The organism is Streptomyces sp. NPDC046866 (genome assembly GCF_040704625.1).
GTDB lineage: Bacteria > Actinomycetota > Actinomycetes > Streptomycetales > Streptomycetaceae > Streptomyces.
Window position 1 is genome coordinate 228,434 of record NZ_JBEYXN010000001.1, and the last position, 57,037, is coordinate 285,470.

Annotated in this window: 52 protein-coding genes, 3 tRNA genes and 4 pseudogenes (2 of these 59 cut by a window edge); 33 read left to right on the top strand and 26 right to left on the bottom strand. The window is 71.5% G+C overall.

Translation table 11 applies throughout. The annotated features are described in order from the left end of the window. The 8 genes and pseudogenes from AB0953_RS01065 to rpmH form a co-directional block, all read right to left on the bottom strand. Positions 1-477 carry the beginning of a ParB/RepB/Spo0J family partition protein gene (locus tag AB0953_RS01065; RefSeq protein ID WP_366857237.1) on the bottom strand. 603 nt of this gene lie to the left of the window's left edge, so 477 of the gene's 1,080 nt are visible here — the first part of the coding sequence; the start codon lies at positions 475-477; its stop codon lies off the left edge, out of view. Further along, positions 474-1,562: a ParA family protein gene (locus tag AB0953_RS01070; protein ID WP_366857238.1), complete on the bottom strand. Its 1,089-nt coding sequence runs from the start codon at positions 1,560-1,562 to the stop codon at positions 474-476. The genes AB0953_RS01065 and AB0953_RS01070 overlap by 4 nt, the downstream gene beginning before the upstream one ends. Before the next feature lie 290 nt (positions 1,563-1,852). Further along, complete coding sequence (gene rsmG / locus AB0953_RS01075; protein WP_366857239.1) at positions 1,853-2,569, bottom strand: 16S rRNA (guanine(527)-N(7))-methyltransferase RsmG; 717 nt, start codon at positions 2,567-2,569, stop codon at positions 1,853-1,855. A 112-nt stretch (positions 2,570-2,681) separates the two neighbouring features. Beyond that, the gene (locus AB0953_RS01080) at positions 2,682-3,194 is read right to left on the bottom strand and encodes a R3H domain-containing nucleic acid-binding protein (RefSeq protein WP_366857240.1); all 513 of its coding nucleotides are present in this window, start codon (positions 3,192-3,194) and stop codon (positions 2,682-2,684) included. Between the two features lie 18 nt (positions 3,195-3,212). Continuing rightward, positions 3,213-4,316 (bottom strand): annotated as a pseudogene (yidC, locus tag AB0953_RS01085) (membrane protein insertase YidC); the annotation flags it as partial. Between the two features lie 30 nt (positions 4,317-4,346). Continuing rightward, positions 4,347-4,601: pseudogene (gene yidD, locus AB0953_RS01090) on the bottom strand (membrane protein insertion efficiency factor YidD); the annotation flags it as partial. Next, positions 4,598-4,972 carry a ribonuclease P protein component gene (gene rnpA, locus AB0953_RS01095; protein ID WP_366857241.1) on the bottom strand — a complete coding sequence of 125 codons (375 nt, stop codon included), beginning with the start codon at positions 4,970-4,972 and terminating at the stop codon, positions 4,598-4,600. The gene rnpA and the pseudogene yidD, both read right to left, overlap by 4 nt. Positions 4,973-4,993: 21 nt before the next feature. Further along, positions 4,994-5,131, bottom strand: coding sequence for a 50S ribosomal protein L34 (gene rpmH / locus AB0953_RS01100; protein ID WP_018547628.1), 138 nt, complete (start codon positions 5,129-5,131; stop codon positions 4,994-4,996). A 357-nt stretch (positions 5,132-5,488) separates the two neighbouring features. Between rpmH and dnaA the strand changes: the two genes are divergently transcribed. From dnaA to AB0953_RS01150, 10 genes are all read left to right on the top strand, one after another. Continuing rightward, on the top strand, positions 5,489-7,243 hold the full coding sequence (gene dnaA, locus AB0953_RS01105; protein WP_366857242.1) for a chromosomal replication initiator protein DnaA: 1,755 nt from the start codon (positions 5,489-5,491) through the stop codon (positions 7,241-7,243). A gap of 897 nt (positions 7,244-8,140) precedes the next feature. After that, positions 8,141-9,271: a DNA polymerase III subunit beta gene (gene dnaN, locus AB0953_RS01110; RefSeq protein WP_366857243.1), complete on the top strand. Its 1,131-nt coding sequence runs from the start codon at positions 8,141-8,143 to the stop codon at positions 9,269-9,271. Between the two features lie 244 nt (positions 9,272-9,515). Further along, positions 9,516-10,391 carry a phosphogluconate dehydrogenase (NAD(+)-dependent, decarboxylating) gene (gene gnd / locus AB0953_RS01115; RefSeq protein WP_366857244.1) on the top strand — a complete coding sequence of 292 codons (876 nt, stop codon included), beginning with the start codon at positions 9,516-9,518 and terminating at the stop codon, positions 10,389-10,391. A gap of 74 nt (positions 10,392-10,465) precedes the next feature. After that, positions 10,466-11,602: a DNA replication/repair protein RecF gene (gene recF, locus AB0953_RS01120; protein WP_366857245.1), complete on the top strand. Its 1,137-nt coding sequence runs from the start codon at positions 10,466-10,468 to the stop codon at positions 11,600-11,602. 59 nt (positions 11,603-11,661) lie between these two features. Then, positions 11,662-12,195, top strand: a complete 534-nt coding sequence (locus AB0953_RS01125; RefSeq protein WP_366857659.1) for a DUF721 domain-containing protein — start codon at positions 11,662-11,664, stop codon at positions 12,193-12,195. A 298-nt stretch (positions 12,196-12,493) separates the two neighbouring features. Further along, complete coding sequence (gene gyrB / locus AB0953_RS01130) at positions 12,494-14,515, top strand: DNA topoisomerase (ATP-hydrolyzing) subunit B (protein ID WP_366857660.1); 2,022 nt, start codon at positions 12,494-12,496, stop codon at positions 14,513-14,515. A 43-nt stretch (positions 14,516-14,558) separates the two neighbouring features. Next, on the top strand, positions 14,559-17,153 hold the full coding sequence (gene gyrA, locus AB0953_RS01135) for a DNA gyrase subunit A (protein ID WP_366857246.1): 2,595 nt from the start codon (positions 14,559-14,561) through the stop codon (positions 17,151-17,153). Between the two features lie 3 nt (positions 17,154-17,156). Then, entirely contained in the window at positions 17,157-17,915 is a 759-nt protein-coding gene (locus tag AB0953_RS01140; RefSeq protein WP_366857247.1) for a DUF3566 domain-containing protein, read from the top strand. A 94-nt stretch (positions 17,916-18,009) separates the two neighbouring features. After that, positions 18,010-18,083: transfer RNA gene (locus AB0953_RS01145), tRNA-Ile, on the top strand. A 146-nt stretch (positions 18,084-18,229) separates the two neighbouring features. After that, entirely contained in the window at positions 18,230-18,364 is a 135-nt protein-coding gene (locus AB0953_RS01150) for a DLW-39 family protein (RefSeq protein ID WP_208809277.1), read from the top strand. A gap of 264 nt (positions 18,365-18,628) precedes the next feature. Here the strand turns inward: AB0953_RS01150 and AB0953_RS01155 are convergent. Continuing rightward, positions 18,629-19,074 (bottom strand): annotated as a pseudogene (locus AB0953_RS01155) (hypothetical protein); the annotation flags it as partial. A 49-nt stretch (positions 19,075-19,123) separates the two neighbouring features. Next, complete coding sequence (locus AB0953_RS01160) at positions 19,124-19,672, bottom strand: DNA-binding protein (protein WP_366857248.1); 549 nt, start codon at positions 19,670-19,672, stop codon at positions 19,124-19,126. A 161-nt stretch (positions 19,673-19,833) separates the two neighbouring features. Between AB0953_RS01160 and AB0953_RS01165 the strand changes: the two genes are divergently transcribed. After that, a tRNA-Ala gene (locus AB0953_RS01165) sits at positions 19,834-19,906 on the top strand. A gap of 106 nt (positions 19,907-20,012) precedes the next feature. Here AB0953_RS01165 and AB0953_RS01170 read toward each other — a convergent pair. Next, entirely contained in the window at positions 20,013-21,494 is a 1,482-nt protein-coding gene (locus AB0953_RS01170) for an MFS transporter (protein ID WP_366857249.1), read from the bottom strand. Between the two features lie 149 nt (positions 21,495-21,643). Here AB0953_RS01170 and AB0953_RS01175 point away from each other — a divergent pair, with 149 nt between their 5' ends. Together AB0953_RS01175 and AB0953_RS01180 are read left to right on the top strand one after the other, a co-directional pair. Then, positions 21,644-22,123, top strand: a complete 480-nt coding sequence (locus AB0953_RS01175; RefSeq protein ID WP_366857250.1) for a MarR family transcriptional regulator — start codon at positions 21,644-21,646, stop codon at positions 22,121-22,123. Between the two features lie 131 nt (positions 22,124-22,254). After that, positions 22,255-22,737 (top strand): LysM peptidoglycan-binding domain-containing protein, encoded by a 483-nt coding sequence (locus AB0953_RS01180; RefSeq protein ID WP_366857251.1) that lies wholly within the window; start codon positions 22,255-22,257, stop codon positions 22,735-22,737. Positions 22,738-22,823: 86 nt separating this feature from the next. Here the strand turns inward: AB0953_RS01180 and AB0953_RS01185 are convergent, their stop codons facing one another. Then, on the bottom strand, positions 22,824-23,498 hold the full coding sequence (locus AB0953_RS01185; RefSeq protein ID WP_366857252.1) for a DUF5324 family protein: 675 nt from the start codon (positions 23,496-23,498) through the stop codon (positions 22,824-22,826). Between the two features lie 176 nt (positions 23,499-23,674). Here AB0953_RS01185 and AB0953_RS01190 point away from each other — a divergent pair, with 176 nt between their 5' ends. After that, positions 23,675-24,202, top strand: a complete 528-nt coding sequence (locus tag AB0953_RS01190) for a peptidylprolyl isomerase (RefSeq protein WP_366857253.1) — start codon at positions 23,675-23,677, stop codon at positions 24,200-24,202. Between the two features lie 91 nt (positions 24,203-24,293). Beyond that, complete coding sequence (locus AB0953_RS01195) at positions 24,294-25,169, top strand: rhomboid family intramembrane serine protease (RefSeq protein WP_366857254.1); 876 nt, start codon at positions 24,294-24,296, stop codon at positions 25,167-25,169. A gap of 141 nt (positions 25,170-25,310) precedes the next feature. Here AB0953_RS01195 and crgA read toward each other — a convergent pair whose 3' ends face one another. Next, entirely contained in the window at positions 25,311-25,562 is a 252-nt protein-coding gene (gene crgA, locus AB0953_RS01200) for a cell division protein CrgA (RefSeq protein ID WP_362169357.1), read from the bottom strand. A gap of 91 nt (positions 25,563-25,653) precedes the next feature. Here crgA and AB0953_RS01205 point away from each other — a divergent pair, with 91 nt between their 5' ends. From AB0953_RS01205 to AB0953_RS01230, 6 genes and pseudogenes are all read left to right on the top strand, one after another. Then, positions 25,654-26,448 carry a DUF881 domain-containing protein gene (locus tag AB0953_RS01205; protein ID WP_366857255.1) on the top strand — a complete coding sequence of 265 codons (795 nt, stop codon included), beginning with the start codon at positions 25,654-25,656 and terminating at the stop codon, positions 26,446-26,448. Further along, entirely contained in the window at positions 26,405-27,187 is a 783-nt protein-coding gene (locus AB0953_RS01210; protein ID WP_366857256.1) for a class E sortase, read from the top strand. Before AB0953_RS01205 ends, AB0953_RS01210 begins: the two co-directional genes overlap by 44 nt. 79 nt (positions 27,188-27,266) lie before the next feature. Next, positions 27,267-27,443 (top strand): hypothetical protein, encoded by a 177-nt coding sequence (locus tag AB0953_RS01215; protein WP_030011120.1) that lies wholly within the window; start codon positions 27,267-27,269, stop codon positions 27,441-27,443. Further along, positions 27,440-28,078 (top strand): aminodeoxychorismate/anthranilate synthase component II, encoded by a 639-nt coding sequence (locus AB0953_RS01220; RefSeq protein WP_366857257.1) that lies wholly within the window; start codon positions 27,440-27,442, stop codon positions 28,076-28,078. Before AB0953_RS01215 ends, AB0953_RS01220 begins: the two co-directional genes overlap by 4 nt. A gap of 137 nt (positions 28,079-28,215) precedes the next feature. Next, positions 28,216-28,890, top strand: a pseudogene (locus AB0953_RS01225) (class E sortase); the annotation flags it as partial. A gap of 125 nt (positions 28,891-29,015) precedes the next feature. Continuing rightward, positions 29,016-29,729: a class E sortase gene (locus AB0953_RS01230; RefSeq protein ID WP_366857258.1), complete on the top strand. Its 714-nt coding sequence runs from the start codon at positions 29,016-29,018 to the stop codon at positions 29,727-29,729. Positions 29,730-29,805: 76 nt separating this feature from the next. Here the strand turns inward: AB0953_RS01230 and pknB are convergent, their stop codons facing one another. The 6 genes from pknB to AB0953_RS01260 all read right to left on the bottom strand — a co-directional run bounded on the left by pknB (position 29,806) and on the right by AB0953_RS01260 (position 37,902). Further along, complete coding sequence (gene pknB / locus AB0953_RS01235; RefSeq protein ID WP_366857259.1) at positions 29,806-31,827, bottom strand: Stk1 family PASTA domain-containing Ser/Thr kinase; 2,022 nt, start codon at positions 31,825-31,827, stop codon at positions 29,806-29,808. 223 nt (positions 31,828-32,050) lie between these two features. Beyond that, positions 32,051-33,517, bottom strand: coding sequence for a penicillin-binding protein 2 (locus tag AB0953_RS01240; protein ID WP_366857260.1), 1,467 nt, complete (start codon positions 33,515-33,517; stop codon positions 32,051-32,053). After that, a complete protein-coding gene (locus tag AB0953_RS01245; protein WP_366857261.1) occupies positions 33,514-34,938 on the bottom strand; it encodes an FtsW/RodA/SpoVE family cell cycle protein in 1,425 nt (474 codons plus the stop codon). Before AB0953_RS01245 ends, AB0953_RS01240 begins: the two co-directional genes overlap by 4 nt. 31 nt (positions 34,939-34,969) lie before the next feature. Continuing rightward, entirely contained in the window at positions 34,970-36,439 is a 1,470-nt protein-coding gene (locus AB0953_RS01250) for a PP2C family serine/threonine-protein phosphatase (RefSeq protein WP_366857262.1), read from the bottom strand. Between the two features lie 145 nt (positions 36,440-36,584). Next, complete coding sequence (locus AB0953_RS01255) at positions 36,585-37,085, bottom strand: FHA domain-containing protein (RefSeq protein ID WP_366857263.1); 501 nt, start codon at positions 37,083-37,085, stop codon at positions 36,585-36,587. Between the two features lie 10 nt (positions 37,086-37,095). Continuing rightward, on the bottom strand, positions 37,096-37,902 hold the full coding sequence (locus AB0953_RS01260) for a DUF3662 and FHA domain-containing protein (protein ID WP_366857264.1): 807 nt from the start codon (positions 37,900-37,902) through the stop codon (positions 37,096-37,098). Positions 37,903-38,195: 293 nt separating this feature from the next. On the opposite strand from AB0953_RS01260, the gene AB0953_RS01265 reads away from it, so the two are divergent. The 6 genes from AB0953_RS01265 (at position 38,196) to AB0953_RS01290 (ending at position 43,737) form a co-directional block, all read left to right on the top strand. Further along, positions 38,196-38,278: transfer RNA gene (locus AB0953_RS01265), tRNA-Leu, on the top strand. Positions 38,279-38,535: 257 nt separating this feature from the next. After that, entirely contained in the window at positions 38,536-40,218 is a 1,683-nt protein-coding gene (locus tag AB0953_RS01270; RefSeq protein WP_366857265.1) for a histidine kinase, read from the top strand. An 8-nt stretch (positions 40,219-40,226) separates the two neighbouring features. Beyond that, the gene (locus AB0953_RS01275) at positions 40,227-40,886 is read left to right on the top strand and encodes a response regulator transcription factor (RefSeq protein WP_366857266.1); all 660 of its coding nucleotides are present in this window, start codon (positions 40,227-40,229) and stop codon (positions 40,884-40,886) included. Positions 40,887-40,965: 79 nt separating this feature from the next. Beyond that, entirely contained in the window at positions 40,966-42,399 is a 1,434-nt protein-coding gene (locus AB0953_RS01280) for a DUF2252 domain-containing protein (protein WP_366857267.1), read from the top strand. Between the two features lie 92 nt (positions 42,400-42,491). Then, on the top strand, positions 42,492-43,325 hold the full coding sequence (locus AB0953_RS01285) for a J domain-containing protein (protein ID WP_366857268.1): 834 nt from the start codon (positions 42,492-42,494) through the stop codon (positions 43,323-43,325). 67 nt (positions 43,326-43,392) lie between these two features. After that, positions 43,393-43,737 (top strand): rhodanese-like domain-containing protein, encoded by a 345-nt coding sequence (locus AB0953_RS01290; RefSeq protein ID WP_366857269.1) that lies wholly within the window; start codon positions 43,393-43,395, stop codon positions 43,735-43,737. Positions 43,738-43,747: 10 nt separating this feature from the next. On the opposite strand, the gene AB0953_RS01295 is transcribed toward AB0953_RS01290, so the two are convergent. The 6 genes from AB0953_RS01295 to paaA form a co-directional block, all read right to left on the bottom strand. Continuing rightward, positions 43,748-44,893, bottom strand: coding sequence for an acyl-CoA dehydrogenase family protein (locus tag AB0953_RS01295; protein ID WP_366857270.1), 1,146 nt, complete (start codon positions 44,891-44,893; stop codon positions 43,748-43,750). Positions 44,894-45,104: 211 nt separating this feature from the next. Beyond that, a complete protein-coding gene (locus AB0953_RS01300) occupies positions 45,105-46,241 on the bottom strand; it encodes a 2Fe-2S iron-sulfur cluster-binding protein (protein ID WP_366857271.1) in 1,137 nt (378 codons plus the stop codon). Next, positions 46,242-46,727, bottom strand: a complete 486-nt coding sequence (gene paaD / locus AB0953_RS01305) for a 1,2-phenylacetyl-CoA epoxidase subunit PaaD (protein WP_366857272.1) — start codon at positions 46,725-46,727, stop codon at positions 46,242-46,244. Positions 46,728-46,798: 71 nt separating this feature from the next. Continuing rightward, a complete protein-coding gene (paaC, locus tag AB0953_RS01310) occupies positions 46,799-47,560 on the bottom strand; it encodes a 1,2-phenylacetyl-CoA epoxidase subunit PaaC (protein WP_366857273.1) in 762 nt (253 codons plus the stop codon). Beyond that, positions 47,557-47,841: a 1,2-phenylacetyl-CoA epoxidase subunit PaaB gene (paaB, locus tag AB0953_RS01315; RefSeq protein WP_366857274.1), complete on the bottom strand. Its 285-nt coding sequence runs from the start codon at positions 47,839-47,841 to the stop codon at positions 47,557-47,559. Before paaB ends, paaC begins: the two co-directional genes overlap by 4 nt. Then, entirely contained in the window at positions 47,838-48,725 is an 888-nt protein-coding gene (gene paaA, locus AB0953_RS01320) for a 1,2-phenylacetyl-CoA epoxidase subunit PaaA (protein ID WP_366857661.1), read from the bottom strand. Before paaA ends, paaB begins: the two co-directional genes overlap by 4 nt. A 199-nt stretch (positions 48,726-48,924) precedes the next feature. On the opposite strand from paaA, the gene AB0953_RS01325 reads away from it, so the two are divergent. From AB0953_RS01325 to AB0953_RS01335, 3 genes are all read left to right on the top strand, one after another. Further along, entirely contained in the window at positions 48,925-49,728 is an 804-nt protein-coding gene (locus AB0953_RS01325) for a DUF5819 family protein (RefSeq protein WP_366857275.1), read from the top strand. After that, a complete protein-coding gene (locus tag AB0953_RS01330) occupies positions 49,725-50,918 on the top strand; it encodes an HTTM domain-containing protein (RefSeq protein ID WP_366857662.1) in 1,194 nt (397 codons plus the stop codon). Before AB0953_RS01325 ends, AB0953_RS01330 begins: the two co-directional genes overlap by 4 nt. Positions 50,919-51,129: 211 nt before the next feature. Continuing rightward, positions 51,130-51,885, top strand: coding sequence for a TrmH family RNA methyltransferase (locus AB0953_RS01335; RefSeq protein WP_366857276.1), 756 nt, complete (start codon positions 51,130-51,132; stop codon positions 51,883-51,885). Here AB0953_RS01335 and paaN read toward each other — a convergent pair. After that, complete coding sequence (paaN, locus tag AB0953_RS01340; protein WP_366857277.1) at positions 51,882-53,573, bottom strand: phenylacetic acid degradation protein PaaN; 1,692 nt, start codon at positions 53,571-53,573, stop codon at positions 51,882-51,884. The genes AB0953_RS01335 and paaN overlap by 4 nt on opposite strands. A 166-nt stretch (positions 53,574-53,739) precedes the next feature. On the opposite strand from paaN, the gene AB0953_RS01345 reads away from it, so the two are divergent. The 3 genes from AB0953_RS01345 to AB0953_RS01355 form a co-directional block, all read left to right on the top strand. Further along, a complete protein-coding gene (locus AB0953_RS01345; RefSeq protein WP_366857278.1) occupies positions 53,740-55,266 on the top strand; it encodes a 3-hydroxyacyl-CoA dehydrogenase in 1,527 nt (508 codons plus the stop codon). Continuing rightward, a complete protein-coding gene (locus AB0953_RS01350) occupies positions 55,263-55,853 on the top strand; it encodes a TetR/AcrR family transcriptional regulator (protein WP_366857279.1) in 591 nt (196 codons plus the stop codon). Before AB0953_RS01345 ends, AB0953_RS01350 begins: the two co-directional genes overlap by 4 nt. Before the next feature lie 176 nt (positions 55,854-56,029). Further along, a protein-coding gene (locus tag AB0953_RS01355; protein ID WP_366857281.1) for a PKD domain-containing protein crosses the window boundary here: on the top strand, positions 56,030-57,037 show its 5' portion. 642 nt of this gene lie beyond the right edge of the window; only the first 1,008 of its 1,650 coding nucleotides appear in the window; it begins with the start codon at positions 56,030-56,032; the stop codon falls past the right edge of the window.

Here is a 57,037-nt window from a genome sequence, read left to right on the forward strand (position 1 = left end):
GATGATCGCCGGAATGCGCTCCAGCCCTGCCTCACGGCACGCCCGCCACCGGCGCTCGCCCATGACGAGCTCGTAGCGGCCTGGACCTGCCTGCCGCACGACCACGGGCTGGAGCAGGCCCACCTCCTGGATGGAGGTCACCAGCTCCGCCAGCGCGTCCGCATCGAAGACCTCGCGCGGCTGCCGCGGGTTCGGCGTGATGGCATCCATGGGGAGTTCGGCGAAGGTCGCCCCCGCCACTTCCTGGACCGCTGGCTCCACTGCCTCCGGCCCGTCGGCGATGACGGTTTCACGTGAAACATCGGCCTGCGCGAGCGAAGCCAGCTTCGCCGCCGCGACACCGCGCTCCGAGGGGAGTACCGGCACTGCGGCCGGAGACGTCGACCCCGTACCGATCACCGACGGCGTCTTCTCCTGAGGAGCGGCGGGGATCAGCGCGCCGAGCCCCCGCCCCAGACCCCTACGTCGCTCACTCACTGGATCCCCTCCGCCATGTTCTGCGTGCTGTTCATGCCCGCGCCCACATGGGCGTGCCGGGCGTCGTACTGGATTCCGGCCCCGCGGAACGCGATCTCCCGCGCCGCCTCCATGTAGGAGAGGGAACCGCTGGACCCCGGATCATAGGTGAGCACCGTCTGCCCGTAACTGGGGGCCTCGGAGATGCGCACCGACCGGGGGATGCTCGTGCGCAGCACCTCGTTGCCGAAGTGGGAGCGCACCTCGTCCGCCACCTGCGACGCGAGCCGGGTCCTGCCGTCGTACATGGTCAGCAGGATCGTGGAGACGTGCAGCGTCGGGTTCAGGTGGGCCCGGACCAGTTCGACGTTGCGCAGCAGCTGGCCCAGACCCTCCAGCGCGTAGTACTCGCACTGGATCGGGATCAGCACCTCGGCGCCGGCGACCAGCGCGTTCACCGTCAGCAGGCCCAGCGAGGGCGGGCAGTCGATCAGGATGTAGTCCAGCGGCTGCTCGTACGCCTGGATGGCCCGCTGGAGCCGGCTCTCACGGGCGACGAGCGACACCAGCTCGATCTCCGCGCCAGCCAGGTCGATCGTGGCCGGGGCGCAGAAGAGCCCTTCCACGTCCACCACCGGCTGGACGACCTCGAGCAGCGGGCGGCTGTCCACCAGCACGTCGTAGATCGACGGCACATCCGCGTGGTGGTCGATGCCGAGCGCCGTGGAGGCGTTGCCCTGGGGGTCCAGGTCGATCACCAGGACACGCGCACCGTGCAGGGCCAGCGAGGCCGCAAGGTTCACCGTCGTGGTGGTCTTGCCGACTCCGCCCTTCTGGTTGGCGACCACGATGACCCGGCGCTGGTCCGGGCGGGGCAGCCCCTCACCGGCACGGCGCAGCGCCTCGGCCGCAAAGGAGACGGCGGCGCCGCTGGGCGTGTCGTGGTCGGCTGGGGGCTGGGGCGATGTTTCACGTGAAACATCGCCACCCGCCGATTCAGAGCGGGGACCGGGGACCGGGTCGGCCATCGGCCCCGCGAGGTTGGCGTCGGACCGCACGGTGTCACTCTCCTCGACATCAGGCTCGCGATGAACAGAGCCTGCCATGCCCCCGGGGTCTCGAACCAGCGGGGCCCGTACTCCTGTGGATGAATCCACCGTTGTGGACAACTCCGTCCCCCCTTCTCCCGTACGGGAGCGGGGAGCCGCGGCTGCACGGCCGCGGCTGATGATTCCGTGCAGCAGAGAGCGATGTTTCACGTGAAACACGATGCCGGGACCACGACTTCAGTCCCCTACGACACTCCGAAATCCATACCTACAGGGCCCAACACGCGCGAAAGGGGCCCGGCGGAAATCCGAGGATTCCACCGGGCCCCTCTCCACACCACGGGCCCTCACCGGCGCCGGCGGGTCCGCCCCACGCGCGCAGCCTTGGCCCGCTTGGCGGCGAACCTCACACCGCCAGGGCTCTCCCCGACCTCGACCCGGACCACCGTCGACATCGGATCCACCACGCCCTCGCCGACCTGGAGCACCGAGGTCTTCACCACACCCAGCTTCGCCAGAGCGACCTTCGCGGCCACCAGCTCCTCCTCGGCCGTGTCGCCCTTGAGCGCCAGCATCTCGCCGTACGGGCGCAGCAGCGGCACGCCCCAGCCCGCGAGGCGGTCCAGCGGGGCCACCGCGCGTGCCGTCACCACGTGCACCGGCTGCACCTTGCCGAGGACCTCCTCGGCGCGGCCCCGCACCACCGTGACGTGGTCCAGGCCCAGCAACTCCACGGCCTCCTGGAGGAAGGTCGTCCGCCGCAGCAGCGGCTCCAGCAACGTGATCTTCAGATCGCGCCGGACCAGGGCCAGCGGGATACCCGGCAGACCGGCGCCCGAGCCCACGTCGCAGACGGTGACGCCCTCGGGCACCACCTCCGAGAGCACGGCGCAGTTCAGCAGGTGCCGCTCCCACAGCCGGGGGACCTCACGCGGACCGATCAGGCCGCGCTTGACGCCCGCGTCCGCCAGCAGCTCCGCGTACCGCACGGCTTCCGGGAAAAACTCGCCGAAGACCGCGCGCGCCTGCTCGGGCGCCGGGGGAAGCTCCGCTGCCTCCGTCACGGGGACCGTCCTTCCGTATTGCGTACCGCGCTTGCTTACCGCGGCACTGCCAGGCTGACAAACTTCGGCCCCGCCTGCGACACAGACGGGGCCGAACCATCGGGTGTACGCGTCAGGCAGGGAGCACGACGACGAAGCGCTGCGGCTCCTCGCCCTCCGACTCGCTGCGCAGACCGGCGGCCGCCACGGCGTCGTGGACGACCTTGCGCTCGAACGGGGTCATGGGGGCCAGCTTCAGGGGCTCGCCGGACGCCTTCACATCCGCCGCGGCCTTGGCGCCCAGCGCCGCCAGCTCTTGGCGCTTCTTCGCCCGGAACCCGGCGATGTCCAGCATCAGCCGGCTGCGGTCCCCGGTCTCGCGGTGCACGGCGAGGCGGGTGAGCTCCTGGAGTGCCTCCAGGACCTCGCCGTCGCGGCCCACGAGCTTCTGCAGGTCACGGCTGCCGGAGTCGCTGACGATCGACACCGAGGCCCGGTCGGCCTCGACGTCCATGTCGATGTCACCGTCCAGGTCGGCGATGTCCAGCAGACCCTCGAGGTAGTCGGCCGCGATCTCACCCTCCTGCTCGAGGCGGGTCAGGGTGTCGCCACTCTCAGCGGCGGCCGTGGTGGTGCCTTCCGTCACGGGAGAGACTCCTTCTTACTTCTTGGAAGAGGGCTTGGAGGGCGGCGTCTGACGCTGCGCCTTCGTCTGGCGCTTGGGCTGCTGGCGCTTGGAGGCGCCGCCGCTCGCCGCGTCGGAGTCCGCCGTGGCCTCGGCACTCTTGATCACGGAACCGTCCGCCTGGGCGGCCAGGCCCTGCTTCGTCAGAGCAGTGATGAACTTGCGCTCGTTGTCGTTGCGGTCCGGGCCCTTGGCCACGATCGTCGCGACGATCTTCTTCCGGCGCCGGCCCTTCACGTCACCGTGGGAGCCGATGTGCTTCAGCAGGCGGGTGAGGTACTGGTCCTGCGCCTTGCTGCCCGGAGTCGGGTTCTGGTTGATCACGTACATCTGCTGGCCCATGGTCCACACGTTCGTGGTCAGCCAGTAGACGAGGACACCGACGGGGAAGTTGATGCCCATGAACGCGAAGATCAGCGGGAAGATGTACATGAGCATCTTCTGCTGCTGCATGAACGGCGTCTTGACCGACAGGTCGACGTTCTTCTGCATCAGCTGGCGCTGGGTGTAGAACTGCGACAGCGACATCATGATGATCATCACCGCAGTGACGATCCGGACGTCCATGAGGCTGGCGCCGAGCGCGGCGACCTTCTCCTCGCTGTCCATGAACTTCGCGGCCAGCGGAGCACCGAAGATGTGCGCCTGCCGGGCGCTTTCCAGCAGCGACTGGTTGATGACGCCGATCGTCTTGCCGTTGGCGATGGCCGACAGCACGCTGTACAGCGCGAAGAAGAACGGGGACTGCGCCAGGATCGGAAGGCACGAGGAGAGCGGGTTGGTACCCGTCTCCTTGTACAGCTTCATCATCTCTTCGGACTGGCGCTGCTTGTCGTTCTTGTAGCGCTCCTGGATCGCCTTCATCTTCGGCTGGAGCGCCTGCATGCCGCGCGTTGCCTTGATCTGCTTCACGAAGAGCGGGATGAGGCAGATACGGATCAAGATCACCAGGGACACGATGGACAGGCCCCAGGCCCACCCGCTGTCCGGGCCGAAGATCGCGCCGTACAGCGTGTGGAACTGGACGATGATCCATGAGACGGGCGTGGTGATAAAGCTGAACAGACTGGCAATCGTGTCCACTAATCAGGCTCCTTGAGCATTGCGAGGTCTACGCAACGCACTGCGCAGCTGCTCGTGCCAACGCGGGCGTTTACGAGGTGGGACATGGTCGACACCACCCGCGGACCACGGATTGCACCGCAGGATCCGCCAGGCGGTCAGGACCGTTCCCTTCACCGCACCATGCCGGTCGATGGCCGTGTACCCGTAGTGCGAGCACGAGGGGTAGTAGCGGCACACCGGCCCGAGCAGCGGACTGATCGTCCACTGGTACAGCTTGATCAAAGCGAGCAGCGGGTACTTCATCGAGCTGCGCCTCCCAGGAGCCGCAGCAGAGCGGCATCCAGGTCCCGGGCCAGATCCTCGAGGCCGGCATCACCCGATCCGGGCAATGCCCGCACCACCACCAGGCTACCGGCGGGCAGCCGGGACAGCCGCTCGCGCACCAGATGGCGCAGGCGGCGCTTGACCCGGTTGCGGACCACGGCGCCGCCCACGGCCTTGCTGACGACGAAACCCGCACGCGTCGAGGGATCTGTCTCCCCCGGCCCGTGCGGGTCCGTTGCACCGCTTGTACGTAGGTGGACGACGAGGAGCGGGCGACCGGCCCGGCGGCCTCGGCGTACCGCGCTCGCGAAGTCCTCGCGCCGCCTCAGCCGATTTTCGGGAGACAGCACGACGTCACGATCCGCGTGTGGTTACGCGGAGAGGGCGGCGCGGCCCTTGCTGCGACGGTTCGCGAGGATCGCGCGACCGGCACGGGTACGCATCCGCAGGCGGAAGCCGTGGGTCTTGGCGCGACGACGGTTGTTCGGCTGAAAGGTGCGCTTGCTCACTCGGGGGCTCCAGAAAATGAATCGTTGTGGCGGTACATCGCCTGGCTGTCACCGTGCGCCCACGAGGAACTCGCGTGTTCGCCCGAGTGGACACCGCTAAATGATCACAATCAGTGATCTTCGCCCATCGGTAGGCAGGCGGCAGCAGCCATCGACAACTCGACCTCGTTACGGTACGCGCGGCTACGCCATCCGGTCAAACCGAGCCGAGACCCACCCCGCACTGTGCACAGGCTGTGGACAACGACTTGAACCGTACCCGCCGCCCTGACTACCGTTGCCTGATCCCGGATTCTTTTGTCCCGACCGTCCCGAAGAACCACACCTTCGTGGGACCCCTGTGAGAGAGCGTGCCCTGTGGCTGACGTACCTGCCGATCTTGCCGCAGTGTGGCCAAGGGTGCTCGAAAAGCTCCTCGGGGAAGGACAGCAGGCCATCGAGCCGAAGGACCGGCAGTGGGTCGAGCGCTGCCAGCCCCTGGCCCTCGTCGCCGACACCGCGCTGCTCGCCGTCCCCAATGAATACGGCAAACGCGTCCTCGAGGGCCGCCTCGCGCCCCTGATCAGCGATGCCCTCAGCCGCGAGTGCGGCCGCCCCATCCGCATCGCCATCACCGTCGACGACTCCGCCGGCGAGCCCGCCCCCCTGGCGGCGCCCGCCCCGCAGCGCTCGGAGTCCTACGAGCCCTACGGCGGCCAGCGCCCCGGCGGCCACACCGGCCCCGGCCCCGCCGACGACCAGCTTCCCACCGCCCGCCCCGCCTACCCGGACTACCAGCAGCCGCGCCCCGAGCCCGGCGCCTGGCCCCGCGGCGGCCAGCAGGAGGACTACGGCTGGCAGCAGCAGCGCCTCGGCGGCTTCCCCGAGCGCGACCCCTACGCCACCCCTCAGCCGGGCTACCTCCAGCAGCCCGAGCCGGGCGGCTACGAGAAGGGCTCCTACGAGCAGCAGTCGTACGAATCCCCGTACGACCAGTCCTACGAGCAGTCGCCCGCAACGCGTCCGGCGCCCGGCCGGCCCACGCCCGCCCCGCCGCCGTCGGCCCCCTCCGGCGGCTCCACCTCGGGCCCGCTGGAGCCGACCGCCCGGCTGAACCCCAAGTACCTCTTCGACACCTTCGTCATCGGCGCCTCCAACCGCTTCGCGCACGCGGCCGCGGTGGCCGTCGCCGAGGCGCCGGCGAAGGCGTACAACCCCCTTTTCATCTACGGGGAGTCCGGGCTCGGCAAGACGCACCTGCTGCACGCCATCGGGCACTACGCGCGGAGCCTCTACCCGGGGACCCGGGTCCGCTACGTGAGCTCGGAGGAGTTCACCAACGAGTTCATCAACTCCATCCGCGACGGCAAGGGCGACGCGTTCCGCAAGCGCTACCGCGAGATGGACATCCTGCTGGTCGACGACATCCAGTTCCTCGCGAGCAAGGAGTCGACGCAGGAGGAGTTCTTCCACACCTTCAACACCCTCCACAACGCCAACAAGCAGATCGTGCTCTCCTCCGACCGGCCGCCCAAGCAGCTGGTCACCCTGGAGGACCGGCTCCGCAACCGCTTCGAGTGGGGCCTGATCACCGACGTCCAGCCGCCCGAGCTGGAGACCCGCATCGCGATCCTGCGCAAGAAGGCCGTCCAGGAGCAGCTCAACGCCCCACCGGAGGTACTGGAGTTCATCGCCTCCCGCATCTCGCGCAACATCCGCGAGCTGGAGGGGGCGCTGATCCGGGTCACGGCCTTCGCGAGCCTGAACCGGCAGCCGGTCGACCTCGGGCTGACCGAGGACGTGCTGAAGAACCTGATCCCCGGCGGCGAGGACTCGGCGCCCGAGATCACGGCCTCCGACATCATGGCGGCCACCGCCGACTACTTCGGCCTCACCGTGGACGACCTGTGCGGCTCCTCGCGCAGCCGCGTGCTGGTCACCGCCCGGCAGATCGCCATGTACCTGTGCCGGGAGCTGACCGACCTGTCGCTGCCCAAGATCGGGGCGCAGTTCGGCGGCCGGGACCACACCACCGTCATGCACGCGGACCGCAAGATCCGGGCCCTGATGGCGGAGCGCCGCTCCATCTACAACCAGGTCACCGAGCTCACCAACCGCATCAAGAACGGCTGAGCCGGGGGCCTCTCCCGACGCCTGCTCCGCCCTTCCCCAGCCCCTTCACACCTCTTTTCAGGGCGCTCCCGGGTCACTCCGGGGGCGCCCTTCTTCGTATGTGCGCCCCTGGTCTGTTCGAATACGCCCCCCGTGGAGCAACTTGTCCACAGATTGCGGGACTTTCTGCGGTCCACAGCCTGGGGATGGGTCGGATCACCCACAATCTGTCCACAGGCAGGCCTGTTGATACATCATCAGGGCAGGTCAGGGGGCTGTGGAATTGTGCGCAGGCGCTATCCACAACCTGTGGACAGAAGATCCGTCCACAACCCTGTCCACGACGTTGTCCACCGCCGACCCACAGGTTGCCGCATCCTGTGCACAGGATCAGACGACTTACCCACACCGCTGTCCACTGTTCGGCAACAGCAGGCCCCTCCTCACTGCCCGGAGTGAAAGCCGTCACACAGAAGTCGACGTTTGGGCTGTGGAGTACTTGGGGAAAGCTGGGGACACACCTGTGGAGTAGTCCGGGTCACCTGGGGATGGCCTGTGCAGAAGTTTTCGTTCTCCACAGCACCCCCCTGTTGTCCACCGGTCCCGCCCACAGGGTGTGGGGATAAAAAACGGTTGCTGACCTGCGCAAACCGGGTTATCCACGGTTTCCACAGGGCCTACTACTACCCCCATGGACAGTTAGCCCGGTTTCGGTTTTCAAGCGGGTGCTGTGCACAACGTGGTCGAGAGGCCGCCCCGACACCTCGCTCCCGATTTGACGGCCGGCAGCACCGGCTGTCGGCGCCGTACGTCAGACTGGTTCCCGGCATCGAGGCTCCGAGCCGTCCAGGCACCGAGGCAGCGAGAGCCGACGACGAAGGCCGGCAGGCGAGCGAGCAACAGCAGGAGGCGGTTCCGGTGAAGATCCGGGTGGAGCGCGACGTACTCGCGGAGGCGGTGGCCTGGGCTGCCCGCAGCCTCCCGGCCCGGCCGCCGGTGCCCGTCCTCGCGGGGCTGCTGCTGAAGGCCGAGGAGGGCATGCTGTCCCTCTCCGGCTTCGACTACGAGGTCTCGGCCCGCGTCTCGGTCGAGGCGGACGTGGAGGAGGACGGCACCGTCCTCGTCTCCGGCCGACTCCTCGCCGACATCTGCCGCGCCCTCCCCAACCGCCCGGTGGAGATTTCCACAGACGGTGTACGGGCGACCGTGGTCTGCGGCTCCTCCCGGTTCACCCTCCACACCCTGCCTGTGGAGGAGTACCCGGCGCTGCCGCAGATGCCGACCGCGACCGGCACCGTGCCCGGCGAGGTCTTCGCCTCCGCCGCCGCCCAGGTCGCCATCGCCGCCGGCCGCGACGACACGCTGCCCGTCCTGACCGGTGTCCGCATCGAGATCGAGGGCGACCGCGTCACCCTGGCCTCCACCGACCGCTACCGCTTCGCGGTCCGCGAGTTCCTGTGGAAGCCGGAGAACCCGGACGCCTCCGCCGTGGCCCTGGTGCCCGCGAAGACGCTCCTGGACACCGCCAAGTCCCTGACGAGCGGTGACACCGTCACCCTGGCGCTGTCGGGCTCCGGCGCGGGCGAGGGCCTCATCGGCTTCGAGGGCGCCGGCCGCCGCACCACCACCCGCCTCCTCGAGGGCGACCTGCCCAAGTACCGCACGCTCTTCCCGACGGAGTTCAACTCCGTCGCGGTGATCGAGACCGCCCCGTTCGTCGAGGCCGTCAAGCGCGTGGCCTTGGTCGCCGAGCGCAACACCCCGGTCCGCCTCAGCTTCGAGACGGGCGTGCTGACCCTGGAGGCCGGCTCCTCCGACGATGCACAGGCTGTGGAGCGCGTCGACGCCCAGCTGGAGGGCGACGACATCTCGATCGCCTTCAACCCGACCTTCCTGCTCGACGGCCTGAGCGCGATCGACTCGCCGGTCGCCCAGCTGAGCTTCACCACCTCCACCAAGCCGGCGCTGCTCAGCGGCCGCCCGGCCCTCGACGCCGAGGCGGACGAGGCCTACAAGTACCTGATCATGCCGGTGCGCCTGTCCGGCTGACGCCGGCACGTCGGGCCCGGTCGCGCAGCCCGCGGGACCGGGCCCGACGGCGTTCGGGCCCCCCGGCCGCGCCGCGGGCCAGCGCCTCGGGCCCCGTACCGCCCGCGCAGCCCGCAGGTCCGCACGGACGTGCCGGGAGCGCCCGTGGCGCCGGGCGGCACCGCCCGGCGTAGGCTCGGAGCCGGGTGTCCCCGGGAGTCGGGGGAGCCCCCACAGACGGCCACAACGCGTAAGGAACCACCTGATGGAGCTCGGTCTCGTCGGTCTCGGCAAGATGGGCGGCAACATGCGCGAGCGCATCCGCCGCGCAGGCCACACCGTCATCGGATACGACCGCAACCCGGACCTCGCCGATGTCCACAGCCTGTCGGAGCTTGTGGACGGCCTGCAGGCACCCCGCGTGGTGTGGGTGATGGTCCCGGCCGGCGCCGCGACCCAGTCGACGATCGACGAGCTCGCCGACCTGCTCTCGCCCGGCGACGTCGTGGTCGACGGCGGCAACTCGCGCTGGACGGACGACGAGAAGCACGCCGAGGAGCTCGCCGCCAAGGGCATCGGCTTCGTCGACTGCGGCGTCTCCGGCGGCGTGTGGGGCCTGGAGAACGGCTACGCCCTCATGTACGGCGGCGACAAGGAGCACGTCGCCGCGGTCCAGCCGATCTTCGATGCCCTCAAGCCGGAGGGCGAGTTCGGCTCCGTGCACGCCGGCAAGGTCGGCGCGGGCCACTTCGCGAAGATGGTCCACAACGGCATCGAGTACGCCATGATGCAGGCCTACGCCGAGGGCTGGGAGCTGCTGGAGAAGGTGGACTCGGTCACCGACGTCCGCGAGGTGTTCCGGTCCTGGCAGGAGGGCACGGTCATCCGCTCCTGGCTGCTCGACCTCGCCGTCAACGCGCTCGACGAGGACGAGCACCTGGAGCAGCTGCGCGGCTTCGCGCAGGACTCCGGCGAGGGCCGGTGGACGGTGGAGGCGGCCATCGACAACGCCGTGCCGCTGCCCGCGATCACGGCCTCGCTGTTCGCGCGCTTCGCCTCGCGGCAGGACGACTCGCCGCAGATGAAGATGATCGCCGCGCTGCGCAACCAGTTCGGCGGCCACGCGGTCGAGAAGAAGTAGCCCGGCCGCCGCGCGGCCGGCAGCACCACAGCACCACAGCAGGAGAGCAGGAAGCCGGGGGAGGTCGGCGCCGCATGCATGTCACGCATCTCTCGTTGGCCGACTTCCGCTCGTACGCCCGGGCCGAGGTTCCCCTCGACCCGGGCGTCACGGCTTTCGTGGGGCCCAACGGCCAGGGCAAGACGAACCTGGTCGAGGCGATCGGCTACCTGGCGGCGCTGGGCAGCCACCGGGTCTCCTCCGACGCCCCGCTCGTGCGCATGGGCGCGGAGCGGGCGGTGATCCGGGCCGCCGTCCGGCAGGGCGAGCGTCAGCAGCTGGTCGAGCTGGAGCTCAACCCGGGGCGGGCGAACCGGGCCCGCATCAACCGGTCCTCGCAGGTCAGGCCGCGGGACGTGCTGGGGATCGTCCGCACGGTGCTGTTCGCGCCGGAGGACCTGGCCCTGGTCAAGGGCGACCCGGGTGAGCGCCGGCGCTTCCTGGACGAGCTGGTCACCGCCCGCTCGCCGCGCATGGCGGGTGTCCGCTCGGACTACGAGCGCGTGCTCAAGCAGCGCAACACGCTGCTGAAGTCCGCGGCGATGGCCCGTCGGCACGGCGGCCGCTCGATGGACCTGTCGACGCTGGACGTGTGGGACCAGCACCTGGCGCGCGCGGGCGCCGAGCTGCTGGCGCAGCGCCTCGACCTGATAGCGACCCTGCTGCCGCTGGCGGACAAGGCGTACGAGCAGCTCGCGCCCGGCGGCGGCCCGCTGGGCCTGGCGTACCGTTCCTCCGCGGGCGAGGCGGTGGACAGCGGGGCGGCGCGGTCCCGGGAGGCGCTGTACGAGGCGCTGCTGCAGGCGCTCGCGGAGGTCCGCAAGCAGGAGATCGAGCGGGGCGTGACCCTGGTCGGCCCGCACCGGGACGAGCTGCTGCTGCGGCTGGGGGAGCTGCCGGCGAAGGGGTACGCGAGCCACGGGGAGTCGTGGTCGTACGCGCTGGCGCTGCGGCTGGCCTCGTACGAGCTGCTGCGCGGCGAGGGGGCCGAACCGGTGCTGATCCTCGACGACGTGTTCGCGGAGCTGGACGCCCGGCGCCGGGAGCGGCTGGCCGAGCTGGTGGCGCCGGGGGAGCAGGTGCTGGTGACGGCGGCGGTGGACGACGACGTTCCGGACGTTTTGGCGGGGGCGCGGTTCGGGGTGTCCGGCGGTGAGGTGACCCGGCTGTGAGCACGGACAGGGAGCAGTACGACCGCCACGACCGGGCCGACCGGCGGGAGACGCACGAGGTGCGCGGGGCGCCGGGGCCGCAGCCGGTCCGCAAGGCGCCCGAGCCCTCCGGCGTGGACCTGGCGCGGCAGGCGCTGGCGGCCGCGCGCGAGGCGGCGCGGGCGCGCGGCAACGCCGCGGCGGGGAAGAAGGGGCGGCCGCAGCAGGGCCTGCGCTCGGGGGCCCGGGCGGACGGCCGGGACCCGATGCCGCTGATGGCGGCGCTGGACCGGCTGCGCACGGAGCGCGGCTGGGAGATGCCGATGGCGGTGGCCGGCGTGATGGAGCGCTGGCCGGAGATCGTCGGGCCGGAGATCGCGGCGCACTGCGAACCGGAACGCTACGAGGACCGTGAACTGGTCGTGCGGTGCGATTCCTCGGCGTGGGCGGCCCAGCTGAAGCTGCTGGCGCCCCAGCTGGTCGCGCGGCTCAACGCCGACCTGGGCCAGGGCACGGTCCGGCTGATCAAGGTGCAGGGTCCGGGCGGGCGGCCGAAGCGGTACGGACCCTTGCGGGCGCCGGGCAGCACGGGCCCCGGGGACACCTACGGATAGGCATGCGCGGGGGTGTCCGGGTGGCGTCCCTCACGGTAGCCGGTGGTTGACAGGCCGAAGCGCTGGGTGCCCGTGAGCCTCTTTGGGCCCCGGTCTGAATATGGGGAGTCGGCCGAGGGAGGTTCAGGGCGGCACATGCGGATCCAGGTACCGGCAAACCCCCATCGATGTCAGCGCTACCGGTAGACTTAGTGGTAAGTCCCGCCCGCTTGCGGGATCCGCCGAGCAACACCGACAACGCAGATCGACGCAGCCGTTCCCGCCGGGCCACTCGCGCCGCCTGGGAGTCCGGTCTGCGCTGTGCCAGAAAGGGCGCTTCGTGGCCGATTCCGGCGACTCCAACGAGAAGAACTACGACGCTAGTGCGATCCAGGTCCTGGAGGGCTTGGAGGCGGTCCGCAAGCGGCCCGGCATGTACATCGGATCCACCGGTGAGCGTGGCCTGCACCACCTGGTGTACGAGGTCGTCGACAACGCCGTGGACGAGGCGCTGGCCGGTTACGCGGACACGATCGACGTGACGATCCTGGCCGACGGCGGGGTGCGCGTGATCGACAACGGGCGCGGCATCCCCGTCGGCATCATCCCCGCGCAGGGCAAGCCGGCCGTCGAGGTCGTGCTGACGGTGCTGCACGCGGGCGGCAAGTTCGGCGGCGGCGGCTACGCCGTCTCCGGCGGTCTGCACGGTGTGGGCGTCTCCGTCGTCAACGCCCTGTCCAGCAAGGTCTCGGTCGAGATCAAGACGGACGGCTACCGCTGGACCCAGGACTACAAGATGGGCGAGCCCACCGCGGCCCTCGCCCGCCACGAGGAGACCGACGAGCACGGCACCTCGGTGACGTTCTGGGCCGACGGGGACATCTTCGAGACCACCGAGTACTCCTTCGAGACGCTCTCGCGCCGCTTCCAGGAGATGGCCTTCCTCAACAAGGGCCTCACGCTGAAGCTGACGGACGAGCGCGAGTCCGCCAAGGCCACGGTCGGCGCCGACTCCCCGGAGGAGGCCGAGCAGGCCGACAAGGTGCGCAGCGTCACGTACCACTACGAGGGCGGCATCGTCGACTTCGTGAAGTACCTCAACTCGCGCAAGGGCGAGCTGGTCCACCCGACCGTCATCGACATCGCGGCCGACGACAAGGAGCGGATGCTCTCGGTCGAGATCGCGATGCAGTGGAACACCGGGTACACCGAGGGCGTCTACTCCTTCGCCAACATCATCCACACCCACGAGGGCGGCACGCACGAGGAGGGCTTCCGCGCCGCGCTGACCTCGCTGGTCAACAAGTACGCGCGTGACAAGAAGATCCTGCGCGAGAAGGACGACAACCTCACGGGCGAGGACATCCGCGAGGGTCTGACGGCGATCATCTCGGTCAAGCTCAGCGAGCCGCAATTCGAGGGCCAGACCAAGACCAAGCTGGGCAACACGGAGGCGAAGACCTTCGTCCAGAAGGCGGTCTACGAGCACTTCGCCGACTGGCTGGACCGCAACCCGAACGAGGCCGCGGACATCGTCCGCAAGTCCGTCCAGGCCGCCACGGCCCGTGTCGCCGCCCGCAAGGCCCGCGACCTGACGCGCCGCAAGGGCCTGCTGGAGAGCGCCTCGCTGCCGGGCAAGCTGTCCGACTGCCAGTCGAACGACCCGACGAAGTGCGAGATCTTCATCGTCGAGGGCGACTCCGCCGGCGGTTCCGCGAAGTCCGGCCGCAACCCGATGTACCAGGCCATCCTGCCGATCCGCGGCAAGATCCTGAACGTCGAGAAGGCCCGGATCGACAAGATCCTGCAGAACACCGAGATCCAGGCGCTGATCTCCGCCTTCGGCACCGGTGTGCACGAGGACTTCGACATCGAGAAGCTCCGGTACCACAAGATCATCTTGATGGCCGACGCCGACGTCGACGGCCAGCACATCAACACCCTGCTGCTGACCTTCCTGTTCCGCTTCATGCGCCCGCTGGTCGAGGCCGGTCACGTGTACCTGTCCCGCCCGCCGCTCTACAAGATCAAGTGGGGTCGTGACGACTTCGAGTACGCGTACTCGGACCGCGAGCGCGACGCCCTGGTGGAGCTCGGCAAGCAGCACGGCAAGCGGATCAAGGAAGACTCGATCCAGCGCTTCAAGGGTCTCGGCGAGATGAACGCCGAGGAGCTGCGCGTCACCACGATGGACGTGGACCACCGCGTCCTCGGCCAGGTCACGCTCGACGACGCGGCCCAGGCCGACGACCTGTTCTCGGTGCTGATGGGCGAGGACGTCGAGGCCCGGCGCTCCTTCATCCAGCGCAACGCCAAGGACGTCCGCTTCCTCGACATCTGAGTCGGTCCGTCGCTGACCGCCTGAAAGGACCTGAAGACCAGCAATGGCCGACGAGAACACTCCCACCACCACCGAGACCCCCGAAGAGGAGCCGCAGCTGCGGATCGAGCCCGTCGGGCTCGAGACGGAGATGCAGCGCTCCTACCTCGACTACGCGATGTCCGTCATCGTGTCCCGTGCGCTGCCCGACGTGCGCGACGGCCTCAAGCCGGTGCACCGCCGCGTGCTGTACGCGATGTACGACGGCGGCTACCGGCCCGAGAAGGGCTTCTACAAGTGCGCCCGCGTCGTCGGCGACGTCATGGGCACCTACCACCCGCACGGCGACTCCTCGATCTACGACGCCCTGGTCCGCCTGGCCCAGCCGTGGTCGATGCGCATGCCGCTGGTGGACTCCAACGGCAACTTCGGCTCCCCGGGCAACGACCCGGCCGCCGCCATGCGCTACACCGAGTGCAAGATGGCGCCGCTGTCGATGGAGATGGTCCGCGACATCGACGAGGAGACCGTCGACTTCACGGACAACTACGACGGCCGCAACCAGGAGCCGACGGTCCTGCCGGCGCGCTTCCCGAACCTGCTGGTCAACGGCTCCGCCGGCATCGCGGTCGGCATGGCCACCAACATCCCGCCGCACAACCTGCGCGAGGTCGCCGACGGCGCCCAGTGGTACCTGGCCAACCCCGAGGCCACGCACGAGGAGCTGCTGGACGCCCTCGTCGAGCGGATCAAGGGCCCGGACTTCCCGACCGGCGCGCTGGTCGTGGGCCGCAAGGGCATCGAGGAGGCGTACCGGACCGGCCGCGGCTCCATCACGATGCGCGCGGTGGTCGAGGTCGAGGAGATCCAGAACCGCCAGTGCCTGGTGGTGACCGAGCTCCCGTACCAGGTGAACCCGGACAACCTGGCGCAGAAGATCGCCGACCTGGTCAAGGACGGCCGGATCGGCGGCATCGCCGACGTCCGCGACGAGACCTCCTCGCGCACCGGCCAGCGCCTGGTGATCGTCCTCAAGCGGGACGCGGTCGCCAAGGTCGTGCTGAACAACCTGTACAAGCACACCGACCTGCAGACCAACTTCGGCGCCAACATGCTGGCGCTGGTCGACGGCGTGCCGCGCACGCTCTCGCTGGACGCGTTCATCCGCCACTGGGTGCACCACCAGATCGAGGTCATCGTCCGGCGGACGAAGTTCCGCCTGCGCAAGGCCGAGGAGCGCGCGCACATCCTGCGCGGCCTGCTCAAGGCGCTGGACGCGATCGACGAGGTCATCGCGCTGATCCGGCGCAGCGAGACGGTCGAGGTCGCGCGCGAGGGCCTGATGGGCCTGCTCCGGATCGACGAGATCCAGGCCAACGCCATCCTCGAGATGCAGCTGCGCCGCCTGGCCGCCCTGGAGCGCCAGAAGATCGTCGCCGAGCACGACGAGCTCCAGGCGAAGATCAACGAGTACAACGCGATCCTGGCCTCGCCGGAGAAGCAGCGCGGCATCGTCAGCGAGGAGCTGGCCGCGATCGTCGAGAAGTTCGGCGACGACCGGCGCTCGAAGCTGGTGCCCTTCGACGGGGACATGTCCATCGAGGACCTGATCGCCGAAGAGGACATCGTCGTCACGATCACGCGCGGCGGCTACGTCAAGCGCACGAAGACCGACGACTACCGCTCCCAGAAGCGCGGCGGCAAGGGCGTGCGCGGCACGAAGCTGAAGGAAGACGACATCGTCGACCACTTCTTCGTCTCCACCACGCACCACTGGCTGCTGTTCTTCACCAACAAGGGCCGGGTCTACCGCGCCAAGGCCTACGAGCTGCCGGACGCCGGCCGGGACGCCCGCGGCCAGCACGTGGCGAACCTGCTGGCCTTCCAGCCGGACGAGCAGATCGCCGAGATCCTCGCGATCCGCGACTACGAGGCCGCCCCGTACCTGATCCTGGCCACCAAGGCCGGCCTGGTGAAGAAGACGGCGCTGAAGGACTACGACTCGCCCCGTTCGGGTGGCGTCATCGCGATCAACCTGCGCGAGCGGGAGGACGGCAGCGACGACGAGCTGATCGGCGCCGAGCTGGTGTCCGCCGAGGACGACCTGCTGCTGATCAGCAAGAAGGCGCAGTCGATCCGCTTCACGGCGACCGACGAGGCGCTGCGCCCGATGGGCCGTGCCACCTCCGGTGTGAAGGGCATGAGCTTCCGCGAGGGCGACGAACTGCTCTCCATGAGCGTGGTCCGCCCCGGTACGTTCGTCTTCACCGCGACCGACGGCGGCTACGCCAAGCGGACGCCGGTCGACGAGTACCGCGTCCAGGGCCGCGGCGGTCTGGGCATCAAGGCCGCCAAGATCGTGGAGGACCGCGGCTCGCTCGTCGGCGCGCTCGTGGTGGACGAGTCGGACGAGATTCTCGCCATCACGCTCGGCGGTGGTGTGATCCGCACGCGAGTCAGCGAAGTCCGGGAGACCGGCCGTGACACCATGGGCGTCCAGCTGATCAACCTGGGCAAGCGCGATGCCGTCGTCGGCATCGCCCGCAACGCCGAGGCCGGTCAGGAAGCGGACGACGTCGAGGAGTCCGAGGCGGCCGAACCGCAGGCCGCCGAGGCAGCCGAGGGCGCGCAGCCCTCGGCCGGGGAGCACGAGGAGTAAGTCGTGAGTGGAGCCACGGGCGCCGGACCGGCCAAGACTGGGGAGGACGGTGCCCGTGGCCCCGCCGCGGACTCCCAGGGTGGGGCCGGCGCCGCCGAGGGCAGGGGGACAACCGTGACGGACGCCCGAGAGCCGAAGCAGAAGCAGGGGAAGGCCGCTGCCAAGCCGGCGGCCGCCGCTCCCGCCAAGCAGGCCGCCAAGCAGAGCGGGAAGCCGGCCGCCAGGCAGGCCGCAGCCCAGGCTGCGGCCCCCGAGGCCGACGGGCAGGCCGCCGAGGAGCCCTACCGCCCGCCGCAGGCGTACGAGGCCCCCTCGGGCCCCGGCGCGCAGCGCAGCGCCGGGGAGCCCGGGGCGGGGCGCAAGCCGCGCCCGGCGGTCCGTACGACGCCCAGGACGCGCAAGGCGCGGCTGAGGGTGGCCAAGGCCGACCCGTGGTCGGTGATGAAGGTCAGCTTCCTGCTGTCGATCGCGCTGGGCGTGTGCACCATCGTGGCGGCGGCGGTGCTGTGGATGGTCATGGACGCCATGGGCGTCTTCTCGACCGTCGGCGGCACGATCAGCGAGGCGACCGGCTCCAACGAGGGCAACGGCTTCGACCTCCAGTCCTTCCTGTCCCTGCCCCGGGTGCTGATCTTCACCTCGGTGATCGCCGTGATCGACGTCGTCCTGGCGACGGCGCTGGCGACGCTCGGCGCGTTCATCTACAACCTGTCGGCGGGCTTCGTCGGCGGTGTGGAGCTCACGCTCGCCGAGGACGAATGACCGTCGGATGACCTGCGGGGACGCCCCGCAGGAACGGATTTTGGCGGGACCGTGTCTGTGCGCTAATCTTCAGGAGTCAGCGCGCAGCGCGGATGGGGCTATAGCTCAGTTGGTTAGAGCGCATCCCTGATAAGGATGAGGCCACAGGTTCAAATCCTGTTAGCCCCACAGAAGACGAAGACCCCCGGACCGAACGGTCCGGGGGTCTTCGCCGTTCGGCCGCCGGGGGGTTCCCAGGTCACCGAACGGTATCGATCGGTGTGTATTGTTGGCCGCCAGAAGTACCCAACGTCAACGAAAGACGAGGTCGCGCGGTGAAGAAGCTGCTCCTGGTCGCACTGGCCGCCATCGGCGGGCTCCTCGTGTACCGCCAGATCCAGGCGGACCGCGCCGAGCAGGACCTGTGGACGGAGGCTACCGACTCCGTGCCTTCCGGTTCCGGCGTGTGAGACCCAAGGCCGATCTCATGAAGCCCCGGCTGCCGCTGCGGTCGGGGCTTTGTGCTGCTCCGTGACGGAAACTTCCGTTGTGTAGCCTCCAGGGTGCCTTTGGCCTGCTTGAGCAAAACCGGGCGGGTGGGCATCAGGGCTCGGATGCGGGGCCGCGGTGTGCCGGACGGCCTCGGGAAGGGCCTTGCGCGCCCCGTGGCCGTGCGGAACCGGCCCTAGCGGGTCGCGAGGGTCGCGAGGATGCAGGAGGCTCAGGACGGCGTCCCAGAGGGGCGCTGGGACGCCCTCGGGGGCGTCCGGGTGCCCCCGGGTGCGGAACTGTTCCACCAGGGCGCGGGAATCGGGCCTGCGGCCCTTGCAGCGGGTGCAGCGCGACCCGTCCGACGGCACAGAGGTCGGCAGGGAAGTCGGGCTCGGCGCCCAGCAGTTGTTCGGGGGCGACATGCCCGGGGTGCCCACCACGCGGTCGATCGCGGTGAGGCGGGGCGCGCCCCTGCGCATGGAGACGCCGAAGTCGGACAGCCGCAGGTGCGGCCGCCCGGTTCCCGTGGCCTCCGTCAGGAGGTTGGCCGGCTCGATGTAGCGGTGGACGCACCCTCGGCCTGCACCGCCGCCTGCCGGCGGGGGCCCCAGGCCCGCCAGACCGCGCCCGCGCCCCCGCGTCCGATCGGGTCGATCAGTTCGTACCGGCCGGCGAACACTTCACCCATCGCTGCGTCCGTCCCCCGTTGTCGTCGTCCGCCGTGGGTTCCAACGGGGTCAGTTCTGGTGCGCCTCGTAGTGGGCGACCGCGTCGGCCGTGCGGCCCGCGCCGTAGACCTTGAGGAACTCGGCCAGCTCAGGGTGGCTGGGCGCGAGGGCGTTCGCGGCGTCGATGATGTCGCCGGCAGCGGAGACCGAGCGGAGCAGCGACTGGATCTCGCGGACGACCCGCTTGACGGTGGGCGCGCCCGAACCGTTCGTGGTCTGGCCGCTGTTGCTGAGGACGGAACCGCCCTGGGTCTTCTTGATCTCGTCCATCCGGTCGGTGGCCTCGGCCGCGCTGACGCTGCCGTCCGCCACCTGGCTCGCGAGGTCCTGGAGGGCCTGGACCCGCTGGACCACGGCCGGGTTGCCGATCTTGGCGCGCTGGCCGCTCATCAGCTGGGACAGCATGGGTGCCGACAGTCCGAGGACGGCAGCGAGGCGGGCCTGGTTCAAGCCGAGGTCGTCTATGAGCCGGCGGAAGAGCGCACCCAGCGGCTCTCCGTACCAGCTGCGCTGGAGCTCCCTGGCTCTGGCAGTGGCCTCTTGCTGTACTGCGTCCACTCTCACTACTCCCCTTCGCTGGTGCGAACCTCGCGAGCATCTTACGGAGAGTGGTCGCAGGGCGGGAGTCCCTATCATTTTGCGGGATGAGGGGGTGAACCCGGTACTCTGTTCTGCGGAACGGTCGCTCCTTCACCGGGGACGGTCGCGTCCGCGTGTTCGGGGCTTTAGCTCAGTTGGTAGAGCGCTGCCTTTGCAAGGCAGATGTCAGGAGTTCGAGTCTCCTAAGCTCCACCGATCACAGCCCCCTTGACCTGCGTGAACGCCGGTCAAGGGGGCTTCGTCGCATCTCCGGCCGGGCAGCGCGGTCCCCGCTCGGACCCATGTTTCACGTGAAACCTCAGTGGCGCTCCGCCCGCAGCACGGTCGCTGCCACGGCCGCCGAGGCCGCCAGGAGGGCGGTGCCCACGGCGAACGCCAGGTGGTAGCCGGCGGTGAGCGCCTCGATGGTGGGACGGCCCGAACGGACGAGGGATTCGGTGCGGGAGGCCGCGAGCGTGGACAGGGCGGCCATGCCGAGCGCCATGCCGATCTGCTGGGTGGTGTTGAACAGGCCCGAGGCCAGGCCGGCGTCCTCCTGCCCCGCGCCGGACATGGCCAGGGTGGTGAGGGCCGGCATGGCCAGGCCGAAGCCTGCGGTCAGCAGCATCACCGGGAGCAGGTCACCGGCGTAGTGGGCGTGCACCGGCAGCCGGGTCAGCAGGGCCAACGCCGGTACCAGCAGGCCGAGTCCGGCGAGCAGGACCCGCCGCTCGCCGAAGCGGGCGTTCAGCCGGGCCGAGACCCCGAGGGAGACCGCGCCGCTCAGCAGGGCGGCCGGAAGCATCGCCAGCCCCGTCGCGGACGCCCCGTAGCCCAGGACCCGCTGGAGGTAGGCGGCGAGCAGGATCTGGAACGCGAACATCGCGGCCACCATCAGGACCTGGACGAGGTTGGCTCCGGCCACGACCCGCGAGTGCAGGATCCGCAGGGGCATCAGCGGGGTGCGGGCCCTGGCCTGGCGGACGGCGAAGGCGGCGAGGAGGGCCAGGGACAGGGCGGCGAGGCCGAGGGTGCGCGCGGAGCTCCAGCCGTACCGCTCGACCTCGACGACCGCGTAGATCCCCGTCATCAGGCCCCCGGTCACGAGCAGGGCGCCGAGGACGTCGGCCCCCGCACGCAGGCCCAGCCCCCGGTCGGCGGGGAGAGCGGGCAGGGCCAGCGCCAGCGTGGCGAGCCCCACGGGCAGGTTGATGAAGAAGATCCAGTGCCAGTCGAGGGCGTCGGTGAGGACCCCGCCGAGCACCTGGCCCAGCGAGGCGCCTGCGGCCCCGGTGAAGGAGAACACCGCAATGGCCCTGGTGCGTTCGCGGGCACCGGTGAACAGCGTGACCAGGATCCCGAGGCTGACGGCGGAGGCCATCGCCGCGCCCAGTCCCTGGAGGAAGCGTGCGGCCAGCAGGACGGCGGGCGAGCCGGCGAGTCCGGCCAGGGCCGAGGCGGCGGTGAAGACGGCGGTACCGGCCAGGTACATCCGCTTGCGGCCGAGGAGGTCGCCGAGGCGGCCGGCGAGGAGCAGGAGGCTGCCGAATGCGATCAGGTAGGCGTTCACGACCCAGCTGAGGCCGGCGGGGGTGAAGTGCAGGTCGTCCTGGATGGCGGGCATGGCCACGCTGACGATGCTCGCGTCCAGGATGGTCATGAGCATGCCACTGGAGAGGACGGCGAGGGCGGCCCAGCGCGAGCGCAGGGCGCCCGGCCCCGGGGCCGCCGGCGGGGGTGGCGCGGCGGCGGCCGTCGAGGGGCGGGCGGGGGCCTGGGCGGTCGATCCGGCAGCAGGCATCAGGGGCTCCGTTCGGCGGGTGAGGCAAGAGAGAGGGGGCGGGCCTGGCGTGGGCCGGCCCGACGATGTTCGAACCGTAGCAGATGGTTTTGTTACAGACTATTTTTAAGAGAACCATTTTCTTGCGAACGATCGCTACGCTGGGAGGCATGACTGCGATGGCGCCCGCCCGGACCGAGCCGGACCTCTCCTACCTCCTGGACCACACCAGCCATGTGCTGCGCACCCGCATGGCGGCCGCCCTCTCCGAGATCGGCCTGACCGCCCGGATGCACTGCGTCCTCGTGCACGCCCTGGAGGAGGAGCGCACGCAGATCCAGCTCGCCGAGATCGGGGACATGGACAAGACGACGATGGTGGTCACCGTCGACGCGCTGGAGAAGGCGGGCCTGGCCGAGCGCAGGCCGTCCGCCAAGGACCGGCGGGCCCGCATCATCGCCGTCACCGAGAAGGGGGCTGCCGTCGCGGCCCGCAGCCAGGAGATCGTCGACGAGGTCCATGCCGGGGCCCTCGCCTCCCTCGCCGCGGCCGACCGCGAGGCCCTGCTGCGCGGCTTGAGGCTGCTGGCCGAGGGCGGGCTCGAGGCCCCCTCCGAAACCCCCCGCCCGGCCCGCCGCGCCCGCCAGTAGGGGCGCAGCCGCGGGTTGTCCCCCGGATGGGGCCCTCACGGGCTGCCGTCCGGCGCCTCCTGGCCGACAGTGGACTCAGGCACCGAACCAGGGGGACCGGGGGGCGACACCACGCCGGAGGCGTACAGACAATGGGACTCTTCCACTTCCTGAGGTCCGAGAAGAAGAGACGGGCCGCCGCCGAGAAGGCAGCGGCCGCCGCGTCCGAGGACTACGCGGCCGCGTACACCGACGCGGTCGCCGCCACGCGCCGGGCCGCCACGCGCGAGGCCGCCGAGCGGATCGCCGCCGCGGCCCCGCCGAAGCACGCCCCGGCGGCGCCCAAGGCGGCCACCGCGCCGCCGGGCCTGGCGCGGGGCGCCCATCCGCCGCACACCCCGACGCCCTCGTCCGCCGCGCACAAGGCCGTGCCGGCCGCCCCGACCCCCAAGCCGGAGGCCGCGGTGATGAGGCGGACGTACACCGTCCGGTCCGGTGACTCGCTCCTGGCGATCGCCCGGCAGGAGCTGGGCAACGAGGCCCGCTGGCGGGAGCTCTACGCCATGAACCGGAGCGTCATCGGCAGCAACCCCGAGCTGATCCACCCCGGGCAGGTGCTCATCCTCCCGGGGTGAGCGGAGAAGGAACGGGCGCAGAACGCGAACGCGGGGAGGGCCCGGATCCACAGGATCCGGGCCCTCCCCGTTCACGCGATGCCGCGCTACTCGCCGGAGCTCTCGCGTTCCTTCGCCGCCAGCTCGTCGTCGAAGCTCGCCGGGGCCCCGTCGCGCGAGGAGAGCTCGGTCGCAGCGGGCGGCTCGACGAGCCAGTCCGGGTTCGACTGCTGGTCCCACCACTTCCACGCCGCGAACGCCGCGGCCGCCAACGCGCCGACCACCGCCAGGCCCTTGACCACGCGGGCCGTGCGCGCCCGCCGCTCGTGGCGCCGGATGAGCTTCTGCACCTCCTTGGCCGAGACCTGGCCGCGCAGGGCCGCCAGCGCCGCCAGCGACCGGTTCGCGGCCTCCTCGGCGACCGGCCGGCTCACCGCGAGCGCGTTCTCCAGCCGCGGCGCCGTGTAGTCGGCGGCCTGCCGCGCCGCGTGCCGCGTGCGGTGCACCGCCTGCACCGCCGCCCGGTCGACGTTCGGGGGCACATGGGCGCGCGCCGCCTGCATGCGGGGATGCAGATGGTTGTCGTACGCCGTATGCGCCTGCCGCGAGGCCTGGTGGGCGGCCTGGGTCACCTTCGGCGCCAGCCGCTCGTTCGCCTCGTGCGCGTAGTACACGGTGGCGTCCCTTGCGGATTCTGCGTACGGCGCCACCAGCTCCGCTGCGTGCCTCATGGTGTCCCTGGCGCTGTCGGCGGCCAGGCGCACGCTGTCCTTGCGGGTCACGTGATCCTCCTCCTCGGTGGCGGACACAGTTCACCTTTCCACCCTTTGTCGGATCATGCCCGCTCAATCGCCCGGTGGCGCGCGCGACAGGGCATCCGGGTGGACGATTTCCGTGCCGTACGGCCCTCCGTGGGAGGATCGGGAATCGACAGTGCTGACTTATGGAAGGCAGATCCGTGGCCGAGAAGCTCTACGCCACCCTGAAGACCAATCACGGCGACATCGAGATCGAGCTGCTGGAGAACTTCGCCCCGAAGACCGTCCGGAATTTCGTGGAGCTCGCCACCGGCGCCCGCGAATGGACCCGGCCCACCGACGGCCAGAAGACCACGGACCCGCTCTACGACGGCACCGTCTTCCACCGCGTCATCAGCGGCTTCATGATCCAGGGAGGCGACCCCCTCGGCAACGGCACGGGCGGCCCCGGCTACCAGTTCGCCGACGAGTTCCACCCCGACCTGGCGTTCACCAAGCCCTATCTGCTCGCCATGGCCAACGCCGGCCCGGGCACCAACGGCTGCCAGTTCTTCATCACCGTCGCCCCCACCGCCTGGCTCACGCGCAAGCACACCATCTTCGGCGAGGTCACCGACAAGGCCGGCCAGAAGGTCGTGGACGCGATCGCCGGCCTGCCGACCAACCCGCGCACCGAGCGCCCCCTCGAGGACGTGATCATCCAGTCCGTCTCCGTCGAGAGGCGCTGACGGCGGGAACCTTCCGCCCCGCCCGTCCGTCCTCGTTGCATACCGGACCGGCGGGGTGCGCCCGCTGCCCCGCCGCCGACCGAGGGGACCGATGGACACCGACCGTCTGCCGGGCTGCTACCGCCACCCGGACCGCGACACGGGGATCCGCTGCACCCGGTGCGAGCGCCCCATCTGCCCCGAGTGCATGATCAGCGCCTCGGTCGGCTTCCAGTGCCCCGACTGCGTGCGCGAGGCCTCCGGCAGCGGCCGCGGCCCGGCGCCGCACGCACCGCGCACCCTCGCGGGCGGGCCGGTCGCGGCCGACCCGCACCTCGTGACCAAGATCCTCATCGGGATCAACGCCGCGGTGTTCCTCGCGGGGCTCCTCACGCCGCCGCTCGTGGTGCAGCTGGAGCTGCTCGGGCGCTACGTGGAGTACCTGGACGGCCCCGTCGGCGGTGTCTCCACCGGCCAGTACTACCGCCTGTTGACCTCGGTGTTCCTGCACGCGGAGTGGTGGCACATCGCCGGGAACATGCTCGCCCTGTGGGTCATCGGGGGGCCGCTCGAAGCGGCGCTGGGACGGTCCCGCTACCTCGCGGTCTACCTGCTGTCCGGCCTGGGCGCCAGCGCCCTGGTCTACCTGCTGACCGCGCCGAACACCCAGACCCTCGGCGCCTCGGGGGCCGTCTTCGGGCTGCTCGGGGCCACCGTGGTACTGGTGCGCCGGCTGCGCTACGAGATGCGGCCGGTGATCACGATGGTCGTCCTGATGCTGGTGCTGACCTTCGTGCCGCTCGGCGGCAGTCTGTCGGTGTCCTGGCAGGCCCACATCGGCGGCCTGGTGAGCGGTCTGCTGCTGGGGCTCGGCATGGTCGGCCCACGGGCCGGACGGCCCCGCCCGCTCATCCAGTGGATGACGTGTCTGGCGGTGTTTGCGCTGGCAGCGGCGCTGGTCGTGGTCCGGACGGCTGAACTCACCTGATCACACCGGCGTCAAGCTCCACAGAGTTATCCACAGATCTTCTGTCTTTTCCTCAGGTGTGGATGACCCTGTGGATAACCCCTGGGGAGAGCTTGCGGGCGGCCTGCCTGCTGTGCATGCCGCCCGCGCTCCACGGCCCGGCTACTTCCACTGCGTGGAGACGCCGAATCCCGCCGCGATGAATCCGAATCCGACCACGATGTTCCAATTGCCAATGGATTCGATCGGCAGCTGGGTCTCGCTCACGTAAAAGACGACGATCCACGCCAGACCGATCAGGAACAACGCCAGCATCACCGGGGCGACCCAGCCACGGCTGGCCAGCTTGATGGGCTGCGCCTTGGTCGGCGGCGGCGTGTAATCGTCCTTCTTGCGGATACGTGACTTCGGCACGAGGGGCTCTCCTGTCGATGCGCTGGGGACCTTGCCTGCCCCGGGCGTCCGTTAGCGTAGTGGACCTGTGGCGTTGAAGGAGAAGGGTACGTTGAGCAATTCCGACGACTCCTCCGCGGGTCCCCGTCCTCCGCACCGGCTGCGGCCGGTCCGGCTGCTCACGGCCGTCGTCTTCGCGTTGGCCGGCCTCATCTTCGTCACCAGCTTCAACACGTCCAAGGGTACGAACATCCGCACGGACGCCTCGCTCCTGAAGCTCTCCGACCTCATCCACGAGCGCAGCCAGAACAACGCGCAGCTGGAGCAGAGCACCGCCGCCGCCCGCAGCCGCGTCGACGCCCTCGCCGAGCGCGACGACGGCAGCACCCGCGCCGAGGACGCCAAGCTGGCCGCCCTGCGCACCGCCTCGGGCACCGAGGAGCTGTCCGGCAAGGGCCTCACCGTCACCCTCAACGACGCCCCGCCCAACGCCACCGCCCGCATCCCCAACGTGCCCGAGCCGCAGCCCAACGACCTGGTGATCCACCAGCAGGACCTCCAGGCCGTGGTGAACGCCCTGTGGCGGGGCGGGGCCCAGGGCATCCAGGTCATGGACCAGCGGCTGATCGCCACCAGCGCGGTGCGCTGCGTGGGCAACACGCTGATCCTCCAGGGCCGCGTCTACTCCCCGCCCTACAAGGTGTCCGCGGTCGGCGACCCGGGGGCGCTGCGCAAGGCGCTCGCCGCCTCCCCGGCCCTGCAGAACTACCAGCTGTACGTGGCGGCGTACGGGCTCGGCTGGAAAGTCGACGAGCACAAGGAGCTGAAACTTCCCGGCTACTCCGGCACAGTGGACCTCCACTATGCGAAGCCGCTGGAATCCTCCTCCGCGACGAGCACGCCCTGACGCCCTGCTGCGCCTGGCGGTCAGGACGTTCAGCGAGCTGTGCCTGACGGCCGGCACCCTGATCGTCCTGTTCACGGCGTACGTGCTGCTGTGGACCGGGGTCGAGGCCGACCGGGCCATGGACGGGGAGATGGCGCGGATGCACGCGGGCTGGGCGGCCGCCCCCGCGATCACACCCACCTCCGGGCCCCCTCCCGCCACCGCGACCGTGCCCGGGCCGGCGCCGGATCCGACGACCACGGCGGCGCCCGCCCCCGGCCCCGGCTACCCCGACGGGGAGCCCTTCGCCGAGATGTACGTCCCCCGCTTCGGAGCGGACTGGAACAAGCCCGTCCTGCAGGGCACCGGCACGGAGGTGCTGAAGAAGGGACTCGGCCACTACGCGGGCACGGCCCGCCTCGGCGCCATCGGGAACTTCGCCGTGGCCGGACACCGGCGCACCTACGGAGACCCGTTCAAGGACGTCCCCGATCTGCGCGCGGGCGATGCGGTGATCCTCAAGGACGCGACCGCCTGGTACACGTACACGGTCCGCGGCGCGGTGCTGCGCACCCTGCCCGCCGACGTCGGCGTCGTCGACCCGGTGCCGGCCCGCTCCCCCTTCACCGGACCGGGCCGGTACCTCACCCTGACCACCTGCGATCCGGAATGGGGCCACAGCCACCGGCTGGTGGTGTGGGCGGAGCTGACCGCGACGCGGACGGCCGGTCAGGGCCGTCCCGAGGGTTTGCCGAGCTGACCCTCCGGTAACGGCCGCTGCCCTTAGTCTGGGTGGGTACCGCCCCCGCGGTGCGAGAGCGAAAGGGAACGCGGACGGCATGTACGGCTGGATCTGGCGGCATCTGCCGGGCAACGCGTGGGTACGCGCGCTGATCTCCCTCGTACTGGTCCTCGCGGTGGTCTTCGTGCTGTTCCAGTACGTCTTCCCGTGGGCCGAGCCGCTCCTTCCGTTCAACGATGTGACGGTGGACGAGGGATCGGGAGCCACTCCGTGAGCGCGCGCATTCTGGTGGTCGACAACTACGACAGCTTTGTCTTCAACCTGGTCCAGTACCTGTACCAGCTCGGTGCCGAGTGCGAGGTGCTGCGCAACGACGAGGTGGAGCTCTCCCACGCCCAGGACGGCTTCGACGGCGTGCTGCTCTCCCCCGGCCCGGGCACCCCGGAGGAGGCGGGCGTGTGCGTCGACATGGTCCGCCACTGCGCCGACACCGGCGTGCCCGTCTTCGGCGTGTGCCTGGGCATGCAGTCGATGGCGGTGGCGTACGGAGGCGTGGTCGACCGGGCGCCCGAGCTGCTGCACGGGAAGACCTCGCCGGTGGTGCACGAGGGCCTCGGCGTCTTCGCGGGGCTGCCGTCGCCCTTCACCGCGACCCGCTACCACTCGCTCGCGGCGGAGCCGCAGACCCTCCCGGACGTCCTGGAGGTCACCGCGCGGACCGAGGACGGGATCATCATGGGCCTGCGCCACCGGGAGCACGACGTGGAGGGGGTGCAGTTCCACCCCGAGTCCGTGCTGACCGAGTGGGGGCACCGGATGCTCGCGAACTGGCTGGTGCGCTGCGGTGACGCGGGTGCGGTCGAGCGCTCGGCGGGGCTGGCCCCGGTGGTGGGCAAGGCCGTCGCGTGACCTCGCTCGCGCAGTCCGCGCCCTCCGAGGGCCGGGCCGCGCGGCGCAGGGCCGCACAGCAGGCCGCGAAGCGGGCGCGCAGGCGCGGCAGCAGCGGCCGGCGGCGCCGGCGGCCCCGGTCGGGCGGCGCGGTGGTCGTCGCGACCCGGCTGGCCGGGGAGCTGTTCATCACGGCCGGGGTGGTGATGCTGCTGTTCGTCGCCTACCAGCTCTGGTACACCAACGTCCTCGCGCAGCGCACCGCCGACGGGGCGGCGGGCTCGCTGCGCCAGACCTGGGAGCAGCAGCCCGGCGGGGCGGCCGCGCCGCCGGTGACGGCCTTCGAGCCGGGGCAGGGCTTCGCGATCCTCCACATCCCGAAGCTGGACGTGAAGGTGCCGGTGGCGGAGGGCGTCAGCAAGCCGAAGGTCCTGGACCGCGGGATGGTCGGGCACTACGGGGACGGGGCGCTGAAGACGGCGATGCCCGCCGACCAGCAGGGCAACTTCGCGGTGGCCGGACACCGCAACACCCACGGCGAACCGTTCCGCTTCATCAACCGGCTGGTGCCGGGCGACCCGATCGTGGTCGAGACGCGGGACGCGTACTACACGTACGAGATGACCTCGGCCCTGCCGCAGACGCCGCCGACGAACGTGTCCGTGCTCAAGCCGGTGCCCGAGGGCTCGGGCTTCACCGGGCCGGGCCGGTACATCACCCTGACGACCTGCACACCCGAGTTCACCAGCACCTACCGCATGATCGTATGGGGCAGGATGGTCGAGGAACGCCCCCGCAGCAAGGGCGCTCCGCCCGCGCTGGCCACCCCCTGAGCCGACGCATGACCACGACGCACGAGCACGACGCACGAGCACGACGCACGAGCACCACGCCCGAGCACCACGCACGACGCACGACGCCCGAGAGCCGACGACAGCCGCCGAAGGACGAACCAGCAGTGTCGCGTACCGCACCGCCCCGCAACAGCAGCCTGCTCGCCGGATTCCTGAGCCTGCTGGGCGAGTTCCTGATCACGGTGGGCCTGCTGCTCGCCCTGTTCGTGGCGTACTCGCTGTGGTGGACGAACGTCCTCGCGGACCGGCAGGCGTCGGCGCGCGGCGACGAGGTCAGGCGCCAGTGGCAGAGCGCCCCGGCGGCGGGCGCGCAGGGGCAGCCGGGCGCGCTGGACACCCAGGGCGGCGTCGGGTTCCTGCACGTGCCGTCGATGAAGAACGGCGAGGTGCTGGTCAAGCGCGGCACGTCGCCGGGCGTCCTGGACGACGGTGTGGCCGGGTACTACACGGACCCGGTGAAGGCGGTCCTGCCGTGGGAGGGGCCGGGGAACTTCTCACTGGCCGCGCACCGCGACGGGCACGGGGCGAAGTTCCACGACATCGACAAGGTGAGGACGGGCGACGCGGTCGTCTTCGAGACGCGCGACACCTGGTACGTGTACAAGGTCTTCGCGGAGCTGCGGCAGACGTCGAAGTACAACGTGGACGTGATCGCCCCGGTGCCGAAGGGCTCGGGGAAGACGGTGCCGGGCCGGTACGTCACGCTGACGACCTGCACCCCCGTGTACACCTCGAAGTACCGGTACGTGGTGTGGGGCGAGCTGGTGCGCACCGAGAAGGTGGACGCGAAGCGCACGCCCCCGGCCGAGCTGCGCTGACCGCCGGCGGGTCGCCGGAACGGCAAAGGCCCGGATCCTCCGCGGGGGGATCCGGGCCTTCGGGTGTCCGCGGTGGTCAGCGGCGGCCGCCGGTGAGGCTGCCGAAGAAGCCTCCCTGGTTGTTGCCGCCCTGCTGGTTGCCGCCCATCGTCGTGACGTTGACGACCGTGCCCGTCGGGACCGGGGACCCGGCCGGCGGGTCGCTCGCAATCACGATCGCGTTGTCGTCCGTCGCGCCCGACGGGATCGCGCCGAAGGTCAGGCCCTTCGAGGCGAGCTCCGCCTTGGCCTGGGCGACGGTCTTGCCGGACAGGAGCGGGACCTGGGTCATCTGCCCGGAGCCCTTGGAGATCTGGACGTTGACCGTCGTGCCCGGGGCCAGCTGCTCGCCCGGCTGGTACTGCTGCTGGACGATCGTCTTCGGCGGGGCCGCCGGCGAGTCGACCTCGGTGGTGCTGCCGAGCTTCAGCTTGGCGTCGTTCAGCAGCTTGACCGCCTGCTCCTTGGTCTTGCCGAGGAGGTCCGGCATCGTCGACTTGGCCTGCTCCTTGGCGACGGTCAGGGTGACCGTGGACCCCTTCTGGGCCGTGCCGCTCTTGGGGTTCTGGTCAAGGACGGTGTTCGGCGTGCGGTCGGACTCCTGGGTCTTCTTCTCGACCTGGAAGCCCTTTTCCGAGAGCGCCTTCTGCGCTTCGTCGAACGAGAGGTTGACCACGTTGGGCACCGCGACCGGCGGCGCGCCCGAGGAGACCGTCAGCTTGATCGTGGAGCCCTTGTCGACGCGGGTGTCCGGGGCCTGGTCCTGCTTGCAGACGTTGCCCTTGGGCTGGTCGTCGCAGGGCTCGTCGGCGGTCTTCTCCACCTTGAGGCCCACGTTGTCGGCGCTCTTCTGCGCCGCCTCGAAGGTCTGCCCGATGAACTTGGGCACGCTGGGCCGGTTGTCGGCGCCGCTGCTGAACAGCGAGCGGCCGATCAGGATGGCGCCGACCAGCACCAGGATGCCTGCCGTGACCAGCAGGATCGTCGAGGCCCGGCTCTTCTTCTGACGCCGGCCGTGGCCCTGGTCGTACCCGCCCTGGTCCGGGTACGGGTAGCCCCCCTCGCCCGGGGGCATCGGCGGCAGCATGGAGGTCTGGCCGCCGGGGTCCGTCGGGCGCAGGGCGGTGGTGGGCTGGTCGTAGCCGGGGTGGCCGTAGCCCTGGTTCTGGTCCGGGTAGCCGTAGCCGGCCGCGCCCATGGCGGCGGTGGCGGCGACGGGCTGGCCCTCGAGGCAGGCCTCGATGTCGGCGCGCATCTCGTCCGCCGACTGGTAGCGGTAGTCGGGGTCCTTGACCAGTGCCTTCAGGACGATGGCGTCCATCTCGGGCGTGATCTCGGGGTCGAAGTTCGAGGGGGGCTGCGGCTCTTCCCGTACGTGCTGGTAGGCGACGGCCACCGGGGAGTCGCCGATGAACGGCGGACGCACGCACAGGAGCTCGTAGAGCAGGCAGCCCGCCGAGTACAGGTCGGAGCGCGCGTCGACCTGCTCGCCCTTGGCCTGCTCCGGGGAGAGGTACTGGGCGGTGCCGATGACGGCGGCGGTCTGGGTCATGGTCATGCCGGACTCGCCCATGGCGCGGGCGATGCCGAAGTCCATGACCTTGACCTGGCCGGTCCGCGTCAGCATGACGTTGGCGGGCTTGATGTCGCGGTGGACGATGCCGGCGCGGTGGGAGTACTCGAGGGCCTGGAGGATGCCGATGGTCATCTCCAGGGTGCGCTCGGGCAGCAGCTTGCGGCCGGAGTGCAGGAGTTCGCGCAGGGTCGAGCCGTCGACGTACTCCATCACGATGTAGGGGATGGAGATGTTGTCGACGTAGTCCTCGCCGGTGTCGTAGACCGCGACGATCGCCGGGTGGTTGAGCGACGCGGCCGACTGGGCCTCGCGGCGGAACCGGGCCTGGAAGGACGGGTCGCGGGCGAGGTCGGCACGCAGGGTCTTGACGGCGACGGTACGGCCGAGCCGGGTGTCGTGGGCGAGGTAGACCTCGGCCATGCCACCGCGGCCGAGCACGTGGCTCAGCTCGTACCGGCCGCCGAGGCGACGCGGCTCTTCCATAACGTTCCAGCCCTCTCCGTCAGTCCCGACCGCACCGGTGTGTGGTCCGGCGGTGTGCTGTTCGCGCAAAGGCTACCGGCCGATCGTCGGTGATCGGTTCGTGACCACAGGCTGATACCGGACCGGTACCGTACGCTCGCGTCCGGGCGGAATCAGTGCTCCGGGTCACTCCGGAAGGGCCTTCGCGTCTCGTCCCGTCGGTTGTCATCGTCGGTTCCGCCGGTCAGCCCTTGCTGCTCAGCACGGCCTGCATGACGGCCTTGGCCACGGGGGCGGCGAGGCCGCCGCCGCTGATGTCGTCGCGGCTGGCGTCGCTGTCCTCGATGACGACGGCGACGGCGACCGGGCAGCTGCCGTCCGCGGCCTTGGCGTAGGAGATGAACCAGGCGTAGGGGCGCTTGGCGTTCTTCTCGCCGTGCTGGGCGGTACCGGTCTTGCCGCCGACGACCACGCCCTTGATCTTGGCGTTGCCGCCGGTGCCGTTCTCGACGACGTTGACCATCATCTGCTGGATCTTCTGCGCGTTCGCGGCGGAGAGCGGGCGGCTCATCTCCTGCGGCTCGTGCTTCTCGATCACGTCGAGGTTGGGCGCGGTGAGCTGGTCGACCATGTACGGCTTCATCAGCTTGCCGTCGTTGGCGATGGCGGCGGTGACCATGGCCATCTGCAGCGGCGTGGCGGCGGTGTTGAACTGGCCGATGGAGCTCTGGGCGTTGCCGTCCTTGCCCATGGTCTTGTCGTAGACGCTCGCGAACGCGCGGACCGGGGTGTCGATCTTGTCGTTGTTGAAGCCGAACTTCTGCGCCGTCTCGACCATCTTGTCGCGGCCGACCTTGTCGCCGAGGTTGGCGAAGACCGAGTTGCAGGAGACCTTCAGCGCGTCGTTGAGGCTGGCCTTCTCGCACCCGAGGGCGTGGTTGACCATCGGGGTCCGGGTGCCGGGGAGGAAGTACGGCTCCGGGGTGTCGGTCGGCGCGTTGATGTCGATGACGACGCCGTTCTCCAGGGCCGCCGCCGCGGTGACCACCTTGAAGGTGGAGCCCGGCGGGTAGGTCTCGCGCAGGGCGCGGTTGACCAGCTTCTTGTCCTCGCTGTCCTTCAGCTCGACCCAGGCCTTCTCGTCGGACTTGGAGTTGCCGGCGAAGGTGGAGGGGTCGTACGAGGGCTTGCTGACCAGCGCCAGGATGGCGCCGGTGCGCGGGTCGATCGCCGCGACGGCGCCCGTCTTGTCGCCGAGCTTCTCGTACGCGGCCCTCTGCACGTCCGGCATCAGCGTGGTGACCACGTTGCCGCCGGCCTTCTTCTCGCCGGTGAACATGCCGATGGTGCGGTCGAAGAACAGCCGGTCGTCGTTGCCGGTGAGGATCTTGTCCTCGAGGGATTCGAGCTGCGTGGAGCCGAAGGCCTGGGAGGCGTAGCCGGTGACCGGTGCCCACAGCGCGCCTTCGGTGTAGGTGCGCTTGTACTTGTAGTCGCTGCCGTTGGTGACGGCGGAGCCGGTGATGGCCTGCCCGCCGGCGACGATGATGTTGCCGCGCTGGGTGGCGTACTGGGCGATCTGGACCCGGCGGTTCTCCTTGCGCGTGCTGAGCTCCTCGGCGGACACGTACTGGAGCCAGTTCGTGCGGACCAGCAGGGCGAGGATGAGCAGCCCGCAGAAGATGGAGATGCGGCGCAGGGGCTTGTTCATGACGGACGGACCACCTGGGTCATCTCGGAGTCGGGGGACGGTGCGGGGGCCGGCGCGGGGCGGCGTGCGGTGTCGCTGATCCGGATGAGGATCCCGATGAGGGCCCAGTTGGCGAGGACGGAGGAACCGCCGGACGCCAGGAAGGGCATGGTCATACCGGTGAGGGGGATGAGGCCCATGACGCCGCCGGCGACCACGAAGATCTGCAGGGAGAAGGCTCCGGAGAGGCCGATGGCGAAGAGCTTGCCGAAGGGGTCGCGGGCGGCGAGGGCGGTGCGGACGCCGCGCTCGATGATCAGCCCGTACAGCAGGAGGAAGGCCATGACGCCCGCGAGGCCGAGTTCCTCGCCGACGGTGGAGAAGATGAAGTCGGAGTTGGCGGCGAAGCCGATGAGGTCCGAGTTGCCCTGGCCCCAGCCGGTGCCGAGGACGCCGCCCGAGCCGAAGCTCATGATCGACTGGCCGACCTGCTCGCAGGCGCCGGACTTCGAGTAGCAGGCGAAGGGGTCGAGCCAGGCGGTGACGCGGGCCTTGACGTGGCTGGCGGTGGCGCCGACCACGGCCGCGCCGCCGACGCTCATGAGCAGGCCGATCACGATCCAGCTGGTCCGCTCGGTGGCGACGTACAGCATGATCACGAACATGCCGAAGAAGAGCAGCGAGGTGCCGAGGTCGTTCTCGAAGACCAGGATGAGCAGGCTCATCGCCCAGATCATCAGGATCGGGCCGAGGTCGCGGCCGCGCGGCAGGTAGAGGCCCATGAATCGGCGCGAGGCCAGGGCGAGCGCGTCGCGCTTGACCATCAGGTAGCCGGCGAAGAAGACCGCGATGACGATCTTCGCGAACTCGCCCGGCTGGATGGAGAAGCCGCCGACGCTGATCCAGATCTTGGCGCCGAAGACGTCGGCGCCCAGGCCCGGGATCACCGGCAGGATCAGCAGGACCAGCGAGGCCGCCATCGAGATGTACGTGAAGCGCTGGAGGGTGCGGTGGTCCTTGAGCAGCAGCAGGACGCCGGCGAACAGGGCGATCGCCACCGCGGTGTACATCATCTGGCGGGGGGCCGATTCGGAGAAGCCGCCGAAGCTGCGCTTGGCGAGGTTCTGCAGCCGCTCGGACTGGTCCAGGCGCCAGATCAGCACGCAGCCGAGCCCGTTGAGCAGGGTGGCGATGGGCAGCAGCAGCGGGTCGGCGTACTTGGCGTAGCGGCGTACGACGAGGTGGGCGAGGCCTGCGAGGACGATGAGGCCGCCGCCGTAGACGAGCATGCCGGGGGGCAGCTCGCCGTGGATCGACAGGCCCACGTTGGCGTAGGCGAAGATCGGGATGACCACGGCGAACACGAGCAGCAGGAGCTCGGTGTTGCGCCGGCTCGGCAGCTCGATGGCGCCGATGGTGGTCGTGTTGGTGACAACGCTCATGGTGTGGCAGGCCCCCTGCGCCCGCGTGTGACTACTGCTTCCCGCACAGACTGACCAGCTGCTGCTCTGCCGCGGTCAGGCTGGGACCGGATGTCTGGCCGTTCTGCGTCTCCGCGTTGCGGCGCTCTTCGTCCTTCTTACACGCGGAAACCTGCACGCCGAGTTCATCGATCTTCTGCTTGGCCCCGCCGAGGCTGGTCTCGCTGATGGTCGCCTCGACCTGCTTGCGCTTGAAGGGCGGCAGGTACTTCAGTTCGATGTCGGTGCGGTCGGTCTCCACCGTGGAGAGCTCCAGCGGGCCGAGTTTCTGGCTGATGCCGCGGAACAGCGCGACGTGGTCGCCCTTGACGCCGATGTAGTACTGCGTCTGGGTCCAGCGGTGCGCAGCGTACAGGCCTCCGCCGACGACCCCGGCCACGATCAGCAGGATCAGGGTCCGGGCGGTCCACTTGCGCCCTTTGCTGCGGCGCCTGCGGGGGTTGTCGTAGGTGTCGTCGAAGCGGGCTTCGTCGTCGTACGGCTCGGGGTCGCCGAAGCTGCCGTACGTACCGCCGCCCTGGGGCTGGCCGCCCTGCTCGGGGTAGCCGTAGCCGGGTACGTCTCCGCTGCCGGGGGGCCCGAAGGCGCCGGCGGGCGGCGGGGCCTGGCGGCCCAGGCGCGCGGCGCGGCCCGCCGGGGTCTGCATGGCGCCGCCGTCGAAGAGCTGGTGCTGGTTCTCGGCGACCGCGCCGACGACGACCGGGGTGTCGTTGAGCTGGGCGGCGAGGGTGTCGCCGCTGTCGGTGTCGAGGACGTCGGCGACGATGCAGGTGATGTTGTCCGGTCCGCCGCCGCGCAGGGCGAGCTGGATCAGGGACTGCACGGTCTCGTGCGGGCCGTGGTAGTCGGCGAGGGTCTCCTCCAGCGTCTGGTGGGAGACGACGCCGGACAGGCCGTCGGAGCAGATCAGGTAGCGGTCGCCGGCGCGGACCTCGCGGATCGACAGGTCGGGCTCGACGGTGTCGCCGCTGCCCAGGGCCCGCATCAGCAGGGACCGCTGCGGGTGGGTGGTGGCCTCCTCCTCGGTGATGCGGCCCTCGTCGACGAGCCGCTGCACCCAGGTGTGGTCCTGCGTGATCTGCGTCAGGACGCCGTCGCGCAGCAGGTAGGCGCGGGAGTCGCCCACGTGGACGAGGCCGAGGCGCTGTCCCGTCCACAGCAGGGCGGTGAGCGTGGTGCCCATGCCCTCCAGCTGGGCGTCCTCCTCGACCATGACGCGCAGCTGCTCGTTGGCGCGCTGCACGGCGGTGCCGAGCGAGGTGAGGATGTCGGAGCCCGGCACGTCGTCGTCGAGCTGCACGAGGGAGGAGATCACCTCGGAGCTGGCGACCTCGCCTGCGGCCTGGCCGCCCATGCCGTCGGCGACCGCGAGGAGACGGGGGCCGGCGTAGCCGGAGTCCTCGTTGCCCTCGCGGATCATGCCCTTGTGAGATCCGGCGGCGAACCGCAGGGACAGACTCATGCGCACCTGCCCTGTCGACGCTTCCTCGGGGTACAACCGGTCTCGAGCCACACTGCCCACCCTCCGGTCGGGAGCGCGCTCGGGTCCGTGTCCTGGGTGGGACGGACTGCCGCGGCTCGCTCGCTCCGCTCGCTCATTACTCGTACTACTTCCGCAGCTCGATGACGGTCTTGCCGATGCGGATCGGGGCGCCCGGAGGAATGGGCGTCGGGGTGGTCAGCCGGGTCCGGTCGAGGTACGTGCCGTTCGTGGACCCGAGATCCTCGACGATCCACTGGCCGTCACGGTCGGGGTAGATCCTGGCATGGCGGCTGGAGGCGTAGTCGTCGTCCAGCACGATCGTGGAGTCGTGGGCGCGGCCCAGGGTGATCGTCTGGCCGGCGAGGGCCACCGTGGTGCCCGTGAGGGTGCCTTCGGAGACGACGAGCTTGGTGGGCGCTCCGCGACGCTGGCGCTGCTGCGGGGGCGCGGCGGCCTGGCGGCCGCCCTGCTGCGGGGCTCCTGCGCCGCTGCCGCGGCGCGAGCCGCGCTGTGTGACGCGCGTGCCGAAGAGGTCGCTGCGGATGACCTGGACGGCCACGATGACGAACAGCCACAGAACGGCCAGGAAACCCAACCGCATGACCGTCAGGGTCAGCTCTGACATTGCCCCCGCTTCACCCTTCGGCTTGCCGGTAAATGATGGTGGTGCTGCCCACGACGATCCGCGAGCCGTCGCGGAGCGTAGCGCGGGTGGTGTGCTGCCCGTCCACCACGATGCCGTTGGTGGACCCGAGATCCTGGATCGTCGAGGGCGTTCCGGTCCGGATCTCACAGTGCCGGCGCGAGACGCCGGGGTCGTCGATCCGCACGTCGGCTTCGGTGCTGCGGCCGAGCACGAGCGTGGGGCGGGAAATCTGGTGGCGGGTGCCGTTGATCTCGATCCAGTGGCGCCGGGTGCCGCCGCCGGAGGGCGCGGGGGCCGGGCCGCCCGCGCCCGGCCGGCCCGCGGGCGCGCCCGGAGGCGGTCCGGCGGGCATCGGCGGCGCGGCGACCGGCGGGTAGCCGTAGCCGCCCTGCTGGGGCTGCTGCGGCTGGGGCTGGGAGGTGCTGGCGGCGAGGGTGCGGCTGCGGACCCGGTAGAGGCCGGTGTCGAGGTCCTCGGCCTTCTCCAGGTGGACCTTGATCGGTCCCATGAAGCTGTAGCGCTGCTGCTTCGCGTAGTCGCGCACGAGGCCGGCGAGCTCGTCGCCGAGCTGCCCGGAGTAGGGGCTCAGGCGCTCGTAGTCGCCCGCGCTGAGCTCCACGATGAAGTCGTTGGGGACGACGGTCCGCTCGCGGTTCCAGATCGTGGCGTTGTTGTCGCACTCCCGCTGGAGGGCTCCGGCGATCTCGACGGGCTGGACCTCGGACTTGAAGACCTTGGCGAAGGTGCCGTTCACCAGACCTTCGAGTCGCTGCTCGAACCGCTTCAGAACTCCCATGGGGCACCTCCTCCTCGTTGTCGCCCCTGTACTGCTTACTGATCGTATCCACGCGTGGCGGATTCGGGTGGTTCCCCCTGTGTCCTGTGCGGACAAGTGTTGGTCCTCACAAGGGATCGTAGGGGTGCGCAAGGGACAGTGTCCCGCACCGGGAGCGCTGTGCGGGAGGGGCGCTCGGGGGCCGCTTCCGGGGGGCCGGGGAAAGCGATGTGATTCCACCCCCGATGACGTGCTAATGTTTCGACGTCGCCAGGGGGACGGCCCGAAAGGGAAGAACCACTGGGACGCTGCTCGGGCGAGTGGCGGAACGGCAGACGCGCTGGCTTCAGGTGCCAGTGTCCTTCGGGACGTGGGGGTTCAAATCCCCCCTCGCCCACTGACAGAACCCCTGGTTCGGAGAAATCCGAACCAGGGGTTCTTTCGTTGTCCCTGCGCCGTGTCGGCGGTGTGAGGTGCGTCGTACGGGCAACTCCCCTGGTCCTTCCCCGATCTGGCGGGCCGGACGATCATGCGGCTTCAGGACGGCGGGAGTTGTCCGCCGCGAGCGGTGTCTTTCGAAACGGCGACTTTCGTCGGGCGGGACGCGACGAAAGGGGGGAGCCCCGGCGGGGTCGGGGTGTCTAGGGTCGGCGCGTGGATGTGACGGCGAAGACGCGGGCGGGCTGGGACTGGCTGAAGGGGCCGGAGCCGTGGAGCCCGCGGATCCTGGCGGCGGACCTGGCGCTCGCCGCGGTGGTGGTGCTGCTCGGCCTGGGCGTGGAGGAGCTCGACCACGGCAGCACGGCGCGGATGGCGGCGAGCGCCGTCGCCGTGGTGGCCCTGGTGCTGCTGCGGCGCCGGCTGCCGGTCGCGACCCTGGTCGCGGCCGGAGCCGTGACGCCGTTCCTGCCCGGGGCCCTGCTGATCACGATCGTGCTGGGCTGGTCGGCGGGGCGCCGGATCGTCGGCGTGGGCCGGGCGCTGGCGGCGTTCACCGCGGCGTTCCTGGCGCAGGTCGCGCTGAGCGTGGTCGAGCAGTGGTCGCAGATGCGGCCCGTGCCGGTGATCGTGTTCTCGACGCTGATGTTCCTGGTCACGACGGTGATGCCCGGTCTGGCCAGCCGGTACTGGTCGCAGCGCCGGACGCTGCTGCGGGCGCTGCAGGAGCGCAACGGGCAGCTGATGCGCGAGCGGGCGATGGTGGCCGGGCAGGCCCGGCTGCGGGAGCGGCAGCGCATCGCCCAGGACATGCACGACAGCCTGGGCCACCAGCTGGCGCTCATCTCGGTGCACACCGGCGCCCTGGAGGTCGACCCGGAGCTCACCGACCGCCAGCGCGAGGCCGTCGGGGTGCTGCGGCAGGCCTCTGTGTCGGCGATGCACGAGCTGCGCGAGGTCGTGGGGATCCTGCGCGACGGGGTGGAGGCGCCCGTCCCGGTGGAGGAGGCGCAGCCCGCGGCCCGGGGTGTGGCGGGCATCACGGGGATCGTGGAGGCCGCGCGGAGCGCCGGGACCGACGTGCGCCTGACGACGGCGGGGCGGCCGAGGCCGCTGGCCGCGGCGTGCGACCACGCGGCGTACCGGATCGTGCAGGAGGCGCTGACCAACGCCTACAAGCACGCGCCGGGGGCGGCCATCGCGGTCGCGCTGCGGTACGAGGACGATTCGCTGGTGGTGGAGATCGCCAACGGGCCGGCGGCCGGGGCGGGCGCCGGCGAGGTGGTCTCCGGCGGGCAGGGCCTGACCGGGCTGCGGGAGCGGGCGCGGCTCGTGGGCGGCATGGTGCACGCGGGCCCCGCCGAGGGCGGCGGGTTCCGGGTGGCCGGGGTGCTGCCGTACGGGGCGGAGCCGGCCGGTGCGGAAGACGTCGCCGACGACTTCGGGCAGCAGGCGCAGGCCCTGGCGGCGGCGGCCGGCGCACCGCCGATGGACTGGGCGGCCGTGGACCGGGAGCTGCTCGTGCGCGGGCGCAGCCGGGCCGGCGGGGTCGCGCTGGGCTGCGGGATCGCGGTCGCGGCGCTCGTGGTGCTGGTGATCGTCGTCGGCGCGGGCGTGGCCATGCTGGTGGGCTCGGTGGGCAAGGCGATGATCAGCCGGGAGGAGTACGACCGGGTCCGGGTCGGCGACGCGGAGCAGGCCGTACGGGAGCGGCTCCCCCAGGGCGACAGCTTCCTGACCGACGGCCTCGACCGGCGCGGGCCCGAGCGGCCGGCGGGCGCGAGCTGCGTGGCGCTGCTGTCGACGGAGGACTCCGCGATGACCACCGATACGGTTTTCCGGTTCTGCTTCAAGGACGGCAGGCTCGTCGACAAGCAGGCGTACGAGGTCGAGCGGTAGGAGCGCGCGTGACAGCCAAGGTGATCCGGGTCGTGATCGCTGACGACGAGCCGCTGATCCGCGCCGGGATCCGGATGATCCTCACCTCGGCGCCGGACGTCGAGGTGGTGGCCGAGGCGGCGAACGGCCGCGAGGCCGTGGAGCAGGCCCGCGCGCACACCCCGGACGTGGTGCTGCTGGACCTCCAGATGCCGGTGATGGACGGCCTGAGCGCGCTCGGCGAGCTGCGCCGGGCCGCGCCCGAGGTGCGGGCGCTGGTCCTGACCACCTTCGGGGAGAAGGAGAACGTCCTGCGGGCGCTCGGCGAGGGCAGTGCGGGATTCCTGCTGAAGGACTCGGCGCCGGGCGAGCTGATCGGCGCGGTGCGGGCTGCGGCCGCCGGGGACGCCTACCTCTCGCCGGGTGCGACCCGGCACGTGGTGGACCAGCTGGCCTCGGGACGGGCCGCGGCGCGGGCGGAGGAGGCCCGGCGGCGGATCGCCGGGCTGAGCGAGCGGGAGCGCGGGGTGCTGGCGCTGCTGGGCGAGGGGCTGTCCAACGCGGACGCGGGCCGGCGGCTGCACATGAGCGAGGCGACGGTGAAGACGTACGTCAGCCGGATCCTCGCGAAGCTGGGCTGCGAGAACCGCGTCCAGGCCGCCCTGCTGGCCAGGGACGCCGGGCTGTAGATACGGTCGGGCCCGAAATGTTGATGTTGGCCGCCGGCCCGTACGGGCCGTACGTGCGGCCGGAGCGGGGGCGGCACGCATGGCGATGACGGAACAGCACGCGGTGGAGACGGGCGCGGCGGTGGACGGCGGGCGGATACCGGCCGTTCCGGGCTTCGCACCGCGGGATGTGGCGGGCTCGCCCAAGGCGGCCGGCAAGGCGCTGCGCGCGCGGGTGCCGCGTTCGGCGCACGCGCGCTTCGAGCTGCCCGCCGGGCGCCCGGACGCGGTGCGCGCGGTGGAGGAGTCCAACGCGGGGCGGGTCGCGGCGCTGACGCCGATACGGGTCGGGCGGATGGCGGCCAACCCGTTCGCCTTCCTGCGCGGCTCGGCCGGGCTGATGGCGCACGACCTGACCACCGGGCCCGTCACCGGGGTCGGCGCGCAGATCTGCGGCGACGCCCACGCGGCGAACTTCGGCCTGTACGGCGATGCCCGCGGCGGCCTGGTGATCGACCTCAACGACTTCGACGAGACCGTCTTCGGACCCTGGGAGTGGGACCTGAAGCGGCTGGCGGCCTCGCTGGTCCTGGCCGGCCGGGTGGCCGGCGCCGACGAGGACACCTGCCGGGCGGCCGCGCGGGACGCCGTCGGCGCCTACCGGGGCACCCTGCGGCTGCTGGCCAAGCTGCCCGCGCTGGACGCGTGGAACGCCATCGCGGACGAGGAGCTCGTCTCGCACGCCGACGCCCACGACCTGATGGGCACCCTGGAGCGGGTCTCGGAGAAGGCCCGCAACAACACCTCGGCCCGGTTCGCCGCCAAGTCGACCGAGCCGGGTCCCGACGGCGGGCTGCGCTTCGTGGACGCGCTGCCCGTGCTGCGCCGGGTCGGGGACGCGGAGGCGGCGGCCGTGGCGGCCTCGCTGGGGCCGTACCTGAAGACGCTGCAGGGCGACCGGCTGCCGCTGCTGGCCCGGTACGCGATCCACGACGTGGCGTTCCGGGTCGTGGGCACCGGGAGCGTGGGCACCCGCTCGTACGTGGTGCTGCTGCTGGACCACCGCGGTGAGCCGCTCGTCCTCCAGGTGAAGGAGGCGCGGCCGTCGGTGCTGCTGCCGCACCTGCCGGCGGTGGGCTTCGAGCCGGCGCCGGAGGTGCACGAGGGGCGCCGGGTGGTGTCGGGGCAGCAGCGGATGCAGGTGGTCTCCGACATCCTGCTGGGCTGGACCACGGTGGAGGGGCGCCCGTACCAGGTGCGGCAGTTCCGCAACCGCAAGGGCAGCGTGGACCCGGCGGCGCTGGCCGCGGACCAGATCGACGACTACGGCCGGATGACCGGTGCCCTGCTGGCCCGGGCGCACGCGCACAGCGCCGACCCGCGGCTGCTGGCCGGCTACTGCGGCAAGAGCGACGAGCTGGACGAGGCGATCGCCGCGTTCGCCGTGGCCTACGCCGACCGCAGCGAGGCCGACCACGCCGACCTGGTGGCGGCGGTGCGGTCCGGGCGGATCGCGGCCGAGGCCGGGGTCTGAGCGGAGCCGCCGGCCAGGGGCGCAGGTCACGGTCCCGGGTCGATGTTCCACGTGAAACATCGGCCCCGGACGGGCGGCCTTAGGGTGGCCGGGTGAGCGAGCAGCAGACTGACGAGACCGCCGCCGGGGACACCGGCACCTCCGAGGAGCGTCCCGAGGCCCGCCTGGAGCGGGCCGTGCGGGCCGCCGAGCAGGCGCTGATCGAGTTCGAGATCGCGGTGGAGACCTTCCGGGTCGAGGTGGACAACTTCTCCCGCCTGCACCACCAGAAACTCGGCCCCATGTACGCGCGGCTCGACGAGCTGGATGCGCTGATCGCCGAGGCGAAGGCGGCGCGCACCGGTGACGCCGAGGACCTGCGCCTGGCCCGGGAGGCCCGCTCGCTGGTGATGCCGATGCCGGGCGTGGACGAGCTGTTCCACGACTGGATGGGCGCGGACGGGATCTCCGACGACGCCGGCGCCATGCTCACCGACCGGCCGGTGCAGCCCCCGCAGCGGGTGCGCCCCACCGACGAGGTGCGCCGCCTCTACCGCGAGCTGGTCCGCCTGGCCCACCCGGACCTGGCCCCGGACGAGGCCGAGCGGGCCCGCCGCGACGGCTTCATCGCGCGGGTGAACGCGGCGTACGGGCGGGGCGACGAGCAGGTGCTGCGCGCGCTGGCCGAGGAATGGGCGGCCGGCCCCGTACCGGAGGAGGTGCGGCGGCTGACGGAGAGCGAGGAGCTCTACGCCCGCCTGGAGTGGCTGGCCCGGCGCAAGGAGCTGCTGTCCGTGGTGGCCCGGGAGCTGGAGGACAGCGCCATCGGGGCGATGCTGCGGATGGCCCCGGACGACCCGGACCGCCTGCTGGAGGAGATCGCCGAGCAGCTGCTGGCCCAGGTCTCCGAGAAGGAGGCCCGGCTGGCGGCCCTGTCCGCCGGGTGAGCCGGGCCGGGCGGGGTGCCGGCTCGGCTAAGTTGGAAGTCCTACCTGCGACGAGAGAAGGCCACGTATGAACTTCGGACCGCTTCCCTCGGTGGACGCCGCCGCGGTGCCCTCCGAAGGCTTTGTCCTGGACGTCCGTGAGGACGACGAGTGGGCCGCGGGCCATGTCGAAGGCGCGCTGCACATCCCGATGAGCGACTTCGTGGCCCGCTTCGGAGAGCTGGCCGAGGCGGTCGAGGACGGCCGCCGGGTGCACGTGATGTGCCGCGTCGGCGGGCGCTCCGCCCAGGTCACCCAGTACCTGGTGCGCCAGGGCATCGACGCCGTGAACGTCGACGGCGGGATGCAGGCGTGGGAGGGCGCCGGGCGTCCGATGGTGACGGACAACGGCAGCCCGGCCTTCGTGCTGTAGGAAGGCCGCCTCAGGCCAGGGCATGGGCGGCCAGGAGGTCGCCCAGTGCCTCCTCGTGGGCGGCGGCCGGCCCGAGCTGGAGCTCCAGCTGCTTGGCCCACGCGTGGTAGCGGTGCAGCGGGTAGTCGGTGTCGGCGCCGAAGCCGCCGTGCAGGTGCTGCGCCGTCTGCACGACCCGGCGCACGCCCTCCGCGGCCCAGATCTTGGCGACGGCGATGTCCCCCGCGGCGGGCAGCGGGCCGCCGGCTCCGCCGGTCGCCGCGTCGATCCGCCAGGCGGCCTGCCAGAGGGTGGCCTCCATGGCGCGCAGGTCGATGTAGCGGTCCGCGGCCTGGACGGCGACCGCCTGGAAGGTGGCCACCGGGAAGCCGAACTGCTCCCGCTTGCCCGTGTACTGGCTGGTCATGGCCAGCACGGCCGTGCCGAGGCCCAGCGCGAGCGCGCAGGTGCCGGTGGTGAGGAGCTGGTGGAGCCGCTCCCAGGCCCCGGGGCTGTCCATGAGGTGCGTGGCCGGCACCCGGACGCCGTCGAGGTGCAGTTCGGCGAACCGCTCCCCGCTGGTGGAGAACTGGTCGGCCAGGGTGAGGCCCTCGGCGCCGCGCGGGAGGAGCGCGAGGACGGCCGTGCCCTCCCCGGTGTGCGCCGGTACGGCGATCCAGTCCGCGCCGTGCGCCCAGGGGACGGCGGTCTGGACCCCGTCGAGCACCCACGGCCCGTCGGTGTCCCGACGGGCGGTGACGGCGAGTTCGGCGGGATCGTGGCCGCTGCGTCCGTGTGCGGCGGCGGTGAGGACGAGCTGCCCGCTGCCGGCACCGGGCAGGAGTGCCGAGGCCAGCCGGGGGCTGCCGTGGGCCTGGACGGCCAGGGCGGTGGCGCAGTGCTCCAGCAGCGGGACCCGGGCCAGCACCTTCGCGGCCTCGCGCAGCACCAGGCACAGCGCGATCGCATCCAGGCCGGCGCCGCCGTACTCCTCGGACACCACCAGGCCCAGCAGGTCCGAGGCGGCGAGCCGGGCCCACAGGGGCCGGTCGAAGTCGTCGGCGACGGCGCCGGGGGTCAGGGCGGGGCTGGGCACGCCGTCGAGCGCGACGCCGGAGAAGACGGCCCGCGCCGCCTCGACGGCGGCCTGCTGCTCCTCGGTGAAGGTGAAGTCCACTGCCTGTCCTCCCGCGCGCACCGGCACCCGCAGGCCCCTCTTCCGGGACAGCGGATCTGACGGAGCGTCAAGATAGAGCAGCTTGCGGGAATTGGACAGGCCCCGGTCGGCCCCGTCCGCCGGCCCGGGCCCGCGCAGCGGGCGGGCCCGGGAGGGTGCTACACCGCGCGGCGTGCCGGTGCCGGCGTTGTGCAACCGCGCGGCGTGCGGCTCAGCGGTCGAAGTCGATCTCGACTTCCTCGGTCACCGCGTGCGACTGGCAGGCCAGGACGAACCCGGCCTCGGTCTCCTCCGCCTCCAGGGCGAAGTTCCGCTCCATCCGGACCTCGCCGGTCACCAGGAAGGCCCGGCAGGTGCCGCACACCCCGCCCTTGCAGGCGTACGGGGCGTCGGCGCGGTTGCGCAGCACCGTGTCCAGCAGGGATTCCCCGTCCTGGATCGGCCAGGTGCCCGAGCGGCCGTCGAGCCGTGCCGTGACCTTGCCGTGGGCGGGCGCCGACGCTGCGGCGGCGCGGACCGGCGCCGTGGCGTCCTCGACGTGGAAGACCTCCTCGTGGATGCGGGTCCGTGCCACGCCGAGCGCGCCCAGCGCCTTCTCCGCCTCCACCACCAGGCCGTACGGCCCGCACAGGAACCAGCCGGTCACCTCGGCGACGGGCAGCAGCGCGGGCAGCAGCCCCGTCAGCCGCTCCTGGTCCAGCCGCCCGGACGGCAGCCCGGCCTCCTGCTCCTCCCGGGACAGGACCGTGACGAGCTGGAACCGGTCCGGGTAGCGGTCCTTGAGGTCGGCGACCTCCTCCAGGAACATCGTGGACGCGGCCGTGCGGTCGCTGCGCACCAGGCAGAACCGGGCGTCCGGCCGGGCCGCGAGCAGCGTCGCCGCGATGGACAGCACCGGGGTGATGCCGCTGCCGCCGACGATCGCCGCGTAGTGGGCGGCGGCGGGGGCGGCCGCCGGCTCCAGGACGAACCGCCCGGCCGGGACCATCACGTCCAGCACGTCCCCGGCGGCGACCTCCTTGTGGGCGAAGGTGGAGAACTCCCCGCCCTCCACCAGGCGCACACCGACCTGCAGCCGCTGCGGGCCGGGGCCCGCCGGGTCCGGGGCGGGCGAGCAGATCGAGTACGTGCGGCGGATCTCCGTGCCGTCCGGGACCGTGCGGCGCAGGGTGAGGTGCTGGCCCGCGGCGTGCAGGTACTCGGCCCGCAGCTCCTCGGGGACGGCCAGCGTCAGCGCCACGGAGTCGTCGGTGAGCCGGTCGACCGCCGCCACCGTCAGCCGGTGGAAGGCTCCGTGGCGCGCGGGGCGGCCCGGGCCCGGCGTGGGCGACGGCGTGGACGCGGCCATCTACAGCTCCTTGAAGTGGTCGAACGGTTCACGGCAGGCGGTGCAGCGGCGCAGCGCCTTGCAAGCGGTGGAGGAGAACCGGCTGAGCAGTTCGGTGTCGGTCGACCCGCAGTGCGGGCAGCGGACCGACAAGGTGAGGGGGACCGGCCCGCCGGCCGCGTGCGGCCGCGGCGGGGCGATGCCGAACTCGGCGAGCTTGCGCCGGCCTTCGGCGCTGATGTCGTCGGTGGACCAGGCGGGCGAGAGCACGGTGCGCACCCGGACCTCCGGTATGCCGTGGCCGGTCAGCGCCCGCTCGATGTCCGCGGACATGGCCTCGATGGCCGGGCATCCCGTGTACGTGGGGGTGAGGGTGACCTCGGCGTGGCCGTCCTCGTCCACCCGCACCCCGCGCACCACGCCGAGCTCGGCCAGCGTGAGCACGGGCAGCTCGGGGTCGGGCACGGAGCCCGCCAGCGCGGCCAGCTCCGCCTCCAGGCGGCTCATGCCCCCGGCGCCGCCCGCCTCCGGGGTGTTCCCGGGACGGGCTTCGGAGCCGGCTGCACGGTCCGGCTGCGTCACCACGACGCCCCCGGATGGCTGCGGTGCAGGTGCTGCATCTCGGCGAGCATCCGGCCGAACGGCTCAGTGTGCAGGCCCTGGCGGCCCGCTCCGGCGGCCCAGGCGCCGGTGCGCGGGCCCTCGGGGAGGGCGAGCCCGGCACGCTCCAGTACGCCGCCCAGCGCGGCCAGCCAGCGGGCCTCCAGGGCGGTCCAGTCGACGGCGTCGATCCCCTCGACCGGCTGGAACATCTCGCCGGTGTACTTCCACAGCGCATCGAGCGCGGCCCGCATGCGCCGGGTGCTCTCCTCGGTGCCGTCGCCCAGGCGCAGGGTCCACTGCTCGGCGTGGTCGCGGTGGTAGGCCGTCTCCTTGACCGCCTTGGCGGCCAGGCCGGCGAACGGGCCGTCCCCTCGCGCCAGTTCCGCGTACAGCTCGTGCTGGTACAGGGAGAAGTACAGCTGGCGGGCGATCGTGTGCGCGAAGTCCCCGTTCGGCTGCTCCACCAGCTGCAGGTTGCGGAAGGACCGCTCCTCGCGCAGGAAGGCCAGCTCGTCCTCGTCGCCCACCATGGACAGCAGGACGCGGGCCTGGCCGAGCAGGTCGAGTGCGATGTTGGCGAGGGCGACCTCCTCCTCCAGGACGGGGGCGTGCCCCGCCCACTCGCCGAGGCGGTGGGAGAGCACCAGCGCGTCGTCCCCCAGCGCGAGGGCCGCCGCTGCGGTGGCGTCGGTGAGGCCGGCGGTGTCGGTGCCGGTCACGGCGTCAGTCCCGGTCACAGGTGGTTCACCCCCTCGGGGATCTCGTAGAAGGTCGGGTGCCGGTAGGGCTTGTCGGCGGCCGGGGCGAAGAACGGGTCCCGCTCGTCCGGCGAAGAGGCGGTGATCTCCGCGGAGGGCACCACCCAGATGGAGACGCCCTCGCTGCGCCGGGTGTACAGGTCGCGGGCGTTGCGCAGGGCCATCTCCGCGTCGGGCGCGTGCAGGCTGCCCGCGTGCGTGTGCGAGAGGCCGCGCCGTGAGCGCACGAACACCTCCCACAGCGGCCAGTTCTGCGTCATACCCGTGCCTCCTCGTTCGTCGCCGCGGCAGGTGCCGCCGCGTGCTTGTGTGCATAGGCGGCGGCCGCCTCCCGGACCCACGCGCCTTCCTCGTGCGCCCTGCGGCGCTGGCCGAGCCGCTGCTCGTTGCACGGTCCGTTGCCCTTGAGGACGTCCCAGAACTCGGCCCAGTCGATGGCGCCGAAGTCGTGGTGCCCGCGCTCCTCGTTCCACTTCAGGTCCGGGTCGGGCAGGGTCAGGCCGAGCGCCTCGGCCTGCGGGACGGCGATGTCCACGAAGCGCTGGCGCAGCTCGTCGTTGGAGTGCCGCTTGATCCGCCAGGCCATGGACTGCGCCGAGTGCGCCGACTCGTCGTCCGGCGGGCCGAACATCATCAGCGAGGGCCACCACCAGCGGTTCACCGCGTCCTGAGCCATCGCGTGCTGCTCCGGCGTGCCCTGCGAGAGGGCGAGGAGCAGCTCGTACCCCTGGCGCTGGTGGAAGGACTCCTCCTTGCAGATCCGGACCATGGCGCGGGCGTACGGCCCGTAGGAGCAGCGGCACAGCGGCACCTGGTTGGTGATCGCGGCGCCGTCCACGAGCCAGCCGATCGCGCCGACGTCGGCCCAGGTCAGCGTGGGGTAGTTGAAGATCGACGAGTACTTCTGCTTGCCCGCGTGGAGCTTGTCCAGCAGCTCGTCGCGGCTGGTGCCCAGGGTCTCGGCCGCGCTGTACAGGTACAGGCCGTGCCCGGCCTCGTCCTGCACCTTGGCCATGAGGATCGCCTTGCGGCGCAGCGAGGGCGCGCGGGTGATCCAGTTCGCCTCGGGCTGCATGCCGATGATCTCGGAGTGCGCGTGCTGGGCCATCTGGCGTACGAGCGAGGCGCGGTACTCCTCGGGCATCCAGTCGCGCGGCTCGACGCGCTCGTCGGCCGCCACGGCGGCGTCGAAGGCCGCCGCGAGCTGCGCCCCGAGGTCTGCCCCGAGGGCCGTGTCCTGCCCCGATTCCGGGGTCACTGCCACCATCCCGGCCCCCTGCCAGAGTTTGTTGACCGTCCGTTGTCACCGCCCGACCGACCGATCGTTCGGTTCATGCTCTTCAATGGTGAGACGGGGGCCCGTAGGGTGTCAACCTCTGCGGTCGACCTGTGGACGAACCCTGTGGACGCCGAACGATCGGGGGGCGATGGAAGCGAACGAGCGGGAGGCCGCGGAAGGGGCCCTTCCACCGCCCGGATCCGCCGTCGCGCGGCCGCCGTCCCGCGAGCCCGGGATCGCCGGGCTGTCCGCCCCGTACCGGGTCGTCGCGGCCCTCGCCGTCGCCGTCACCGCCCTCGCCGTCTGCGGGCACCTCGGGATGGTCTTCCTGCACGTCGCGCCGACCAACACGGTCAGCAAACGCCACGCCGAGGCGATCGACGACTGGATCTACCCCGAGTTCGAGCAGAACTGGAAGCTCTTCGCCCCCAACCCGCTCCAGCAGAACATCGCCGTCGAGGCTCGCGCGGAGGTCCGCACGCGCGGGGGCGAGCTGGTCACCGGGCCCTGGCACGACCTGTCCGCCGAGGACGGCGCCGCCATCCGGCACAGCCTGCTGCCCAGCCACACCCGGCAGAACCAGCTGCGGCGGGCCTGGGACTTCTACACCGGCTCCCACGACGACGACAACCGCGCCAACGGCGAGCGGGGGGAGCTGTCGGAGCAGTACCTGAAGCGGATCGCGCTGGACCGGCTCCCCGAGGCCGGAGCCGGGGCGGGCACCGCCGCCGACGGCGCCGGCGCGGGGGGCACGGTCGTCCGGATCCAGGTGCGATCGGCGACGCGCGCCGTGGCCGCCCCGCGGTGGAGCGACGAGAAGACCGACACGCAGACGTACTACCGGGAGCTTCCGTGGTGGAGGGTGTGAGACGGGCGCGGGCCGCCGCGCGCGGGGCGCTCGCGAAAGCCACCGGGCAGGCGCTGGGCCCGTACCAGAGCGCCGTGGTCCGCATGGGCTTCTCCGCGACCTGGCTGTTCTTCCTCCTGCGGGAGTACCCGAACCGGCACGCGCTGTACGGGCCCGACGGCCCCTGGAGCTGGGCGCTGGCGCGCCGGCTGGTCGACTCCAACCACGCCTTCACGCTGCTGCTGTGGACGGACGCGCAGCCGTGGTTCGAGCTCGTGTACGCGGTCGCCGTGCTGGCGAGCGCGCTGATGGTGCTGGGCTGGCGGACCCGGGCCACGTCCGTGGTGTTCATGGCGGGCGTGCTGTCGCTGCAGAACCGCAGCGTGTTCGTGGGCGACGGCGGGGACAACGTCATCCACCTGATGGCGATCTACCTGGTGCTCACCCGGTGCGCGCAGGTGTGGTCGCTGGACGCGCGGCGGGCCCGGCTGCGGGGATCGGCCGCGCGGGGGGCCGCCGGGCCGGTGCTGTGGGGCCTGCTGGGCGCGGTGTTCGCGTACGGGGCGGTCACCGCGCAGTTCGGCCTCGGGTGGGTGGCGGCCTTCGCGGCGCTGTGGGTGGCCACCGCGGTGTGGTGGATGGTCGAGCGGTACGCACCCCGGGGCGAGGGGCGGGCGCTCCTGGACGTCCTGGCCAACCTGGTGCACAACGCCGCCATGCTGGTGATCATGGCGGAGGTGTGCCTGATCTACGCGACGGCCGGGTGGTACAAGATCCAGGGGTCGCGGTGGCAGGACGGGACCGCGCTGTACTACCCGCTCGGGCTGGACTACTTCAGTCCGTGGCCTGAGGTGTCGGGGGTGCTGGCGGGGAGCGGGACGGCGGTGATGCTGCTGTCCTACGGGACGGTGGCGGTCCAGGTCGCCTTTCCGTTCACGGTGTTCCAGCGGCGGGTGAAGAACGTGCTGCTGGGGGTGATGATCGTGGAGCATGCGGGGATTGCGGTGTTGCTGGGGCTGCCGTTCTTCTCCCTGGCGATGATCGCCGCTGACGCGGTGTTCCTGCCGACGGTCTTCCTGGCGGGGGTCGGTGGGGCGGTCACCCGTGCGCGGGCTCGGCTGCGGGCTCCTGGGCGGGGCCCTGCGGAGCCGGTCGCTTCCGGGGCCGGGGCCCCGGGGCCGGGCCCCAGGCCTGCCGCCGAGGCCGGCTAGGCGCTGCCCCTTGGCCGCTGCGCGGAGCGTTTCCCCTCCCCGCCCCTTCCCGAAACCGGGCTCCGCCCGGACCCGGTTCGCCTCCAGCGCCGGCGGGGCTCAGAGATCGGGGCTCCGCTCCGGGCCCCGCGCCTCAAACGCCGGCGGGGCTGGATTTGCCGGCGGGGGTGGGTGGGGTCGGCTGGGGTGGGCGGGGTCGTAGGGTCGGGGTATGGGTGAGGTGTGGGAGTGGCGGGGTGTCGGTGATGAGGGGCTTGTGCTGTTGGACGGGTTCCATGCCCTCAAGCACGCCCTGCGGTTCGGGGCCGAGGTGCGCGATGTCGTCGCCGAGGAGCCGGAGGCCGCGCTCGCGCTCGCCGCTGCACTGGCCCCGGACGTCCAGGACCGGCTGGGGCGGCTCGTGCGGCAGGGCGACCTGAGGGAGCTGGTCGGGCGGGTGCATCCGACCGGGGTGGCGGCGCTCGCCGTGCGGCCCGACGGGGAGGAGGGGCGGGCGCGGCTGCGGCGGCGGCCGCGGAACGCGCCGATCGTGGTGCTCGACGACCCCAAGAACCTGGGGAACGTCGGGGCCGTCGTGCGGCTCGCCGCCGGGTTCGGGGCCACGGGGGTCGTCACCCGGGGCAGTCTGGATCCCTGGCACCCGAACGTCGTGCGGGCCGGAGCCGGGCTGCACTTCGCCACCACCGTCGACCGGGTGACCCTCGAGAGCCTGCCCGAGGGGCCCGTCTACGCGCTCGACCCGGAGGGCGAGGACATCCGTGCCCTCACCCTCCCGGACGATGCGCTGCTGGTCTTCGGCTCCGAGCGGCACGGCATCTCACCCGAGCTGCGCGCCCGGGCCGATCACCTGGTGTGCCTGCCCATGCGGCCGCAGGTGTCCAGCTACAACCTGGCCACCAGTGTGGCCATGGCCTTGTTCCACTGGGGCGGGCCGCCGCCGGCGCCCGCCCCCGCCGAGGCCGGTTAGGCCTGGCGCCGGACCTCCACCATGCGGAAGCGGTTCGAGACGAAGGCGCCGTCGCACAGGGCGGCGTTGGCCGCCGGGTTGCCGCCCGAGCCGTGGAAGTCGGAGAAGGCCGCGGTCTGGTTCACGTAGACCCCGCCGGTCAGGTTCAGCGACAGCTGCGCCGACTCCTCCAGGCAGACCTCCTCGATCGCCCGCTCCGTCTCCTCCGAGGTCGTGTACGCGCCGACGGTCATGGCGCCCTTCTCGCGCACCGTGCGCCGCAGCAGCTCCAGCGCATCGGCCGTGGAGTCCACCGCCACCGCGAAGGAGACCGGGCCGAAGCACTCCGAGAGGTACGGGGCGGAGTCGTCCGGCTTGGAGCCGTCCAGCTTCACCATGACGGGAGTGCGGACCACCGCGTCCGGGAACTCGGGGTTCACCACCTCGCGGGAGGCCAGCGCGACCTCGCCGAGCCCGGCAGCCGCCTCCAGGCGGGCCTTGACGTCCGGGTTGACCAGGGCGCCCAGCAGCGCGTTCGCCCGGGCGTCGTCGCCCAGGAGGCCGCCGATCGAGGCCGCGAGGTCGGCGACGACCTCGTCGTACGACTTGTGGCCGGCGTCGGTCTCGATGCCGTCGCGCGGGATCAGCAGGTTCTGCGGGGTGGTGCACATCTGGCCGCTGTACAGGGACAGGGAGAAGGCCAGGTTCCCCAGCATGCCCTTGTAGTTGTCGGTGGAGTCCACCACGACCGTGTTGACGCCGGCCTTCTCGGTGTAGACCTGCGCCTGGCGGGCGTTGGTCTCCAGCCAGTCGCCGAACTCCGTCGAGCCCGTGTAGTCGATCAGCTTGATCTCGGGGCGCACGGCGAGGGTCTTGGCGATGCCCTCGCCGGGCCGCTCGGCCGCCAGCGCGACCAGGTTCGGGTCGAAGCCGGCCTCCGCCAGGACCTCGCGGGCCACCTGCACCGTGAGCGCCAGCGGGAGCACGGCGCGCGGGTGCGGCTTGACCAGCACGGCGTTGCCGGTGGCGAGGGAGGCGAACAGGCCCGGGTAGCCGTTCCACGTCGGGAAGGTGTTGCAGCCGATCACCAGCGCGATGCCGCGCGGGGCGGCGACGAAGCGCTTGTCCAGGTTCAGCGGGTCCTTCTTGCCCTGCGGCTTGGACCAGTCGGCGCGGCCCGGGACGCGGGTCTGCTCCTCGTACGCGTAGGCCACCGCCTCCAGGCCGCGGTCCTGCGCGTGGGGGCCGCCCGCCTGGAAGGCCATCATGAACGCCTGGCCGCTGGTGTGCATGACCGCGTGCGCGAACTCGTGCGTGCGCGCGCCGATCCGGGCCAGGATCTCGATGCAGACCAGGGCGCGGGCCTCGGGGCCGGCGTCCCGCCAGGCGCCCATGCCGGCGCGCATCGCGGGCAGCAGCACGTCGGGGTCGACGTGCGGGTACTCGACGCCCAGCTCGGGGCCGAAGGGGGACACCTCGCCGCCCGCCCAGCCGTCGGTGCCGGGCTGGCCGAGGTCGAACCGGGTGCCGCGGACGGCCTCGAAGGCGGCCAGCCCGTCGGCGGGGGCGGTCTCGCCGTACGCCTTCGGGTGCTCGGGGTGCGGGGACCAGTAGGCGCGGCTGCGGATGGCCTCCAGCGCCTGGTCCAGGGTGGGCCGGTGCTTGGCGGTCAGGGCAGTCAGCGGGGGGAGGGTGGACTCGGCGGCCATCAGGGACCAACTCCTCGTTGAGCCGGGCAAGATCAGCTGGGTCGCAGACTGAGATCAGGCAAGGGCGGGTGAAGAAGAGCAGACTGGAGTTAGAGTAACCGAACGATCGGTCGGGACAAGAGGGCCCGGCAGCCCTGTGGATAACCCGGTGCGGGAGGATCAGGACATGACAGCAATCGAGCGGTCCCGCACTGTGGCGGTCGTCGGCGCCGGCACCATGGGCCAGGGCATCGCCCAGGTCGCCCTTCTTGCAGGTCACCGGGTGCTGATCTACGACATCAACGCCGCCCTCGCCGCCGACGGCGTGGGCATCGTCCAGGACCGCGTCGAGCGGATGGCCGCCAAGGGCCGCCTCGACCGCACCGAGGCGGAGGAGGCGATCGGCCGGATCGCCGCGGCCCCGGTCCTCGCCGACCTCGCCGACGCCGCGCTCGTCATCGAGGCGGTCGTCGAGGACGTCACCGTCAAGAAGACCCTCTTCGCGGCACTCGAAGAGGTGGTGGCGCCGGACGCCCTGCTGGCGACGAACACCTCCTCCCTCTCCGTGACGGAGCTCGCGGGCGGCCTCGCCCACCCCGGCCGCTTCCTCGGCCTGCACTTCTTCAACCCGGCCCCGCTCCTCCCGCTCGTCGAGGTGGTCAGCGGTTTCGCGACCGACCCGGCCGCCGCCGGGCGCGCGTACGCCACCGTCCTGGGCTGGGGGAAGACCCCGGTCCGCTGCGCCGACACCCCCGGCTTCATCGTCAACCGGATCGCCCGCCCCTTCTACGCCGAGGCCTTCGCGGTGTACGAGGAGCAGGGCGCCGACCCGGCCACCATCGACGCCGTGCTGCGCGAGTGCGGCGGCTTCAAGATGGGCCCCTTCGCACTGACCGATCTGATCGGGCAGGACGTCAACGAGGCCGTCACCCGCTCGGTGTGGGAGTCGTTCTTCCGGAGCCCGAAGTTCACCCCTTCGCTCGCGCAGCGCCGCCTGGTCCAGTCGGGCCGCCTCGGCCGCAAGTCGGGCCACGGCTGGTTCCCGTACGGCCCGGACGCCCCGGCGGCGCTCCCGCACACCGCGGGCCCCGAGAAGGCCCCGGAGGAGGTCACCGTCGTCGGCGACCTCGGCCCGGCCGCGGAGCTCGCCGTCCTGATGGAGGAGGCGGGGATCGCGGTCACGGCCACCGAGCACGGCGGCCCGTACATCCAGCTGCCCGGCGAGGGCCAGCTGGTCCTCGCGGACGGCAAGACGTCGATCGAGTTCGCGGACGTCGTCTACTTCGACCTGGCGCTCGACTACCGCGGCGCCACCCGCATCGCCCTGTCCGCCGGCGCGGACACCAGCGAGCGGACCCTCGCCGAGGCCGTCGGCCTCTTCCAGAAGCTCGGCAAGCAGGTCTCCGTGATCGGCGACGTGCCCGGCATGATCGTGGCCCGCACGGTCGCCATGCTGATCGACCTGACCGCGGACGCGGTCGCCCGGGGCGTGGCCAGCGCCGAGGACATCGACACCGCCATGCGGCTCGGCGTCAACTACCCCCTCGGTCCCGGCGAGTGGCACGAGCGGCTCGGTCGCGACTGGGCGTACGACCTGCTGCACCACCTCGACGAGCGCTGCCCCGGCGGCCGCTACGCGCCCTCGCTGGCCCTGTTCAAGCTCGGCTACGCGGAGGACGCGGAGGCGGACGTTCCGGAGGTGGAGGGCGCATGACCACCGCCAGGCGGGACACCTATACCCCGGAGTCGCTCCTGACGGTCGCGGTCCAGGTCTTCAACGAGCGCGGCTACGACGGCACCTCCATGGAGCACCTCTCCAGGGCGGCGGGCATCTCGAAGTCCTCGATCTACCACCACGTGGCCGGCAAGGAGGAGCTCCTCAACCGGGCCGTCAGCCGCGCGCTGGACGGGCTCTTCGCCGTGCTGGAGGAGCCCGGAGCCCTGCGCGGGCGGGCGGTCGAGCGCGTCGAGTACGTCACGCGCCGCACGGTCGAGGTGCTGGTCGCCGAGCTGCCGTACGTGACGCTGCTGCTGCGGGTGCGGGGCAACACGCGCACCGAGCGCTGGGCGCTGGAGCGCCGGCGCGAGTTCGACCACCAAGTGGCGGAGCTGCTCAAGGCGGCCGCGGCGGACGGGGACCTGCGGGCGGACGTGGACATCCGGCTGGCCACCCGCCTGCTGTTCGGCATGGTCAACTCGCTGGTCGAGTGGTACCGCCCGCACCCGGGCACCACGCCCGACGAACTCGCCGACGCCGTGGTGCACATGGCCTTCGACGGCCTGCGGACGCTCCGCGGCTAGGCCGATGCGCGCGGCGGGCGGCCGGCCAGCCCCCGCGCAGAACGGCCGAAAAACTGTGCGATCAAGTGTCCCCCCGGCGAGGTACGCTGTCCGCGACTCAAACCTGAGCGCGTTCAAAAAACAAAATGGGGGGGCCGGTGCGCAATCGCCGACTCGTACTTTCCGCTGCCGTAGCCGTGGCGGCCAGCCTCGGCGCGGTCCTGGCGCCGGGCATGGCCCAGGCCGCCGGTCCGGCAGCACCCGTGGCCCAGGGGGCGCCCGTGGCGGGCGCCCCGTCGGATTCGCTGCCGAAGCCGACGGCCACCAGGACGTTCCACAGCGGGGCCGAGAAGTCGGTCCGCAAGACCCCGTCCGCCACCGCGCCGGCCAAGGGCCTCCAGGCCGCGCCGCAGGTGGCCACGGCCGGCAACCCGGACCTCGCCGTGGTCCTCAACGCCTGGGCCACGTCCGCGCACGGCGTCGAACTGCAGTCCACGCTCATGAGCGTCCCGGGCGCCACGCTCAAGGTCACTTACGACTGGGGTGACGGCAGCCCCGTCGACACCGCCGACGGCGCCCCGGGCGCCGAGGTGAAGCTCGCGCACCGCTACGCCGAGCTCGGCGAGTACAACGTCAAGGTCACCGTGACGGACGCGGCGAACAACGCCGAGGTCGTCAACGAGCTCCCGCTCTCGACGGTCGGCTCGGACTTCACCCCGTACGCCCCGACCCGTCTGCTGGACACCCGCAACGGGATCGGCGGCCCGCGCGCCATGGTGAAGGCGTACAGCAGCACGAAGGTGCAGATCGCCGGCAACGGCGGCATCCCGAAGGGCGTCACGGCCGTGGCGCTGAACGTCACCGTCACCAACACCGGCTCCGCCGGGCACGTCACCGCCTTCCCCGGCGGGGGCGAGCGGCCGACCACCTCGAACCTCAACTACGAGGCCAACCAGAGCGTGCCGAACATGGTGATCGTGCCGGTCGGCAAGGACGGCACCGTCGAGCTGTACAACGGCGGCTGGGAGTCGGTCGACCTGATCGCCGACATCACCGGCTACTTCACCCAGAAGGCGTCCAGCGGCTACACCCCGATGACGCCGGCCCGCTTCGTCGACACCCGGACGGGCCTGGGCACCGCCAAGGGCCAGGTCGCCGGGCAGGCCACGTTCGGCACCCAGATCAGCGGCCAGTACGGCGTCCCG

What these genes read in the sequence shown, in the direction of transcription:
- AB0953_RS01070 (WP_366857238.1), bottom strand. Translation starts at nt 1,562, where the DNA reads ATGGCAGGCTCTGTTCATCGCGAGCCTGATGTCGAGGAGAGTGACACC.
- gnd (WP_366857244.1), top strand. Translation starts at nt 9,516, where the DNA reads ATGGAGCTCGGTCTCGTCGGTCTCGGCAAGATGGGCGGCAACATGCGC.
- recF (WP_366857245.1), top strand. Translation starts at nt 10,466, where the DNA reads ATGCATGTCACGCATCTCTCGTTGGCCGACTTCCGCTCGTACGCCCGG.
- gyrA (WP_366857246.1), top strand. Translation starts at nt 14,559, where the DNA reads ATGGCCGACGAGAACACTCCCACCACCACCGAGACCCCCGAAGAGGAG.
- AB0953_RS01170 (WP_366857249.1), bottom strand. Translation starts at nt 21,494, where the DNA reads ATGCCTGCTGCCGGATCGACCGCCCAGGCCCCCGCCCGCCCCTCGACG.
- AB0953_RS01175 (WP_366857250.1), top strand. Translation starts at nt 21,644, where the DNA reads ATGACTGCGATGGCGCCCGCCCGGACCGAGCCGGACCTCTCCTACCTC.
- AB0953_RS01180 (WP_366857251.1), top strand. Translation starts at nt 22,255, where the DNA reads ATGGGACTCTTCCACTTCCTGAGGTCCGAGAAGAAGAGACGGGCCGCC.
- AB0953_RS01195 (WP_366857254.1), top strand. Translation starts at nt 24,294, where the DNA reads ATGGACACCGACCGTCTGCCGGGCTGCTACCGCCACCCGGACCGCGAC.
- AB0953_RS01210 (WP_366857256.1), top strand. Translation starts at nt 26,405, where the DNA reads ATGCGAAGCCGCTGGAATCCTCCTCCGCGACGAGCACGCCCTGACGCC.
- AB0953_RS01215 (WP_030011120.1), top strand. Translation starts at nt 27,267, where the DNA reads ATGTACGGCTGGATCTGGCGGCATCTGCCGGGCAACGCGTGGGTACGC.
- pknB (WP_366857259.1), bottom strand. Translation starts at nt 31,827, where the DNA reads ATGGAAGAGCCGCGTCGCCTCGGCGGCCGGTACGAGCTGAGCCACGTG.
- AB0953_RS01240 (WP_366857260.1), bottom strand. Translation starts at nt 33,517, where the DNA reads ATGAACAAGCCCCTGCGCCGCATCTCCATCTTCTGCGGGCTGCTCATC.
- AB0953_RS01245 (WP_366857261.1), bottom strand. Translation starts at nt 34,938, where the DNA reads ATGAGCGTTGTCACCAACACGACCACCATCGGCGCCATCGAGCTGCCG.
- AB0953_RS01250 (WP_366857262.1), bottom strand. Translation starts at nt 36,439, where the DNA reads ATGAGTCTGTCCCTGCGGTTCGCCGCCGGATCTCACAAGGGCATGATC.
- AB0953_RS01255 (WP_366857263.1), bottom strand. Translation starts at nt 37,085, where the DNA reads ATGTCAGAGCTGACCCTGACGGTCATGCGGTTGGGTTTCCTGGCCGTT.
- AB0953_RS01260 (WP_366857264.1), bottom strand. Translation starts at nt 37,902, where the DNA reads ATGGGAGTTCTGAAGCGGTTCGAGCAGCGACTCGAAGGTCTGGTGAAC.
- AB0953_RS01280 (WP_366857267.1), top strand. Translation starts at nt 40,966, where the DNA reads ATGGCGATGACGGAACAGCACGCGGTGGAGACGGGCGCGGCGGTGGAC.
- AB0953_RS01290 (WP_366857269.1), top strand. Translation starts at nt 43,393, where the DNA reads ATGAACTTCGGACCGCTTCCCTCGGTGGACGCCGCCGCGGTGCCCTCC.
- AB0953_RS01300 (WP_366857271.1), bottom strand. Translation starts at nt 46,241, where the DNA reads ATGGCCGCGTCCACGCCGTCGCCCACGCCGGGCCCGGGCCGCCCCGCG.
- paaD (WP_366857272.1), bottom strand. Translation starts at nt 46,727, where the DNA reads ATGAGCCGCCTGGAGGCGGAGCTGGCCGCGCTGGCGGGCTCCGTGCCC.
- paaB (WP_366857274.1), bottom strand. Translation starts at nt 47,841, where the DNA reads ATGACGCAGAACTGGCCGCTGTGGGAGGTGTTCGTGCGCTCACGGCGC.
- paaA (WP_366857661.1), bottom strand. Translation starts at nt 48,725, where the DNA reads ATGCCCGAGGAGTACCGCGCCTCGCTCGTACGCCAGATGGCCCAGCAC.
- AB0953_RS01325 (WP_366857275.1), top strand. Translation starts at nt 48,925, where the DNA reads ATGGTGAGACGGGGGCCCGTAGGGTGTCAACCTCTGCGGTCGACCTGT.
- AB0953_RS01335 (WP_366857276.1), top strand. Translation starts at nt 51,130, where the DNA reads ATGGGTGAGGTGTGGGAGTGGCGGGGTGTCGGTGATGAGGGGCTTGTG.
- paaN (WP_366857277.1), bottom strand. Translation starts at nt 53,573, where the DNA reads ATGGCCGCCGAGTCCACCCTCCCCCCGCTGACTGCCCTGACCGCCAAG.
- AB0953_RS01345 (WP_366857278.1), top strand. Translation starts at nt 53,740, where the DNA reads ATGACAGCAATCGAGCGGTCCCGCACTGTGGCGGTCGTCGGCGCCGGC.
- AB0953_RS01350 (WP_366857279.1), top strand. Translation starts at nt 55,263, where the DNA reads ATGACCACCGCCAGGCGGGACACCTATACCCCGGAGTCGCTCCTGACG.